This window comes from Brevibacillus composti (assembly GCF_016406105.1).
Classification (GTDB): Bacteria; Bacillota; Bacilli; order Brevibacillales; family Brevibacillaceae; genus Brevibacillus; species Brevibacillus composti.
In genome coordinates this window covers 3,236,566-3,292,483 of record NZ_CP066308.1, presented here as the reverse complement: position 1 = coordinate 3,292,483, position 55,918 = coordinate 3,236,566, and the positions used below count along the sequence as shown (strand labels likewise).

General features: G+C 55.5%; 59 protein-coding genes, 1 tRNA gene and 3 pseudogenes (1 of these 63 cut by a window edge). 41 read left to right on the top strand and 22 right to left on the bottom strand.

Features of this window, described 5'->3' with window-relative positions:
* Positions 1-95: 95 nt before the first annotated feature.
* The 4 genes from JD108_RS16655 to JD108_RS16640 all read left to right on the top strand — a co-directional run bounded on the left by JD108_RS16655 (position 96) and on the right by JD108_RS16640 (position 4,490).
* On the top strand, positions 96-1,325 hold the full coding sequence (locus tag JD108_RS16655; RefSeq protein ID WP_005837483.1) for an IS256 family transposase: 1,230 nt from the start codon (positions 96-98) through the stop codon (positions 1,323-1,325).
* A 239-nt stretch (positions 1,326-1,564) separates the two neighbouring features.
* Positions 1,565-3,493, top strand: a complete 1,929-nt coding sequence (locus tag JD108_RS16650) for a copper amine oxidase N-terminal domain-containing protein (RefSeq protein ID WP_198827115.1) — start codon at positions 1,565-1,567, stop codon at positions 3,491-3,493.
* Positions 3,494-3,843: 350 nt separating this feature from the next.
* Positions 3,844-3,919, top strand: a tRNA-Ala gene (locus JD108_RS16645).
* A gap of 169 nt (positions 3,920-4,088) precedes the next feature.
* Complete coding sequence (locus tag JD108_RS16640) at positions 4,089-4,490, top strand: hypothetical protein (protein ID WP_198827114.1); 402 nt, start codon at positions 4,089-4,091, stop codon at positions 4,488-4,490.
* A 519-nt stretch (positions 4,491-5,009) separates the two neighbouring features.
* Here JD108_RS16640 and istB read toward each other — a convergent pair.
* A complete protein-coding gene (gene istB / locus JD108_RS16635) occupies positions 5,010-5,753 on the bottom strand; it encodes an IS21-like element helper ATPase IstB (RefSeq protein ID WP_198827113.1) in 744 nt (247 codons plus the stop codon).
* On the bottom strand, positions 5,750-7,258 hold the full coding sequence (gene istA / locus JD108_RS16630; protein WP_198827112.1) for an IS21 family transposase: 1,509 nt from the start codon (positions 7,256-7,258) through the stop codon (positions 5,750-5,752). Before istA ends, istB begins: the two co-directional genes overlap by 4 nt.
* 76 nt (positions 7,259-7,334) lie before the next feature.
* On the opposite strand from istA, the gene JD108_RS16625 reads away from it, so the two are divergent.
* Genes JD108_RS16625 through JD108_RS16615 form a run of 3 tightly spaced genes read left to right on the top strand, consistent with a single transcriptional unit; the run spans position 7,335 to position 9,797 of the window.
* Positions 7,335-8,252 carry a class I adenylate-forming enzyme family protein gene (locus JD108_RS16625; protein ID WP_198827111.1) on the top strand — a complete coding sequence of 306 codons (918 nt, stop codon included), beginning with the start codon at positions 7,335-7,337 and terminating at the stop codon, positions 8,250-8,252.
* Between the two features lie 26 nt (positions 8,253-8,278).
* On the top strand, positions 8,279-9,634 hold the full coding sequence (locus JD108_RS16620; protein WP_198827110.1) for a helix-turn-helix domain-containing protein: 1,356 nt from the start codon (positions 8,279-8,281) through the stop codon (positions 9,632-9,634).
* A gap of 22 nt (positions 9,635-9,656) precedes the next feature.
* Positions 9,657-9,797, top strand: coding sequence for a hypothetical protein (locus JD108_RS16615; protein ID WP_198827109.1), 141 nt, complete (start codon positions 9,657-9,659; stop codon positions 9,795-9,797).
* A gap of 151 nt (positions 9,798-9,948) precedes the next feature.
* On the opposite strand, the gene JD108_RS22425 is transcribed toward JD108_RS16615, so the two are convergent.
* Positions 9,949-10,446, bottom strand: coding sequence for an SRPBCC domain-containing protein (locus JD108_RS22425; RefSeq protein ID WP_228728444.1), 498 nt, complete (start codon positions 10,444-10,446; stop codon positions 9,949-9,951).
* Positions 10,447-10,521: 75 nt separating this feature from the next.
* Positions 10,522-10,722 (bottom strand): annotated as a pseudogene (locus JD108_RS22420) (SRPBCC domain-containing protein); the annotation flags it as partial.
* A 23-nt stretch (positions 10,723-10,745) separates the two neighbouring features.
* Here JD108_RS22420 and JD108_RS16605 point away from each other — a divergent pair.
* On the top strand, positions 10,746-11,099 hold the full coding sequence (locus JD108_RS16605; protein ID WP_198827107.1) for a TipAS antibiotic-recognition domain-containing protein: 354 nt from the start codon (positions 10,746-10,748) through the stop codon (positions 11,097-11,099).
* Here JD108_RS16605 and JD108_RS16600 read toward each other — a convergent pair.
* Positions 11,096-11,635, bottom strand: a complete 540-nt coding sequence (locus tag JD108_RS16600) for a hypothetical protein (protein ID WP_198827106.1) — start codon at positions 11,633-11,635, stop codon at positions 11,096-11,098. The genes JD108_RS16605 and JD108_RS16600 overlap by 4 nt on opposite strands.
* 122 nt (positions 11,636-11,757) lie before the next feature.
* Here JD108_RS16600 and JD108_RS16595 point away from each other — a divergent pair, with 122 nt between their 5' ends.
* From JD108_RS16595 to JD108_RS16585, 3 genes are all read left to right on the top strand, one after another.
* A complete protein-coding gene (locus tag JD108_RS16595) occupies positions 11,758-12,345 on the top strand; it encodes a TetR/AcrR family transcriptional regulator (RefSeq protein WP_198827105.1) in 588 nt (195 codons plus the stop codon).
* Positions 12,346-12,593: 248 nt separating this feature from the next.
* On the top strand, positions 12,594-13,211 hold the full coding sequence (locus tag JD108_RS16590) for a DNA-3-methyladenine glycosylase family protein (protein WP_198827104.1): 618 nt from the start codon (positions 12,594-12,596) through the stop codon (positions 13,209-13,211).
* Positions 13,212-13,246: 35 nt separating this feature from the next.
* Complete coding sequence (locus JD108_RS16585; RefSeq protein WP_198827103.1) at positions 13,247-13,948, top strand: DNA alkylation repair protein; 702 nt, start codon at positions 13,247-13,249, stop codon at positions 13,946-13,948.
* A 77-nt stretch (positions 13,949-14,025) separates the two neighbouring features.
* Here JD108_RS16585 and JD108_RS16580 read toward each other — a convergent pair whose 3' ends face one another.
* The 4 genes from JD108_RS16580 to JD108_RS22415 all read right to left on the bottom strand — a co-directional run bounded on the left by JD108_RS16580 (position 14,026) and on the right by JD108_RS22415 (position 16,539).
* Positions 14,026-14,844 carry an SPL family radical SAM protein gene (locus JD108_RS16580; protein ID WP_198827102.1) on the bottom strand — a complete coding sequence of 273 codons (819 nt, stop codon included), beginning with the start codon at positions 14,842-14,844 and terminating at the stop codon, positions 14,026-14,028.
* Positions 14,845-14,861: 17 nt separating this feature from the next.
* Positions 14,862-15,380 (bottom strand): methylated-DNA--[protein]-cysteine S-methyltransferase, encoded by a 519-nt coding sequence (locus JD108_RS16575; protein ID WP_198827101.1) that lies wholly within the window; start codon positions 15,378-15,380, stop codon positions 14,862-14,864.
* Positions 15,331-15,927, bottom strand: coding sequence for a bifunctional transcriptional activator/DNA repair enzyme AdaA (locus tag JD108_RS16570; RefSeq protein ID WP_228728443.1), 597 nt, complete (start codon positions 15,925-15,927; stop codon positions 15,331-15,333). The genes JD108_RS16575 and JD108_RS16570 overlap by 50 nt, the downstream gene beginning before the upstream one ends.
* 195 nt (positions 15,928-16,122) lie before the next feature.
* Positions 16,123-16,539: a DUF2243 domain-containing protein gene (locus JD108_RS22415; RefSeq protein WP_228728178.1), complete on the bottom strand. Its 417-nt coding sequence runs from the start codon at positions 16,537-16,539 to the stop codon at positions 16,123-16,125.
* 205 nt (positions 16,540-16,744) lie between these two features.
* On the opposite strand from JD108_RS22415, the gene JD108_RS16560 reads away from it, so the two are divergent.
* Entirely contained in the window at positions 16,745-17,257 is a 513-nt protein-coding gene (locus tag JD108_RS16560) for a hypothetical protein (protein ID WP_198827098.1), read from the top strand.
* A 23-nt stretch (positions 17,258-17,280) separates the two neighbouring features.
* Here JD108_RS16560 and JD108_RS16555 read toward each other — a convergent pair whose 3' ends face one another.
* The gene (locus JD108_RS16555; RefSeq protein WP_198827097.1) at positions 17,281-18,207 is read right to left on the bottom strand and encodes a TIGR01777 family oxidoreductase; all 927 of its coding nucleotides are present in this window, start codon (positions 18,205-18,207) and stop codon (positions 17,281-17,283) included.
* An 89-nt stretch (positions 18,208-18,296) separates the two neighbouring features.
* Here JD108_RS16555 and JD108_RS16550 point away from each other — a divergent pair, with 89 nt between their 5' ends.
* The 5 genes and pseudogenes from JD108_RS16550 (at position 18,297) to JD108_RS22850 (ending at position 23,958) form a co-directional block, all read left to right on the top strand.
* On the top strand, positions 18,297-18,512 hold the full coding sequence (locus JD108_RS16550) for a histidine phosphatase family protein (RefSeq protein ID WP_198827096.1): 216 nt from the start codon (positions 18,297-18,299) through the stop codon (positions 18,510-18,512).
* 33 nt (positions 18,513-18,545) lie between these two features.
* Positions 18,546-19,157: an RtcB family protein gene (locus tag JD108_RS16545; protein WP_198827095.1), complete on the top strand. Its 612-nt coding sequence runs from the start codon at positions 18,546-18,548 to the stop codon at positions 19,155-19,157.
* A 16-nt stretch (positions 19,158-19,173) separates the two neighbouring features.
* Positions 19,174-19,590 (top strand): NUDIX hydrolase, encoded by a 417-nt coding sequence (locus tag JD108_RS16540; protein ID WP_198827094.1) that lies wholly within the window; start codon positions 19,174-19,176, stop codon positions 19,588-19,590.
* 269 nt (positions 19,591-19,859) lie between these two features.
* Positions 19,860-22,214, top strand: coding sequence for an RNA polymerase recycling motor HelD (gene helD, locus JD108_RS16535; protein WP_198827093.1), 2,355 nt, complete (start codon positions 19,860-19,862; stop codon positions 22,212-22,214).
* Positions 22,211-23,958, top strand: a pseudogene (locus tag JD108_RS22850) (ATP-dependent helicase C-terminal domain-containing protein). The gene helD and the pseudogene JD108_RS22850 overlap by 4 nt, the downstream one beginning before the upstream one ends.
* A gap of 407 nt (positions 23,959-24,365) precedes the next feature.
* On the opposite strand, the gene JD108_RS16525 reads toward JD108_RS22850, so the two are convergent.
* Complete coding sequence (locus tag JD108_RS16525) at positions 24,366-24,725, bottom strand: hypothetical protein (RefSeq protein WP_198827092.1); 360 nt, start codon at positions 24,723-24,725, stop codon at positions 24,366-24,368.
* A 216-nt stretch (positions 24,726-24,941) separates the two neighbouring features.
* Between JD108_RS16525 and JD108_RS16520 the strand changes: the two genes are divergently transcribed.
* From JD108_RS16520 to mscL, 3 genes are read left to right on the top strand one after another with little or no spacing between them, the layout of a single operon-like run.
* Positions 24,942-25,757 (top strand): nucleoside hydrolase, encoded by an 816-nt coding sequence (locus JD108_RS16520; protein ID WP_198827091.1) that lies wholly within the window; start codon positions 24,942-24,944, stop codon positions 25,755-25,757.
* Positions 25,754-26,680 (top strand): nucleoside hydrolase, encoded by a 927-nt coding sequence (locus tag JD108_RS16515; protein WP_198827090.1) that lies wholly within the window; start codon positions 25,754-25,756, stop codon positions 26,678-26,680. The genes JD108_RS16520 and JD108_RS16515 overlap by 4 nt, the downstream gene beginning before the upstream one ends.
* 48 nt (positions 26,681-26,728) lie before the next feature.
* Positions 26,729-27,184 (top strand): large conductance mechanosensitive channel protein MscL, encoded by a 456-nt coding sequence (mscL, locus tag JD108_RS16510; RefSeq protein ID WP_198827089.1) that lies wholly within the window; start codon positions 26,729-26,731, stop codon positions 27,182-27,184.
* Between the two features lie 20 nt (positions 27,185-27,204).
* Here the strand turns inward: mscL and JD108_RS16505 are convergent, their stop codons facing one another.
* On the bottom strand, positions 27,205-27,990 hold the full coding sequence (locus tag JD108_RS16505) for a YheC/YheD family protein (RefSeq protein ID WP_198827088.1): 786 nt from the start codon (positions 27,988-27,990) through the stop codon (positions 27,205-27,207).
* A 181-nt stretch (positions 27,991-28,171) separates the two neighbouring features.
* Between JD108_RS16505 and JD108_RS16500 the strand changes: the two genes are divergently transcribed.
* From JD108_RS16500 to JD108_RS16445, 12 genes and pseudogenes are all read left to right on the top strand, one after another.
* Positions 28,172-28,372 (top strand): hypothetical protein, encoded by a 201-nt coding sequence (locus JD108_RS16500; protein ID WP_198827087.1) that lies wholly within the window; start codon positions 28,172-28,174, stop codon positions 28,370-28,372.
* Positions 28,324-28,653, top strand: coding sequence for a PDC sensor domain-containing protein (locus JD108_RS16495; RefSeq protein WP_198827086.1), 330 nt, complete (start codon positions 28,324-28,326; stop codon positions 28,651-28,653). The genes JD108_RS16500 and JD108_RS16495 overlap by 49 nt, the downstream gene beginning before the upstream one ends.
* Before the next feature lie 78 nt (positions 28,654-28,731).
* A complete protein-coding gene (locus JD108_RS16490) occupies positions 28,732-29,025 on the top strand; it encodes a PDC sensor domain-containing protein (RefSeq protein WP_198827085.1) in 294 nt (97 codons plus the stop codon).
* Positions 29,026-29,044: 19 nt separating this feature from the next.
* Positions 29,045-29,323 (top strand): MFS transporter, encoded by a 279-nt coding sequence (locus tag JD108_RS16485; protein WP_198827084.1) that lies wholly within the window; start codon positions 29,045-29,047, stop codon positions 29,321-29,323.
* Between the two features lie 4 nt (positions 29,324-29,327).
* A pseudogene (locus tag JD108_RS16480) lies at positions 29,328-29,507 on the top strand (DUF1116 domain-containing protein); the annotation flags it as partial.
* 92 nt (positions 29,508-29,599) lie between these two features.
* A complete protein-coding gene (locus JD108_RS16475) occupies positions 29,600-30,502 on the top strand; it encodes an oxamate carbamoyltransferase subunit AllH family protein (protein WP_198827083.1) in 903 nt (300 codons plus the stop codon).
* Positions 30,417-31,358: a carbamate kinase gene (gene arcC / locus JD108_RS16470; protein WP_228728177.1), complete on the top strand. Its 942-nt coding sequence runs from the start codon at positions 30,417-30,419 to the stop codon at positions 31,356-31,358. The genes JD108_RS16475 and arcC overlap by 86 nt, the downstream gene beginning before the upstream one ends.
* Before the next feature lie 175 nt (positions 31,359-31,533).
* On the top strand, positions 31,534-32,802 hold the full coding sequence (locus JD108_RS16465; RefSeq protein WP_198827081.1) for a cation:dicarboxylate symporter family transporter: 1,269 nt from the start codon (positions 31,534-31,536) through the stop codon (positions 32,800-32,802).
* Between the two features lie 54 nt (positions 32,803-32,856).
* Positions 32,857-33,930 (top strand): Gfo/Idh/MocA family protein, encoded by a 1,074-nt coding sequence (locus tag JD108_RS16460; protein ID WP_228728176.1) that lies wholly within the window; start codon positions 32,857-32,859, stop codon positions 33,928-33,930.
* A 131-nt stretch (positions 33,931-34,061) separates the two neighbouring features.
* Complete coding sequence (locus JD108_RS16455) at positions 34,062-34,754, top strand: NUDIX hydrolase (RefSeq protein ID WP_198827079.1); 693 nt, start codon at positions 34,062-34,064, stop codon at positions 34,752-34,754.
* Between the two features lie 168 nt (positions 34,755-34,922).
* The gene (locus tag JD108_RS16450) at positions 34,923-36,209 is read left to right on the top strand and encodes a GNAT family N-acetyltransferase (protein ID WP_198827078.1); all 1,287 of its coding nucleotides are present in this window, start codon (positions 34,923-34,925) and stop codon (positions 36,207-36,209) included.
* 367 nt (positions 36,210-36,576) lie between these two features.
* On the top strand, positions 36,577-37,017 hold the full coding sequence (locus JD108_RS16445) for a PilZ domain-containing protein (RefSeq protein WP_198827077.1): 441 nt from the start codon (positions 36,577-36,579) through the stop codon (positions 37,015-37,017).
* A 69-nt stretch (positions 37,018-37,086) separates the two neighbouring features.
* Here the strand turns inward: JD108_RS16445 and gerQ are convergent, their stop codons facing one another.
* From gerQ to JD108_RS16430, 3 genes are all read right to left on the bottom strand, one after another.
* Positions 37,087-37,524, bottom strand: coding sequence for a spore coat protein GerQ (gerQ, locus tag JD108_RS16440; protein WP_198827002.1), 438 nt, complete (start codon positions 37,522-37,524; stop codon positions 37,087-37,089).
* 53 nt (positions 37,525-37,577) lie between these two features.
* Positions 37,578-38,000, bottom strand: coding sequence for a cell wall hydrolase (locus tag JD108_RS16435; protein WP_198827001.1), 423 nt, complete (start codon positions 37,998-38,000; stop codon positions 37,578-37,580).
* Between the two features lie 131 nt (positions 38,001-38,131).
* On the bottom strand, positions 38,132-38,701 hold the full coding sequence (locus JD108_RS16430; protein ID WP_198827000.1) for a YqaA family protein: 570 nt from the start codon (positions 38,699-38,701) through the stop codon (positions 38,132-38,134).
* A 226-nt stretch (positions 38,702-38,927) separates the two neighbouring features.
* Between JD108_RS16430 and JD108_RS16425 the strand changes: the two genes are divergently transcribed.
* The 5 genes from JD108_RS16425 to thrS all read left to right on the top strand — a co-directional run bounded on the left by JD108_RS16425 (position 38,928) and on the right by thrS (position 44,921).
* Positions 38,928-39,992: a spore coat protein gene (locus JD108_RS16425; RefSeq protein WP_198826999.1), complete on the top strand. Its 1,065-nt coding sequence runs from the start codon at positions 38,928-38,930 to the stop codon at positions 39,990-39,992.
* A 78-nt stretch (positions 39,993-40,070) separates the two neighbouring features.
* Entirely contained in the window at positions 40,071-40,292 is a 222-nt protein-coding gene (locus JD108_RS16420; RefSeq protein WP_198826998.1) for a hypothetical protein, read from the top strand.
* A 139-nt stretch (positions 40,293-40,431) separates the two neighbouring features.
* Positions 40,432-41,538 (top strand): cyclic dehypoxanthinyl futalosine synthase, encoded by a 1,107-nt coding sequence (gene mqnC / locus JD108_RS16415; RefSeq protein ID WP_198826997.1) that lies wholly within the window; start codon positions 40,432-40,434, stop codon positions 41,536-41,538.
* Positions 41,539-41,702: 164 nt separating this feature from the next.
* Positions 41,703-42,620, top strand: a complete 918-nt coding sequence (gene ytxC, locus JD108_RS16410; RefSeq protein WP_198826996.1) for a putative sporulation protein YtxC — start codon at positions 41,703-41,705, stop codon at positions 42,618-42,620.
* Between the two features lie 387 nt (positions 42,621-43,007).
* Complete coding sequence (gene thrS / locus JD108_RS16405) at positions 43,008-44,921, top strand: threonine--tRNA ligase (protein WP_198826995.1); 1,914 nt, start codon at positions 43,008-43,010, stop codon at positions 44,919-44,921.
* A gap of 121 nt (positions 44,922-45,042) precedes the next feature.
* On the opposite strand, the gene JD108_RS16400 is transcribed toward thrS, so the two are convergent.
* The 5 genes from JD108_RS16400 to JD108_RS16380 are packed head-to-tail and all read right to left on the bottom strand — an operon-like array spanning position 45,043 to position 49,462.
* Positions 45,043-46,080, bottom strand: coding sequence for a ThiF family adenylyltransferase (locus tag JD108_RS16400; RefSeq protein WP_198826994.1), 1,038 nt, complete (start codon positions 46,078-46,080; stop codon positions 45,043-45,045).
* A gap of 53 nt (positions 46,081-46,133) precedes the next feature.
* Positions 46,134-46,874 carry an ABC transporter ATP-binding protein gene (locus JD108_RS16395; RefSeq protein WP_198826993.1) on the bottom strand — a complete coding sequence of 247 codons (741 nt, stop codon included), beginning with the start codon at positions 46,872-46,874 and terminating at the stop codon, positions 46,134-46,136.
* Between the two features lie 4 nt (positions 46,875-46,878).
* Positions 46,879-47,544, bottom strand: a complete 666-nt coding sequence (locus JD108_RS16390; RefSeq protein ID WP_198826992.1) for an ABC transporter permease — start codon at positions 47,542-47,544, stop codon at positions 46,879-46,881.
* 12 nt (positions 47,545-47,556) lie between these two features.
* A complete protein-coding gene (locus JD108_RS16385) occupies positions 47,557-48,492 on the bottom strand; it encodes an ABC transporter substrate-binding protein (RefSeq protein ID WP_228728169.1) in 936 nt (311 codons plus the stop codon).
* A 40-nt stretch (positions 48,493-48,532) separates the two neighbouring features.
* Positions 48,533-49,462: a helix-turn-helix transcriptional regulator gene (locus JD108_RS16380; protein ID WP_198826991.1), complete on the bottom strand. Its 930-nt coding sequence runs from the start codon at positions 49,460-49,462 to the stop codon at positions 48,533-48,535.
* A 251-nt stretch (positions 49,463-49,713) separates the two neighbouring features.
* Between JD108_RS16380 and JD108_RS16375 the strand changes: the two genes are divergently transcribed.
* Positions 49,714-51,522, top strand: coding sequence for an aldehyde ferredoxin oxidoreductase family protein (locus JD108_RS16375; protein WP_198826990.1), 1,809 nt, complete (start codon positions 49,714-49,716; stop codon positions 51,520-51,522).
* A 94-nt stretch (positions 51,523-51,616) separates the two neighbouring features.
* Here JD108_RS16375 and JD108_RS16370 read toward each other — a convergent pair whose 3' ends face one another.
* The gene (locus JD108_RS16370; protein ID WP_198826989.1) at positions 51,617-51,925 is read right to left on the bottom strand and encodes a MoaD-like domain-containing protein; all 309 of its coding nucleotides are present in this window, start codon (positions 51,923-51,925) and stop codon (positions 51,617-51,619) included.
* Position 51,926: 1 nt separating this feature from the next.
* Positions 51,927-52,202 carry a ubiquitin-like small modifier protein 1 gene (locus JD108_RS16365; protein WP_198826988.1) on the bottom strand — a complete coding sequence of 92 codons (276 nt, stop codon included), beginning with the start codon at positions 52,200-52,202 and terminating at the stop codon, positions 51,927-51,929.
* A gap of 79 nt (positions 52,203-52,281) precedes the next feature.
* Here JD108_RS16365 and JD108_RS16360 point away from each other — a divergent pair, with 79 nt between their 5' ends.
* The 3 genes in view from JD108_RS16360 to moaA are tightly spaced (at most 57 nt apart) and all read left to right on the top strand, a layout consistent with a single transcriptional unit that may run on beyond the window.
* The gene (locus JD108_RS16360; protein ID WP_198827076.1) at positions 52,282-53,514 is read left to right on the top strand and encodes a molybdopterin molybdotransferase MoeA; all 1,233 of its coding nucleotides are present in this window, start codon (positions 52,282-52,284) and stop codon (positions 53,512-53,514) included.
* A gap of 57 nt (positions 53,515-53,571) precedes the next feature.
* The gene (locus JD108_RS16355; protein WP_198826986.1) at positions 53,572-55,494 is read left to right on the top strand and encodes a molybdopterin biosynthesis protein; all 1,923 of its coding nucleotides are present in this window, start codon (positions 53,572-53,574) and stop codon (positions 55,492-55,494) included.
* 45 nt (positions 55,495-55,539) lie between these two features.
* Positions 55,540-55,918, top strand: the beginning of a protein-coding gene (gene moaA / locus JD108_RS16350) for a GTP 3',8-cyclase MoaA (protein WP_198827075.1). 641 nt of this gene lie beyond the right edge of the window; the window shows 379 of its 1,020 coding nt (coding positions 1-379); its start codon is at positions 55,540-55,542; the stop codon falls past the right edge of the window.

The window sequence follows — 55,918 nt, the reverse complement described above, 5'->3', positions numbered from 1 at the left end:
AAACAGCATCTCTCTAAAAATAAGGGAGCCATTTTCAATCCCCCTCGGTTAGAATGAAGTTGACTAGACAACATTCGAAGGAGAGGGAATTTGAAATGGCTCAATACCAGATTACCGTAGATTCGCAACTTTTGCATCAGCTTTTTCTCGGCAATTCACAGGATTCGGGAGTGGCCAAGTTGTTGGAATCCGTATTGAACCAAGTCTTGCAGGCACAGGCGACCGAACAGTTGGGGGCGGAACCCTACGAACGGACAGATGAGCGTCAAGCATATCGAAATGGTACATACCCACACCAATTGACTACACGTGTCGGTACGATCACGCTTCGTGTCCCTCGCATTCGCGGCGGGAAGTTCTCCACCGAGTTGTTCGCCCGTTATCAACGCAGCGAACAGGCACTGGTGCTGGCTCTCATGGAGATGGTCGTCAACGGTGTGTCTACCCGTAAGGTGGCCCAGATCACAGAAGAATTGTGCGGTACGGAGTTTTCCAAATCGACCGTGTCCGATCTGTGCAAACGGTTGGATCCTATCGTGAACGCCTGGAACAACCGTCCGCTACACGATTCTTCGTTCCCCTTTGTCATCGTCGATGCCCTGTACCTGAAAGTACGCGAAGAAGGGCGGGTGCGGTCACGGGGCGCTCTCATCGGGATCGGTGTCAATGCCGATGGATACCGGGAGGTATTGGGCGTTATGCTCGGCGACAGCGAGTCGGAGGCCAGCTGGAGCGAATTTTTTGGCTGGCTGAAAAGCCGTGGGCTTAAAGGCGTCGATCTGATTGTGTCGGATGACCATGGAGGGTTGGTTCGAGCCATCCGCAGGAACTTCCAAGGGGTGACCTGGCAGCGATGCCAGACGCACTTCATGCGCAACATTCTTGACGCCACACCCAAATCCTTGCAGGACGAGATTCATAGCCGGATTCGCCCCATTCTGGAGGCACCGGATGCAAAGACGGCACGGATGCTGTTAGAGAAGGTACTGGAGGAGTATGAAACGAAAGCGCCGAAGGCCATGGCTGTCCTGGAAGCAGGCTTCGAAGATGTCACAGCCGTCTTGGCATTACCGGAAAAGTACCGCAAGCGTCTTCGCACCACCAATCCGATGGAGCGGTTGAATGAGGAAATCCGCCGCCGTGAACGCGTGATTCGGATTTTTCCGAATCGAGAGTCTGCCATCCGCTTGATAGGGGCCTTGCTCATGGAAACGGACGAGAAATGGGCTAGCGGCAAAAAGTATTTGGACATGACAGAATATCTTGAATGGCGTCAAGGACAATCCCCAATCTCCTCCCATACCAAAGTCACTCGCATCGGCTAATAAACACCGCATCTAAGCCTGTCAAGGCCGCGAAGCGTTCCATTTTTAGCCTTGACAGGCTGAATGAAACACACTTTTGAAAAACCCAGCAATCCCTTGCTGGGCCTGCCATACGGCGAGTGACGGGGTGCAGGGGGTGTGCTCCCTGCGTCTCCCCCTTCGGGGGACGGAAGGGGGCATTCTAACCGAGGGCAATTTTACACACAAATATGGACTTGATCGAAAAGGAGTCTGACAGCATGAAAAAGCGCTTTACCAAAAGTACGATCGTCCTCACTTCCCTTTCGCTGGTCCTCGCGGCGGGCGTATTTCCCTCTTATACGCATGCCCAGTACGATACGGCGACACTGGTTTCCACCTACGCGTATCCCCCTGTGCTGCAGGAGTTGGTCGTCGAGAAAAACGGCAATCTATCCGGTTCCGTGGTGGTCGACTCCCGTTTTGAATCGAATGTCTCCCTCCTGCTGAGCGATGAGGACGGAGAACAGCGCGGCGAAATCGCCATCTGGAAGGGCGGCAAAGGGAAACTGGACGCTGGGGTCACGACCAGAGCAAAGAACGGCCAGGAGAAGATTTTGCATCCTTCGGGGCAAAGCATGTACATCGAGGTGAAAACCCTCCAGTTTACGATTTCGGCCGACGCGCTGGATCTGCCGCCGGGCACCTACATCGCGGTCGTCCGAGCGAGCAACACCGCAGTCATTATGCTTGATCGGACCAAGGTGCAATATTCCAAGGAATGGACGTTCGATGTGCCGGATACCCGGGAGGAGAGGGCATTCCCCGGCGAGCTGAAGGTAGGCAAGGACGGCACCATCCAGATTACGATCAAGAAAAACGCCGTGTCGGCCAGAGCCGAATGGGTCTTGGTCATCATGGGTGAGGACGATGAAATCGTAGAGCGCATCACCATCAATCCCCAAAATCCAAAATTGGCGCTGGGCAGTCTCCATCTCTCTCCCGGCGAATATACGATCTATCTGGAAGTAATCGACGGGCGAGACGTGCTTCGCTCCGAAACGGCCGTGCTCGTTATTTCTGAGACAGACACGGCCTGGGGGGCAGGCACTGGCACGGGCGGTATCGGCGGAGGTGCAGGTGCAGGCGGTATCGGCGGAGGCGCCGGGGCTGGCGCAGGTGCAGGTGGCCTCGGTGGAGGCACTGGTACGGGCTTAGGCACTGGAGGCATCGGCGGCGGTATCCCGGGGAGCGGCGGCGTAGTAAACGGGACCTTCCCCGGCCAAATTCTGGTGTCCGAAGACGGCATGATTTCCATTCGACTGGAGATCACCTCCGCCTATGCAAAGGCGAGATTTACGCTCGTCATCAAGAATGCGGAAGGCAAAGTGGTCAAACGCATTCCGATCAACCTGAAAAACCCGACAATTTCCAGCAGAGGCCTCTCCCTGCCGGAGGGCGAATATTCACTGGTGCTGGAAATGGTAAACGGCGGCAAGCGGACGTATTCTTCCGCAATTTCCTGGACCGTCAAGGCAAAAAGCAGCTCGACGGCGGTGTTCCCCATCCCCAGCGGCGCATCGTTTCCCGGCAGCATTCAGGTGAAGAGCGACGGATCCATCAGCATTACAGTGAATTGGAAAGCGGCGTACAGCCAGTACGAGTGGTATGTCGTGGTCTACGATGAATTCGGCAAGTCGCTGAAGCGCGTCTCCCTGGACCCGCAAAATCCGTTCTTCTCGTGGAAGGAACTGAATCTGCCGACGGGGGGCTACTCGGTCGTCATCGAGGTGGTCGATCCGGTAAGCGGCGATTGGGCTGTCTCCCTGCCGACGTTCCTCACGGTGAACCAGACCAAGGACATTGTCATTTTCATCGACGGCGAGCTGCAGGCATTCCCCAAAGCGCCGGTCGAAATCGACGGCCGTACGCTCGTTCCCTTGCGTGCAATCTTTGAAGCCCTCGGGGCAAAGGTAGAGTGGGATGAAGCGACCCAGACCGTCACGGCTACGAAAGACGACAACATCATCCAATTGACGATCGGCTCCAAGGTCGCGTACAAAAACGGAAAGAAGATCAATCTCGACGTGCCGGCACAGCTCTTTAACGGCGATACGACGATGGTGCCGATCCGCTTTGTGAGCGAAGCGCTGGGCGCAAAGGTAGGCTGGGACCCGTATTCCAACTCGGTTGTGATCAGCAACGAGTAAGTCCGGAAAATAGAGCAGGACAAGCACCAGCGTCCGTGCGAAGCGGGCCGTGAGCGACATAGGGTGAAAAATCCTCGCAATATCGGCGATCAGCAATGGAATAACATAATCCCCCTTGTCGGTGCCATGACGAACCGAGTCCGTCCCACTGCGCGGCAAGGGGAATTTTAGATCGTATCTACGTGCTGGGAGGATCATCAGGAGAACGTCAGGATCATGCCCGTGACCTAGACAGGGTAGGAGCAGGACTGTGCAAAAAAATAGAAGGGAAAGATCAATTTTTTAGTTGCAACATACTTTTTGATGTGCTATACTTCAGAATGTAAGCGAGAAACACGACTTGTACATATGGGGCATTAGCTCAGCTGGGAGAGCGCTACACTGGCAGTGTAGAGGTCAGCGGTTCGATCCCGCTATGCTCCACCATACATACGATCGTAGAACCCTTGAGAAATCGAGGGTTTTTTGCTGTTTGTGAAAGACAAACCCCCACTCAACATGTTGGTTGGGTGTTTAGAAGGAAACTATTTTCAAAACTTGGTATAGGGATAACCAATAGAGTGAGATCGGATTTTTTTATTGGAGGGAAGAATGAGTGGAGTTTATTGCTGATGGGTGGGCATTGATAAAAGATGGTGACTCCATTCTTTTCAACAAATTAGGAGAGTATGGTGAGGATTTAGGCTACTACAGGTTTAATTTCAAGAACATTGTTGAAGTAAGTAAAACGGAATACTTTAAAATCAAATATGGCAGTGCATATGAACACGTTGTGAAATTGTTTGGAGATAATATAACCGATTCAGAATTTGCTCCAGATGGTTCTTTATACGTATCCTTTTTCCAATCCTCTAATATTCATCACTTTGATGTACATGGTGTACTTCTCCGTACATTTGAAGACCCCTTTAATACCGTATACGACATAGCACTTGACGGTAATTCAATATGGTGTGCCTACCCTACCGCACATACAATCAAAAATATTCTTTGCTAGATTTCCAGGAGGAGCAATGTATAGGAGAGGAATGGAACACAACAGTTTTTGATCATCCAGAGAGTGTATCTGTATATGAGGAGGGGATATTCGTTTGTGATATGGGAAATTACCGAATTTGTATGGTGAATAGAGAAACTAATGAGGTAACAGAATATCAAAGATTTGCTGAGCCTGTTTGGGAGTATTTGAGATTAAAGAAAAATGAAATCGTAAGACTAGAATCTGGGATCTATTGTACGAAATTGAAAGGATAATATATTAAATTTGTATCATACGAGCAGAAATGGATATAACTTTGTGGCCATAACAACTTTATTTTGACCCACTATCGCCGGTTAAGGATTGCCTCATCCGGCGATTTTTTGTTGGTTCGTTGCAGAGGGAGATCCATAGGCTCCTGTCCTCCTCTCTTCACATATGTGAATGTCAATCAAAATGTTGACCACCGTGCTCATCAAAAAATTGACCACCATGGCAAAAATCAATCCACCCGTCGGGTGGGTAACTTTTTCATGATCACGATCTTTGAATGCTCTGCTTAAAGCGATAACTGTCTCCATTCATTGCAAAGATATGGGCACGATGGGTAAGTCGATCAACCAGGGCTGACGTCATTTGCTCATCTTTGAAAATCTGTGTCCATTCCGTAAATTCCAGATTGCTGGTAATGATCATGCTTCCTTTCTCATAGCGGGCCGCACAAAATTGGAATAATAACTCCGCCCCGGTCCGACTCAGAGGGACAAACCCGACTTCATCCAAAATAATCAAATCCGTTTTCAACCATTGCCTCTCTAGCTGGAGGATTCGCTTTTGGGACTGAGCTTCCATAAGCTCGTTACATATTTTAGCGGCAGTCCAAAACTGAACGGAATAGCCATGATGGCAAGCTTCCTTCCCGAGTGCAATGGAGAGATGAGTTTTGCCAGTGCCAGAGTTTTCGATAAACATGATGTTCTCAGCCTTTTCGATGTACTCACAACGAGCCAGTTGAAGCAATTTGGGCTTATTGAGAGACGGGATCGCTGAGAATTCAAATTGATCGAGCGTTTTCATAGAAGGGAATTTGGCGTGCTTGATGCGACTTGCGATTTGGTTAGCATCCCTTTGCTGAACTTCTTGCTCTAGTAGTGCCAAGAGGAACTCCTCGTAAGGAATTTGCCGTTCAGAAGCATCATGGGCGATTTCCTTATAGACACGTTTCATCGCAGGTAAGCGAAGGCGTTTCGCGTAGGTTTCAAGCAGAAAACTCGTACTCAATGAACCACACTCCTTTTCTGTAACAAACGATTGTACTGGCTAAGATCTGGGGCCTTTACCTGAATACGTGGAACAGAGCTATCCTCCGCCAACGAGAGTTGGGGCAGACGGTGTTCTGGCAACGTTCGCTGAAGCAATAATTGCCTTACGGCATCATACTGGAACATCCCTTTTTGCCAGGCCTCCCCCAGTGCTTCTTCGACGAGAGAAGTATCGAATTCACGGTGCAAAAGCAAGAGTCGAACGAACTCCTTCATCCCTCCTGGTCGGTTACGGCACTTGTCCAAGAACTTTTGGTAAATGGCAGGTAGTCCTGCCTGATGCAATGGTCTGGCATAAAGAACTGCTCCTGGGCGAATAAGAAGTAAATCCAGATAATGATCGTATTGCAAAATCTCCTTTCCCTTTTCCAAGCACCGCTCATGCGTCGCAATCAGGCTTTTTCCGTGATACACTTCAATTTTTTCAGCAAACACCCGGCAAGCAAGTTGGGTCGAAGCATAGGAAACCGGGACGGAATAGGCATTTTTTTCAATGTGGATCATGGATAGCGTATTGCTTTTCACGGGTACAACACGGAAACAATCCAATGGCCGTGGAGGCAATGGAAGCATAATGGGCAACTCTTGAACAAATGCTTCTCCAACCGTTAGCGAAGACCGGGGAACGGTTGTATTCTCGTAAGAGATACATTTTTCGAGGAGGATTTGATTTAGCTCCTCCAGAGAAGAAACACTAGGCACAGGTGTAAAAAATTGCCTCTGGGCAAACTGTACGAGGTTCTCCACTTGGCCTTTTTGATGCCCTTTTCCCGGATCACAGAAATAGCTTTCAAACAGGTAGTGCGCACGTAGCTGAATAAATCGCTCTTGTTCCTCGCGATTTTTGCCTTCCAATACCTTCTTAACGGCTGTTGTCAGGTTGTCGTATGTGATGACTTGGGGAACTGCACCGAAAAATTCAAAAGCATCTACATGACCTTGGAGAAGAGCCTCTTGCTTCTGATGAGCAAATGTCTTGATGAAAATCTTTCTGCTGTATGTGCAACGCATACAAAAAACTTGAACCTTCACTTGTTTCCCTTGTAAATGAACCGTAACCTCACCCCAGTCAAATTGAGCAAATCGCCCTGGCGGGAAATCGAGAGGGACAAATGCTTTAGGAGGAGAAACCCGCAACTCTCGGACGTATCTTCGTACGGTAGATTCACCGCCGGTGAATCCATGTTCGTCAACGAGTCTCTGGTAAATACGTTTGGCAGTATGACGCTGCTTCGGGGGAGCTTGTTCATCTTGACGCAGCCATTCCAAGATGATGGGCTTGACAAAATCAATGACTGGCTTCGGTTTCGGTTTTGAAAGCTGATATACAGGGATTTCCGTTGATGTCAAGGCTTTTCGTATCACTTGACGAGAGTAGCCAGTTTCGCGAGAAATTTGACGAATCGACTTCCCTAGCAGAAAGTGTTGTTTCCTGATAAACTCATAATTAGCCATCTGAAGCATTTCCTTTCCTCCTATATCTTGTTGTCTAGACAACTACAAGATACAGGAAAGAGGTGCTCAGGTGGTCAACTTTTTTATGAGCGATGTACCCGCGCTGCTGACGAGGCTGCGTCTGCTGCGCTGCCAAGCGGCCTACATCGCGACGCCGCTCTATCACGGCTATGGCATCGCGATTCTGCTGTTATGCATCGCCCTGGGCAAAAAAGTCGTGCTCACCCCCGGCTTTTCCCCCGCAAAGGCATGCGCTCTCATCCAGGAGCATGCTGTCGATATCGTCACCGTCGTCCCCACCATGCTGGCCAAGATGCTAAAGCAAGATGCCGCGGCGTTAAAGTCGCTTTCCTGCATCGCATCAGGCGGGGCAACGCTGAGTCCCAAGCTGGTGGCCGAGGTGTTCGGCAAATTAGGCCCAGTCTTGTACAACTTGTACGGGACGTCGGAAGCGGGCTTGAATCTCATCGCGACGCCCCAGGATTTGCAGGCTGCCTCGCAGACGATCGGCAAAAAGATCAGCAGTGCCCGGCTGCAGGTGCGGGATCATCGCGGGAATAAGCTGGGCGTCGGTGAGATCGGTCAAATTTGCATCAAAAACAGATGGTCCATGCGGAATTGGGATGGCTCCTGGATCGAGACAGGGGATTTGGGCTACCGGGATGAGCGCGGGTACTATTTTTTATGCGGACGCACGGATGAGATGATTGTATCTGGCGGTGTGAATGTCTACCCGCTGGAGGTGGAGCAGATGCTCAGCCAGCATCCGCTGGTGGAGGATGTGGCTGTGATCGGCGTACCGGATGAGATGTATGGGCAAAGGCTGAGAGCGTTCGTGCAGCCCGTTCCCCACGCGGACGCAAGCGCGGAGGCACTCTTGGACTGGCTGCGCCCCAGAGTGGCGAGGCATCAGCTGCCGAGAGAGATCGTCTTCGTCGACCGGATCTCCTATACGCACGCAGGGAAGCGGGACAAGAAGCGGCTGCGGCAAACAGGGGAATGAACGGCTGCCGGGTGCCATGCAGAGGAATGGATCTTCTATTCACAAAAATAAATGAAGATGATAAAATTTTTAAAAACCATAAATTGGGAGGTGGGCGGATGACGGTACCAGAGGTGCTATCTTACACAACGATAGGCGAGCTGATCCAGAAATACCGGAAAGAGGCGAACCTGACGTTGTCTGAGGTGGCAAATCGGGCAAGACTCAACAAGGGCGTCATCTCCAAAATCGAAAACGGCGATACCCGGCGCCCTGGATTGAAGACGACAAAAGCGATTGCCCGCGCGCTTCAAATCCCATTTGAAGAAATGATTGAACCTTATCTCAAAATCGAGCAGAGGGTAGAAGTGCTGCACGAAATACTCCTGGAAGCCATCGAACGATCCAATCTTTCCTTCATCTCCAAGATCGCTTTGCAAATCTTGCAATCCCCGCAACAAGATTCCTACTCGGCCCTGCAGCTTCTATACACTACAGCGGATCGCATTTCCGCAGTGGATGTCAAAATCCTCCTGTACAACACGATCGTCAAATATGCGAGAGAACGGGGAATTCCGCAGTATATCGCCAAAGGCCTGCTGCAATCGTATCTGATCGAACGTCGAGACTTCTTCCGTTTGGAAGACACTTTTCAACATGGAGAGGAAATTACGCATTACGTAGATTTTCTATCCCCGGAACAAAGAGTCGTCTTTTACTATCGGATGGCCCTGCATGCCCATAATATAAAAAAATACGAGAAATGTATTTCCTATAGCCAGGCGGGATTCATGGAAGATCGCAGCACCAGCGAGTTGAAAGCCAGAGCCTATTTGGCGATGATTAACTCGTTTTCGCGGCTCGGCCATTATGATGCGGTGGAAGAACATCTGAAGGAATTTGAAACGTATGAGTACGACTTCGTTATGGAATCTACGATGATCACCCGTGCTGTAACCAAAGCAAGAAAAAAAGAGTTCGAGGCCGCGATTCCTCTTCTGCAAGCCTGCAGGCGCGAACTTAGCCGGGATAACCGCATTCACGTGGTAAATGAGCTATTCGATATTTATTGGCAATTAGGAGAGAAAGACGCCTGTGCGGCGATCATTAAAGAGGAACCGGAAATACTGCCTGAAGCGCCGGAAACCCCTTATAAACATCGTTCACTCGGCAGGTACTACCGGCAAAAAGCAAACTATCTGATGAGCACGGGACAGGCGGATCAAGGGATGGAGAGCTACTGCCTGAGCTTGCAGGAATTTGGAGCGGTGCGTGCATGGGAAGAGATTCATGCCTGTATGAATGAGATTTTGTCCCATTTTATAAAAAATTCCAAATTTATAAATTTTAGGTATGTAGAAGCCCTCTATAATGTGTATAATAGGATTGGTGGTAAAAATTGAAAAATAGGGAGAGGTGTTTGTTATGAAAAAAGTGATGGCATCCCTGGTATTGTCCTTAAGCCTGATCGGATCTCTGCACTCCATGAGCGTGGTAAACGCAGATCTTTCCAAACAACTCAATCCGCCAATCGTTACCCCGTTGGATGCTGATCCTGGGCATTGATCAGGCAGCACCTTCCGGCGAGCCTTCGCCGAGTGGCAAGCAAGCAGCACGGAGCTAGATGACGGAATAGAACGAGAGAGAATCTTTGCGATATACGAATAAGGTAAAAAGGAGGTCCGGGTAAGCGGAGCCTCCTTTTTTTCTATATTTATTATTGAACGGACTGCAGATGCTCGGCGAGACGATCCCAGGTTTCTGTGATGCCTTGCTCCATCCCCATATCGATGACAGTCTTCAGTGCTTCCGGGGTATCGTAGAGCGTTTCGCTGACGACTTTGGTCTTGCCCTGATAATCGAAGAAGCGCAGGGTGGTCTTGCTGGAAGGAAACTCTTTCGATTCATTTCCTTCTGCGTCCGAGAAGTAGTCGATGTAGACGATTTTTTCCCCTTCGACGATTTCATGATAGACCGATTTGCCCCAAGATTCGAAGCCGTAGAAATCCCCTTGGTTCGGATCAACGCATTTCATGCAATAATGCCAAGTCCCGCCCGGACGGAAATCCAGATCGCTGACAGGAAGCGTCCACCCTCGTGGCCCCCACCAATTTTTCAAGTGCTCGGCTTGCGAAAAGGCTTGAAAGACGAGCTCCCGTGGTGCATCGAAGATACGCTCCATCGCAAAGGTCTGTCCCTGCGCGCGGATCAGCATGACTTTCGGGAGCTGCTCCTCCAGTCGATCCAGCGTCTGCTCTGCGCCTTCGATCGCCCCGTATTCTTTGACGGATTGCTCCAGCAGCTCTGCCGTTTTGAACTGCATCCGCATGGTCAGCGTGGTGGTCTGGTCTTCCTCTTGGCGGAAGGTGACGGTTACCCGAAAATGCTCATCGTCTTCATCGTCCCCGTGAGCGTAGACGAGCCGTTCCGGCGCATCCATCTCAAGGAACGTAATCTTGTTCGGATAATCAGTGCCGTCCGGGCCGTGCATAACGTAACTCCAGGAAGGATGCCTTGCGGGAGCAAAACGAACATCTGAAACAAGCATACGACTTTGACTTGCTTGAATCTGTTCAGATTGACAGCGAGGCTATGAACGAAATGGCATCCCAAGCAGCTGTCTTTATGAGTGAGATGGGGAGGGCATTGAAAGCAGGGGTCAAACACACGGATGAGCACGTCTTCGATGCGATCCGCAGCCATCTGGCATTCCTGAACCAGCAGGGGCATTCACTGTCTGCTGCGGATTTCGCATTGCAAACGCGCTTTTTCCTGGAGGATGACTTTCATTTGCGTATGCTGGAAGGCCAGCAAACGGGATTGGCTTACTATCTCGCGGCTGCAGCCGATGCGTATGCGAGCAGCTAAGCCTTTGCTTTTTTCGGCCAAATAAAATACGTAAGGGAAAGCGCCAAATCAATCGCCAGGACCACTGTCCACAATTTCAGCATCCCGACCAGCGCTTCCGTGCGGCCCGGATCTTGAATCATAACGACCAGCCCGTACAGGATCCCGGCCCCCAGCGCATAGGAGAAGAGGTGCTTGATCCACCCCTTGAAATAATGCTTGGCATAATCGAGGCCGTATCGTTTGGGGGGAAGTGATCCTTGCTTTGTCACGTAGTAGCGAAAACGTTCGTCTGCCCATTGGATCATGGACTTGCCAAAAATCAGCGATACCCCGATATACACGGCGGCGAGCGCGTGCGCCTGCGTGGCGATGGAACCGCGGTACAAATCAACACTGGTCGCCACGAGCAATATGAAGTCGATGAGCGGTGTGGATGCGAGCAGAATAAACCCGAGCTTCTTTCGATGCAGCATGTAACGGGCGATGAGACCCGCGAGGATCACGATCCAAAACAAGATCTCACTCGCAATAATAATCCATGCGATCCAATTCAATCTCCTGCTCCCCTTTGCGATACAGATGGATGAATAAACAAAATGAGTATACCATCGGTTTTTAAATAATACAACTGTATTATTTAATTGAGCTAGTATATTTCCTGTGATAAAATGAGGCCATGCCAAAAATTGTGGATCATACGGAAAGAAAAATTCATATTGCCGAAGCGACCTGGCGCGTCATCCTGAATCAAGGGATGAGAGGAGCGACTGTGCGAAACATCGCCGAAGAAGCCGGTTTGTCTCTCGGGGCCTTGCGCCACTACTTCTCTTCCCAGCATGAGCTGCTTGCCTTTGCCATGAATCTCGTCAAGGAGCGGGCCATTGCGCGGGTCGAGGCGATCACCAGATGCGATTTGCCGCCAAAGGAAAAGGTCGTACGGATCCTGCTGGAGCTCGTGCCCGTGGATGAGGACAAAATGGCTGAAATGGAGGTATGGTTCGCCTTTGTCTTTCACCGCAAATACAACGAAGAATCATTTGCCGAGGTGGATGACGGACTGCATGCGGGGATCGGCAAGCTGATCCAATTCATAGACAGCCTTGAATTGCTCCGGCATGATGTGGACAAAGAGATCGAATCCGAGCGGCTGTATGCGTTGGTCGACGGATTGGCCTTGCACGCGATGCTCGACCCCCGGCGTTTGGACCAGGAGCGCATCGTCCAGGTCCTCACTCACCATATCGATTCGATTTGCCGAGATTGATCGGGCGCAAAAAGTTGTCTAGGAGGCAGTCCCGTTGTCATAAGACAACGAAAGGGCCGCCTTTTTCTGTTTGCATGTGTGCAGGGCGGATGAAAGCTGCGCCGGCAGGGCGAATCGAAAACTGCGCCTTTCGAAATTTTGCTCTTTTACTCGAGATGGCGTGCAAAGCCGGCGCCGCACAGGATATGATGGCAGCAGCGGCGATACAACCTGGCGAAAAGCTGAGAAACGGCAGGAGGGACTCTCAAGTGCCAAAGGTAAGAACCAAATCCTACGACTACGGCCAGACGGAGATCGACTCGCTGACAGCCGCCGATCCCGTGATGGGGGAAGCCCTGACTCGCCTGGGCAGGTTGGAGCGTGTCGTCATTCCCGATCTCTTCGCGGCATTGATCCATGCGATGGTCGGCCAGCTGATCTCGGCCAAGGCGGCCCAGACGATCTGGGAGCGGCTCCAGGATCGTTGCGGAGAAATGACGGCGCAGCGGCTGGCCGGACTGTCCGCTGACGAAATACAGCGCTGCGGCATGACGATGAAAAAAGCGGTCAGCATCCACAACATCGCCCGTCTCGTCGCACAAGGCGATGTTCATTTGGACGAACTGCGAGACATGTCCGATCAGGAGGTGATCGCCAAGCTGACGGCGCTGCCCGGTGTCGGCAGATGGACGGCTGAAATGCTGCTGATTCATTCCCTGGAGCGTCCCGATGTGGTCAGCTGGGGCGATATCGCGATACGGCGCGGCATGATGAAGCCATACGGCCTCGAGACACTGACGAAAGAGCAGTTTGACCGCTTCCGGCAGAGATATTCGCCGCACGGGACGGTTGCTTCCATCTATCTGTGGGAAATTTCTTTTGAATGATATGACGCGCATTCCTGGCGAGAAGGAGCAGACAAGTGGAAAAATCGCTCAAGCAACGGCTGCGGGAGTTGGCCGATGAAGACTATCGAAAGTTCTCGGCATCACTGCTGCCCACGATCGACAACGTCCTGGGCGTGCGGCTGCCGGAGCTGCGCAAACTGGCAAAAACGATCGCCAAGGGAGAGTGGCGCCGCTATCTGGAGCAGGCCGAGAGCGACTATTTTGAGGAAGTGATGCTGCAGGGGATGGTGATCGGCTATGCCCAGGCGGATATAGAGGAGATATTGCAAGCCGTCGCCAATTTTGTGCCCAAAATCGATAATTGGTCGGTATGCGACAGCTTTTGCGCCGGCTTGAAGATGACCCGGACGAATAAGCGGCGGGTGTGGGAGTTTTTGCAGCCTTACCTGACGTCGGAGCGGGAGTACGAGGTTCGCTTTGCTGTGGTCATGCTGCTGATCTATTACGTGGAAGACGATTGTCTCGAAGACATCCTGCAGCGGCTGGACATCATCCGGCACGAGGGCTATTACGCGAAAATGGCGGTGGCCTGGGCCATCTCGATCTGCTTTGTGCGGGCACCGGAGCGGACCATGCGCTACCTGGGCGACAATCGCCTCGACACCTTCACCTACAACAAAGCGCTGCAAAAGATCACAGAATCCCACCGGGTGGACGCCGAGACGAAAAAGGCGATCCGCCGCATGAAAAGAAAGCAGACCGATTGCATAGAATAGCCCGGTTGCATAGAAAAGCCCGGCCGCATGAAGCACCCGGCCCCGCAGAGGAATCACATTCCATACGTGGCCGGGCTCTAAGGTTCGAATCCCTTTTGACTGAGAAACAGCTCCTCCTCGGAAAACACCGCTCTCAACCGCTCGTACACCATCCGGAAGGCATCCGGCTGATACCATTCTTCCAGTCCGATCTGCTTGTACAGCTGTTCTATCCCCAACTGCCGCGTCCGTTTTCCGCCGCTGCCGTCTCCCATGAAATAGTCGTCAAGACAGACGCGCTTGACCAGTGGCCGGAGGATGTCGGCAAAGGCTTCGCTGCTCGGCAGGAGCGGGGCGATGGTGGCCTGCGCGGGTACGTCGGCCTCGGCCAGCAGCCTCAGCGTCTTCAGGCGGGCGGCGATCGGCGGGGCAGCCGGGGTAAAATGCTTGCGAATCTCGTCGCGGTCCGTTTCTACGGTCATGCTGATGCGGACCTTGTCCCCGAGGCGCTGAAACAGGTCGATGTCGCGCGCTGCGAGAGGGCTTCGGGTCTGCACCCATAAAAAATCGGGCGGATCGCTGACCATTACCTCCAGCAGAGAGCGGGTGATCTGTTCTTTCTGCTCGATGGGCTGATACGGATCGGTGCTGGAGGACATAAAGATGGTGACAGGTCCTTTGGCCTTGGCTCTGCGCAGCTCCTTTTCGAAAAGGACAGCGGCCTCCCGTTTGATGTCCACCCACGATCCCCACTCCGCTCCCCGAAAGAGCGAGACCGGCATCTGCCGCACATAGCAGTACGAACAGCCAAAGGAACAGCCGGTGTACGGATTGAGCGAATGGCTGTAGCCGGAGAGGTAGCCGGTTCCTTTATTCAAGAGGGACTTTGGGTATTTGTTTTGATACGTTGTTTTCATTGCTTCTCTACTTCCCGTCATGGATTTCGCTCCATTTGCAGCAGCTTTGTTTTCACTGCCAGTCCGCCTCGATAGCCTGTCAGCTTTCCATCTTTCCCGATGACGCGATGGCAGGGAACTAGAATCAGCAGAGGATTTGCGCCGATGGCGGCGCCGACCGCGCGAGAGGCCGCAGGCTTCTGGATTTCTTTGGCAATCGCCGAGTACGAGGTGGTCTGTCCGTAGGGTATGCGGCACAGCGCGGCCCAGACAGCCGCCTGAAAGGGCGTGCCGCGGTGATCGAGCGGCAGCGTAAAGCTTTTTCGCTCTCCCTGCAGATACTGGAGCAGCTCTGCGGCGTAGGGACGCAGCTTTTCATCATCTCGAACCCATGTGCAGCCTGCAAACCGGGCGGCTGCCCAGGCCTCCATCTCCGCAAACGGCCGGTTGGGCGACCCTACATAGCACAGGCCGTTTTCCGTCGCGGCCAGATGGATTGTCCACTCTTCATGCGTCAGCACTGTCCAATAGATCGGGGAATTCGCATGGTTTCGCATATTCCGATCCCTCCTTGTCTTTTTGGATCGCTACTCGATAGTCTGCCGGCGTGAAGCCGGTCTTCTTTTTAAACAGAGTGATAAAATAGGATGTATTGGGCATGCCTGCGCTTTTGCCGACCTCCGCGACGGATTTCGTCGTTGCCGCAAGCTGCTCCTTGGCGTGTTCGATCCGTTTTTGCTGAATGTAGGCCACCGGAGTGATGCCCGTGACGCGCTTGAACGTCCGATGGAGGTGATACGGACTGCCGTGGCTGATTTCCGCGAGCAGGCCGAGCGATAGTGCCTCCGGGTAATGACTGTCGATATATTCCGTCACCAAAGCCACCCACTCTTCATCCGGCAGCCGCAGCCCCGTCGGCTTGCAGCGCTTGCAGGGGCGATACCTGGCCGCCAGCGCATGGCCGGCTGTGGGAAAATAGCCGACATTGGCTTTGTTGGGCGGTCTGGACTTGCAGGAGGGACGGCAAAAAATCCGCGTCGTCCGCACGGCGTAAAGGAATCGGCCGTCATAGGCAGCGTCATTGCTGATGACAGCCTGCCACATTTCGTCGGTCAGCTCACCGGGGCCTCCTTCTTCCTGCTGCTCATCTCGGCCAAAGGGATGCACCGGCTTCTTCATATTCCGCTTCATAAATATCTTTCACCTCCACGAATAGTATAACCGCAAAAAGGAACGCCTGTGCGCTTTTGCGAATAGGAAAGCAAGATTGCGAAATGAAAAAAGCTCCGTCCGGGAGCCTTAACCTGATCTTTTTCGCCGATAGAGGAGCCAGCCCGCCGCGATCAACAGCAAAGCAAAAGCGTCATACGCCAAATCATACCCGACTTGTGCCGGTCCGGGCTTGACGTGATGGATTTGCAAGAGATGGTGGTTGATGATCCCCTCCACCAGATGAAAGGTGCCGGCTCCCAAGAGAAAGCTGCCCCAAAAACGGCTCGACGGTTCATGCGCGTCGCCTCTCCACAGCAAAATGCCGGCGACGAAAATGATCACCGTGACGAGAAGATGAAAGTATCCATCGCTCATGATCTGGTGAAAGTGGTCCGTGTGCATATGTACGCTGTGCCACTTCAGGATCTGATGAAAGACGATGCCATCCAGCATCCCGATCATGCCGATCCCGAAGAAAAAGGCGCCCAGCACGGTCTTGTTCAAGCCGATCTCCCTCCCCGGCCATGTTCCTGCTGCGGAAAAACTCGCTTGCGACGATTCAGAATCATGGCTGTCCTCCTTCTTTGTCTGCGATGCGGTTTCAGTTTGACCGGATCGCTCCCGGATTATCCCATGGTGACCAATGTCCGGGATCGCACGTCTTTGTCTGTAATCTGGAGATGAGAGAATAGAGGGGGGAAGCAGCTGGATGAAAGTAAGTCCGATCGGACAAAAGTGGATGATGCTATTGGGGGCGGCCGTCATCGCGATGCTGTTCTACTGGGCAGGAGGCGAGGAAAAGCCGGCCGTGACCATACAGGTTACGCTAGGCAAGCCGTCATCAGCTGAGCTTGCCCAGGTCAAAGCCATGGACGAGAAGCGGGACGCATACAAAAAACTGGAGGTGAAAGTGCGGCTCGACCACGTCAAAAAAGCCGTGGACAGGAAGATCCACATCCCCGAGCTGACGCTTCTTTTAAACGAAGGGGATCGCATCCGGGTCATGTCCGGACGGGCGTTTGAGCAGAACAATATCGGCACCGAGTCTTTTGCCATCTCGGAAAAATCCGTCGTCTTTGATGCGACGGATTGGGAGGAGGAGGCGATCCGCCGGAAGCTTCAAGCCTCCTATGTGACCGTCAGCTGGACAGGCCGGGATGGGGCTGCGCGCAGCGACAGATTCTCGATCGGCAATCTGCTTACAGTGAAGAGAGAAGAGTAATCAAGCAAACAATCGCATTCGCTTCAGCGGCTTTCGATCAGATCGCGCAGCGCTTCCTCCAAATCTGTGAACCGGAAGGAAAAGCCGGCCTCTTGCAGCCGTTTCGGCACACAGTTTCGGCCGGTCAGCGCGAGGCTCGGCTCTGTTCTCATAAACAGGTAGGCCCCGAGCCAGACGAGAGGAGCGGGAGCAGGCGGAGCCCAGCCTTTGTTCATCACAGTGCGCAGGGTTTTCATAAATTCCTTGTTCGTGACGGGAGCGGGGCCCGTGGCGTTATAGACGCCTTGCAGCTGTTCGTTCTCGATCGCGGCCATGATCATCGCATTCAAATCATCAATATGCAGCCAGCTGATATACTGCCGGCCAGATCCGACCGTTCCTCCCAAATTGTACTTGGCGAGGTTCATCAGCGGCTCCAGGGCCCCGCCGTTTTTGCCCAGCGCAAAACCGATCCGCAAGAGGACCTTGCGCGTCTTTGGCAGCTCTGCGTCAAAAAAGGCCTTTTCCCAGAGCTGGCAGACCTCGACGGAGAAGCCTTCACCGTGTGGCGCGTTTTCATCGCAGAGCTGCCGCGTATCGCCGTAAATGGCGAGAGAGCCGGCTTGTACGAACACGCCGGGCGGGTTGGAACAAGACCGGATCGCCTCGGCCAGAACATGGACCGAATCGAGGCGGGAGCGGATGATCTCGTCCCGGTTCTTTTTGGTATAGATGCAGTTGACGCTTTTTCCCGTAAAATTGACCAGCGCCCCGCTGCCTTCCAGCTCAGATGTCCACTCTCCCAGTGAAGCTGCATCCCAGCGCACGGAGCGAACCTGGGCACGGTTCTCACCAGTCCGGGAAGAACGGCGGGTCAGGATGACCACCTCATGCCCTTTTTCCGCCAGAAAAGACGCCAGCGCTTCGCCCAAAAAGCCGGAGCCGCCTGCTAGAATGATCTTTTTTTTCATACTTGCCACCCTCTCCCCTGTGATACGATTCTGACATACGAACTGTGCGCATCACCATCCATCATACCAAAAATTGGTTTCTTTCCAAAATGCAGAGGCTATTCTGGCAGAAAGGACGACAGAAACGTGAAAATCGGGCAGCCGCCGTGCTGGATCGCATCCTCGCAAGCGGAGAGGAGAACGTCTTGATCGTCGGCCATGGGGCCTTTATGATGTTCATGCGAAAGGAGCTGCTCAAAAGAGGCTTCCGCGGCCCCGCGCTCCATCGTCCCGTCCATGGGCAGCTGTATGTGTATGAGAGATAGAGAAGCCATGATTGGCGAAAGGAGTAGAGAAACTTGTATCAAACCATCGAAAACGTAAGAGTTTGGGGAACGCCCCTGGAGAATGCCGTCTCGCAGGCAATCACCTGTGCCCAGCATGGCCAGGTCGTGCAAGTCCTGCTGATGGCCGATCATCATAAAGGGTATTCGCAGCCGGTGGGGGGCGTCGTGGTCTATGACGGCCAGATTTCTCCTTCGGGCGTCGGCTACGACACCCGAAAAGGGGCGACGCCGTCCGCGCCGGGTCAGCTCGGATTTATCGGCGGCAGCATGGGCGACTATTCGGTGATCGTCCGGGGAAAAGACTCGCAGGAAAACAAAGAAGCCTTTTACAGCACCGTTCACGGCGCCGGGCGCATCATGAGCCGGACAGAAGCGGCGGGCCGGATGAATTGGAAAACAAAGCGGCGCAGCGGCGGCAAAATCTCGATGGAGCAGATGAGACATGCCATTCGCGAGTTTGGCGTGGTGCTGCGGGGAGCGGGGGTGGACGAGAGCCCCTTTGTGTACAAAAAGCTCTCCGAAGTGCTGAAGGCTCATGAGGAGACGCTGGAGATCCTGCATGTCTTGAAGCCGATCGGCGTCTGCATGGCGGGAGCGGATGAATTTGATCCGTATAAGGATTGATGGGAGGCAAAATGTTATGAAACGAGTAGATGTCGCCTATACGCTGCTATACGATGAGCCCAAAAACCAGGTCTTGCTCGTCTACAACCGAAGAGGCGACTGGAGCCTTCCCGGCGGAGGGGTGGAGCAGGGGGAGACTTTGGCGGAAGCGGCGGTCCGCGAGATGAAGGAAGAGACCGGCTATGAAGTCGAGGTGACGCGGATCATCGCCGTCAACGAGGCATTCCTCCGCGGAGAGCATGTTCATTTTTTCACCTTTCACGGCAGGATCGTACATGCGCCGGACGTCATCCCGGCGGATGCAGCCATCCTCGATGTCAAGTGGGTCGATGTAGAAGAAGCAGACCGTTTGCTGCCCTATTATCCGGAGGGAGTCTCCGGCTTGATTCGTGCTCCCGGAGCGGCGTATGTCTGGCAGGGAAGAAGCGACTAGCCGAAAGCGTCCGCGAAGGGCACAGGTGAAAACAAATCCGGCGCAAATAAATAGCGGAGCCGTTTGCTTTCCGGCTCCGCTTTGCTGTCTCTTTATGGAGAAGTCTCGATTTGAATTGAATTCAAACAATGCCTGTGCTAAAATGAGGGGTGAACGACATTTTTAATATCATTCGAGAATAATATCCCAATATTATCTTATCACAGAATGATTATTTTGTCAAACCCCTTATGAACAAGAAAAAAGCAGGGTGAAAGGAGAGGGATCATTTGAGTCTCGAAGACCAAGACAGGCGAGCGGAACAGGAGCGAGTGGAGCGAGTTGTCGGCGAAATTGCCCGCAGAGTCTCATACCTGCAGCAGCATGTCAGCGACATACAAGCCGACATCGTGCAGATCCGCCGAAATTTCTGGGACGATGTCACGGTGAACTTCGACGATGACATCGAAGCGGCCGAGACCTATGCCAGCATCAAGCAGCAGGCGGAGGTGCTTTCGGAGCGGGAGCGGGTGCACAGGCATGCCCATAACCAGCTGAAAACCTTGAAGCGCCTGCAAAAATCACCGTATTTTGGACGGATTGACTTTCGCGCGGAAGGGGAGGGGGAGGCTGAACAGATTTATCTCGGGATCGGCTCCTTTCTGGACGAAAAAGAGGAGGAATTCCTCGTCTACGACTGGCGCGCACCTGTCTCCAGCCTCTACTATGACTATTCGCCCGGACCTGCCGCTTACGAGACGCCAAGCGGCACGATTCAGGGGACGATGGAACTGAAGCGGCAATTCATCATTCGGGACGGAGAGCTGCTCTCCCTGTTTGACACCGGAGTGACGATCGGTGACGAGCTGCTGCAGCAGGTGCTCGGGAAGCAGGCGGACGGTCAGATGAAGAGCATCGTGGCCACCATCCAGAAGGAGCAGAACCGGATCATCCGCGATGTAAGGAAGCGGCTTCTAATCGTGCAGGGAGCAGCCGGCAGCGGCAAAACTTCGGCGGCGCTGCAACGGGTGGCCTACCTGCTCTACCGCTATCGGGGAACACTCCAGTCCGAACAGATCGTGCTGTTTTCGCCCAATCCCATGTTCAACAGTTATATCTCCACGGTTCTTCCCGAGCTGGGCGAAGAAAACATGCAGCAGACAACCTATCAGGAATACGTGCAACACCGCCTGGGTGATCGTTTCCAGGTAGAAGATCGGTTTGCCCAGATGGAGTATATCTACACCGCGGCGAAGGAGCCGGGCTATGAGGCGCGGGCGGCGGGAATCCGCTACAAGGCAAGCACAGCATGGCTGCGGGTGATTGACGCTTACCTCGAATCCCTTCGCGAGCATGGCATGTGTTTTCGCGATCTGAAGTTTCGCGGCAGGACCCTGATCTCGGCGCAGGCGATAGCGCAACGCTTTTACGAGATGGATGCCTCTCTGCGCATACCGAACCGCATCAGGCTGCTGGCCGAATGGCTGCTGGGAGAACTGAAACAGCTGGCGAAAAAAGAAATCTCTCGCCCGTGGGTGGATGAAGCCATCGAATTATTGGACCGCGACGACTACCAGCGGGTCTATCAACAACTGCGAAGCAAAAAGCAATTCACCGGGGAGACATTCAACGATTTCGACCGGGAGCGGGAAATGCTGGCGCTGCGGGTCGTTCAGGAGCATTTTGCGCCGCTGCGCAAGCGGGTAAAGCGGCATGCTTTTGTCGATCACACGGCGTTGTACAGACAGCTTTTTGAAGACCCGGAGAGGGTCCGCGGCTATATGGGATCCGAGGAGCTGCCGGCGGAGTGGGCGGAGATTTGCAGGCAAACCTTGGAGAGCCTCAGTCGCATGGAACTGCGCTGGGAGGATGCCACTCCCTTTCTCTATCTCCGCGAACGCGTGGAGGGCTTTCAGACTCATACGGCGATCCGCCATGTCTTTATCGACGAGGCTCAGGATTACTCGCCGTTTCAATTTGCTTTTCTCAAACGGCTGTTTCCGCATGCCCGTCTGACTGTGCTGGGCGATTTGAATCAAGCCATCTATGCCCATGCGACCGGCGGGGATGATTTTGCAGAGCTGGCCGCCCTATACGGAGAAGAAGAGACCGAGAAAATTATCCTGACGCGCAGCTATCGCTCGACCAGACCGATCGTTCTCTTTACGAGCGGAATGATTCCGGGCGGCGACGAGATCGAGCCCTTTAACCGCGACGGCAAGAAACCGACCGTGACCCGGGCCCGCGATAGGGCCGATCTGATCGCGCGGATTTCCGAAAGAATCGGAGAGCTTCAGTCCGAGGGCCATCGGACCATCGCCGTGATTTGCAAAACAGCAGAGGAAAGCCGGGAAGCCTATGAGGCTCTGAGGCAGACAGTCGCCCTCCGCTTGATCGACACGGAGACGGTTTCCTTTGAAGAGGGCGTGCACGTCATTCCCGCCTACCTGGCCAAGGGCGTCGAATTCGACGGCGTCATCCTGTACGATGCTTCGCGCGAACAGTACGGCCGGGAACAGGAGCGAAAGCTGTTCTACACCGCGTGCACCCGGGCGATGCATGAGCTGCATCTTTACTACCGCGGCGAAATGACTCCGTTTGTGGCAGCGCTCCAGGCGGAATTGTATGAGGATGTGCAGGGATGAAGACATTGCCGATCGATCACGTCATGCCTGAATTGCTGGAACGACTTCACACCCACGCCAGCGCCGTGCTGATCGCGGCGCCCGGTGCGGGCAAGACGACGCGCGTGCCGCTTGCCTGTCTGGATCAGCCCTGGATGGAGGGACGCCGGATCCTGATGCTGGAGCCGCGCCGATTGGCCGCCAGAATGGCCGCGCGCTACATGGCCGCCTCGCTGGGAGAACAGGTGGGGGAGACGGTCGGCTACCGGGTCAGAATGGATACGCGGGTAGGGCCGTCCACGCGGATCGAAGTGATTACCGAAGGGGTTTTGACCCGGATGCTGCAGTCGGACCCCGCCCTGGATGGCGTCGGCATGGTGATCTTCGATGAATTTCACGAGCGCAGTCTGCAGGCGGATATGGGTTTGGCCTTCTGCCTGCAATCCCGCGAGCTATTGCGGGAGGATCTGCGCCTCCTGGTCATGTCGGCGACGCTGGAGGCGGAGCCTGTCGCGGCACTGCTCGGCGGAGCCCCCATCGTCAGGAGCGAGGGACGCGCCTATCCCATCCAGACTCACTATCTCAAACGGCGCACGGAAGAGTCCCTGGAACAAAAAGTGGTGAACGCCATTTCGCATGCGCTTCGCGAGGAATCCGGGGATATCCTGACCTTCCTGCCAGGCGCAGGCGAAATCCGCAGAGTGGAAACCCGCCTGAAAGAGTTGGGGATAGACGGGCTCGCCAGCCAGAGCGGGCGGGTGCGAGTCGAGCCTACGGCCTGGCAGCGAATCAGGGCGAGATCGCTTCGTGCGGACTCTTGATCGCCCTTGCCTTTCCCGACCGGATCGCCCAGCGCCGGGAGAGTGGCCGCTATTTCCTGAGCAATGGCAGAGGTGCGGTTCTCCCAAGCGCGCAGGCCATCTCCGGCGCCCCCTATCTGGCGGCGGCTGAGCTGGATGACCAGGGGAGCGAGAGCAAAATTTATCTGGCCGCTCCGCTCGAGCTGGATGAGGTGGAGCGTGCCTTTGCAGATCAGATCGAAGAAGAGCGGGTCGTCTATTGGGACTCCGGGCAAAAGAGCGTGCGCGCCCGTCTGCGCAAAAAGCTGGGCGCTCTCATCCTGCGGGAGTCCAGCATAACCGACCTCGATACAGAGGAGACCGTACAGGCGCTTCTCTCCGGCATTGCCGCCGAGGGCTTGGAACTGCTGCCGTGGAGCAAGCAGGCGAGACAGTTGCAGCGGCGTTTGCAGTTTCTGCACCTGCAGGACCCCTCGCATTGGCCGGATGTCTCCGATGACAGCTTGCGGGGATCGCTCTCCGACTGGCTGGGACCTCATATCGGCGGCATGAAAAGCGTGGCGGACCTGCAGCGGCTGGCACTCTCTGAGATTTTGCTCGGCCTGGTTTCCTGGGAACAGCGCAGGGAGCTGGAGAAAGAGGCGCCCTCTCACATCGAAGTGCCGAGCGGCTCGCGCATACCGATCGACTACACGGATCCGGCGGCACCCGTATTGGCGGTGAGGCTGCAGGAGATGTTCGGGTTGACCGATACGCCGCGCATCTGGAGGGGGCGCGTTCCGCTGACGCTGCATCTGCTGTCACCCGCCCAGAGGCCGGTGCAAGTGACACGGGACTTGTCCAGTTTTTGGAAGACGACGTACTTTGAGGTGAAAAAAGATTTAAAGGGGCGCTATCCGAAACATTACTGGCCGGACGATCCGATGCAGGCTGCGCCGACGAACCGTACGCGTCCGCGCCTCTAAAAAAGGGGCGAATCTCCCGGTCTTTTTCTCCTAACTTTCAATGAAATTTCCATTTTTTCATGCGAATCCAAAAGACGACACTTTTCGATAAGCCAATTACATAGTACAATCTGTAGTAAGCGAACTTGGGGAGTTCGTAACTTTGCAGCAGCGGCTCGAAACTGTGCAGGAGAGCCGCTCTATTTTTTCATTGGAGATTCTAGGTATGATTACCTATAAATACAGCTGGTTTCTGCGTAGAGAACAAACTATGATAGAGAGAGATTATTCACGTGAATAATACGTACTAACCCTCTATTTCCCGGCGAAAGCCGGGCTTTTTTTTGTGCCTTCGGCGGTGCAGCTTCTCTTGAAGCGATGAGAGCTGAAGCATTCCGGGCACAGAAAAGCCTCCCGCCGTTTCGCATCTACTCCGAAACGAGGGAGGCTTTTTCTGGCGATGGGGCCGCTGGCATAAAGCGTCCCTCAATCAATGACTCGATCAGCTGGTCTGTCGATAGAGAAATCGTCAGGCCGGGATCGGGAATATGGATTAGAAACAAGCCGCTCTGATGCTTGAAATAGAGAGAGCCGGCAGGCCAGATCGGATAGATCAGGATGTCCTGCTTGGTTTTCGTGCCGATTTTCATCATCTCTCTCAGTGTGCAGAAAAGCTCCCCCCAAACAGGCAAATAAGGCTTTTTCTTGTGGCGGATCAGCGTGTCGACCACCTGGCGCTGTAAGTCAGCCAGCAATTCTTGCTGTGGGCTGCTGCTATCGGAATACATGCCGTGCTTGTTCTCTTTTGTCATGTAAATGAAGGCGGAAGCCCTCCCCCTTCATGTTAGCATGCGTATGATAGGTCTGAAGTTGCATGCAGACTTCTTCTCTTCAAAATAGTGTAAAAGAATACATAGGAAGTTGCAAGCTCCCGCACATGAACGGAATTGACTGCTTTTCCCGATTCGATTAGGATTAGTGCCATGAGAAAATGAGGTGAAGAGATGACAAAATCTGGCAAAACCTTGCTCTTGATCGGAGTGGATTCGAAGCGGCTGCTGTCCGTGCGTCTTGCCCTGCAATCCCCCGGCGTGAAGCTGGCGGGCGTTGCGTTTGCACCGTCCCATCTGGCGGAGGATGTTCGGCAGACGGAAGTACTGCTGCAGGCCGCCGCTCTGCAAGAGGTGCCGCTGGCCGTATGCGAGGCTGCACAGCTGTCGCCTGTCCAGTGCAGCGGCCATGTGGGAGCGGGCGTGCGGACAGACGGGGCTGTCGCTCTGCCCCTTACAGCAGCGGAGCTGATCGTCTCGCAGGCGAGCCGGCATCGGGGCGAACTGGTGGTGGTGGTGCTCGGTGCTTTGAGCGATTTGGCCAAGGCGTTGGCGATCGATCCCGAACTGCCTGGCAAGCTTGCCGGCGTGGTCTTTCACGGAGGGGCCATCTGTGTCCCGGGCGATGTGACGATGGTCGCGGAAGCCAATGTCTACGCCGACCCGGAAGCGGCCGCTTACGTGCTGGCGGCAAATCTTCCGCTGCTGATCGTCCCCCTGGACGCGACCCGGACCGGCAGTTTGGCTCCGGAGCAGTTGGATCGTCTGGAGGCGAGTATTGCCGTCATGGCCGCCCTGCATCCCGAGCTCGTCCAAAGAGAACGGCTGAAGCTATCGGTAGAGTGCCAGAGTCAGCTCTCCCGCGGCGCCCTGCTGGCCGATAGACGAGCCATTCCGCGGGTCGGACATGATGCGGAGGTCTGCCTCGAGGCAGATGTGGAGCAAATCTTGCGGCGTGCGGCCGACGCTGACAGGGAGGATGCGAGATGAAAAAAGTATTGATAGATGTAGATACCGGCATCGATGACGCTCTGGCCCTCTCCTATGCTGTCCATTCCCCGGAGCTGGAGATATTGGGCGTGACGACGACGTTCGGCAATATCACGGTCGAGGAAGCGACCAGAAATACGCTGCAAATTCTCGAGCTTTTGGGGGCCAGCCAGATTCCGGTCTTCCCGGGAGCGAGCCGCCCGCTGTTTCGCGAGCTGAAGGAGAAGGCCAAGCTGTTTCACGGAGAAAATGGGCTGGGCAACATCCAATTGCCCCCGCCTCGCACGGCTGCGCGAAGAGAAAAGGCATCTGTCTACATGATTGAGCAAGCCAGATTGCATCCCGGGGAAGTGACGATCATCACGGTAGGCAGCCTGACCAACCTGGCGACGGCGATCATGGCCGAACCGGAGATGACCAAGCTGGTTAAGCGAGTCATCATAATGGGAGGGGCGGTCACGGTCCCCGGCAATCGGACGCCTGTGGCCGAGGCCAATATTTGCGCGGACCCGGAAGCCGCCGATCTCGTCTTCCGGTCGGGAATCCCGATCACGGTCGTGGGACTGGATGTGACGATGCAGACGCTGCTTACCCGGGAGCATCTGGAGACTTGGCGCGAGCTGGGGACGGATGTGAGCCGCAGCTTTGCGGAGATGTGCCAGTTTTACATGGACGCTTACGCCAAAGTGGGCAATGTACGGGGCTGCGGCCTGCACGATCCGCTCGCCGTGGGGGTCGCGATCGATCCTTCGTTTGTCCGTACCTCTCCGATGTATATTGCGGTAGACACCTCGGGGGGACTGTCCGATGCCCGCACCATTGCGGATCGCCGCAGCCAGCCGGAATTTCCCCCCAATGCCGACGTCTGTCTCGAGGTGGATCACGCCAAATTTCTGGCGCATTTTCTCCAGCGCGTTTTCTAAGGCAGCGGAAATCTCTGCGGATCTTGTCATGAAGGAGAGGGAGAAACGATGCTCAAAGAGTTTAAAGAGTTTGCCTTAAAAGGAAATGTCATCGATTTGGCTGTCGGGGTGGTCATTGGCGCGGCGTTCGGCAAAATCGTGACTTCGATGGTCAATGATATTATCATGCCGTCCGTCGGCCTGCTGCTCGGAAAGGTGGACTTTTCCAATCTGTTCATCAACTTGGGGGACAAGGACTACGCTACGCTGGCGGAGGCAAAAGAAGCGGGAGCGGTTACGATCAATTACGGCCTCTTTATCAATTCGATCATCGATTTTCTGATCGTGGCTTTCGCCATCTTCTTTGTCGTCAAACAGATGAATCGCTTCCGGAAAAAAGAAGTGCCCAAGAAGACGACCAAAGAATGTCCGCACTGCGTATCGTCCATTCCGCTGAAGGCAACCCGCTGCCCCGCATGCACGTCGCTATTGAGCGAAGATCAGGTGGCTGCCGCCAAGATGTGATATGAAACCGGCCTTTTCCACTACCGGGAGGAGGCCGGTTTCTTGCGTCTGCGGCGAGCGCGCAGCGCGAGATATTGGGACCGGAGACGCTTGATGGTCCGATAGTAGGTCTTGTCGGACAGCTTGGCAAAAAGGCCGTGCGAAGGGAAGTCGAAATTGACTTCGATCAGGGCCAGATTTCCCTGCTTGTCGACAGCCCAGTCGATCCCGATCTGGGACGAGTGCTTGTATTTATTGAAGTGGGTGCAGACTTGATAGCTCAGATCGATCAGCTCCCGGATGAGCTTTTTGACATTCTCCGGCGGGACTGCCCGGGATTGCTGCAGCGCGTGGCGAACTGTGGTGACGTAGCCGCCGCCGCGAGCCACATTGGTGATGACGCTGTCCGCTCCTGCCACCTTGGCCAGCATGCCGGCGTACTGCCATTTACCTGCGCCGTTTCGCATCATCATGACCCGGATGTCATACGGCCTTCCGTTCACTTCCGAGAGGGGGATGCCCTTTTGGATGATGTGCTTGCTCTCCCCAGCGCTTTGCCCAATCCGCTCCTTTAACGCTTCCAGCGAGGGGGCGAAGACTGTTTGCCCCCGCTCTTTGACGAGTGCATACCCGCCTTCTTGCTTCCACACCTTCATAATCCCTTTTCCCATATGCGTCGAGCATGGCTTGATATAGACGGTGTCGTACTGGCGCAGGTAGGCGTCCAGCAGCGATTCCTGGTACAAGGCGGTAGGAGGCAGGTACTTCCGAATGACCGGATGCTTTGCAAAAAAGCGATGGAGACTCCATTTGGAAGAAGGTATCAAGCAAAAACCCTCCATTCTTTCGTCCGTTCTCCTGACAGCATATACATTTGGCACCGAAACTTTCCTCCTTTCCGAAACGATTCAATTCCCGCCAGCAGCCTATATTTGGGAAAAATTAGTCTAGACAGATTTGCTATAATGATAGTAAAAATGGATACGTCTTTCATATGGTAGGACAACAATGAAAAATCAACTACGTTTGCGCTACCATCTTACCTTTGCCTTTGCTGTGATTGCCCTGGTCCCGATTCTGGTCATGGGCGTCATCCAGGTGATGCAGCTGGTCAGCGTGATGAGAGATACGGAAAATCACAGGAACTTCGGGTGGGCCAGTTGGCGGATGCGATCCAGACGTATGTGTTTCAGCATCAAAACACCGTAGAGACGCTGGCTGCTTCGCTCAGCTCGACGAACAACCGGGATACGAAAAATCTCGTGCAAATTTTGCGGGCCGTCCGGGAGAATTGGAATGGCTTCGTCAATCTCTATGTCGCCAATAAAGAGGGGCACACGATTGCTTTTTACCCGGAGACCAATGACATCGGCCAGTCGCTGATCGGGCTTGATTTCAGCGACCGCGATTACTACAAGAAAGTATCGACGCAGCAAAAAACTGTGATTTCCTCTGTTTTTCTTGGAAGAGCGGGACGTTTCGGCCGCTGATTACCATCGCCGTGCCGATCTTTGACCAGAACCGCGATTTTGACGGGTACGTACTGGGGGCCTTGGATTTGAGCCAGGGTGGAGATGCTGGTCACCAAGTACGATTACAGCAAAGACACCTATACCGCCGTGCTGGACGACACGGGCCGGGCGGTCTACCACCCGGACGAAGTGATCCGCAACAGCATGCGCGATCTCAGCGACGATCCGGTGTACCGGGTGGCCTATGCTGAACTGTTTGGAGCAGGCACCTACTACTCGCCCGTTTTCAAACGTTCGGAATTTACCACCTATACGACGATTCCCGAGCTGGGCTGGGTCGTCTCGATCAGAGCGCCAGCTCCTTCACAGCGCGCTCTTCCTCGACGCTGACGTTGTCACTTAACGCGGCATGCAGGGTAGTGAAATCGGATTCATTTCTTCTCTCGTCGCTTGGGCGTCCATCCCGGGAGCGCTGATCATCAGCCGCATCTCCGACAAGCTGGGCAAACGCAAAGGGCTCGCCCTGCTGCTCATCCCTTGCGCCATTCCGTCGATCGTTCTGACGGTATACGTGCAAAACTACACCGTATTGATCCTGTCTTTGATTTTCTACGGTTTGACCGGAAAGCTGGCACTGGACCCAATTCTCGTTTCGATCGTGGCAGACAATGCCCCGAAAGAAGGATAGTTCCGTGGGAATCGACATCCGCAAAGTTGTCGAAACCGGCATCACGCCGCTCATCAACACCGGGATTGCCCACAAAGAGGCCGGTATTGGTCAAGTAGGGGCAGGTACGGTTCGCGCGCCGCTCGCTTGCTTTGAAAAGGCGCTCGTCGCTCTGGCTGAAAAATACGGCGTTTCCGTTGAGTAAGACGGACGATTCGGATGATATACGCACACGCGTATAGCAATGTACTGACAGACATCCTGCGGTCCTGCCCTGTTTCGGGCAGGGTCCACAGCGTGTTTGCGACCAGCGCCAACCTGCAATTTGGGAATCGGCTGGTGCACGTGGGAATATCCCGGCACGGCGAGCTTCCCTATGGGATCTTGCTCGGCGATCAGCAGATGGAGACTGTTCTCGATAGGATCACCCTGGGAGAAAGAGTTGACTGGGAGAGGGATAAACAAGTATTATCCTTCCAGGCAGGCTTGGCCATTTCTCTCACGAGCGGGGTGCCGTTTTCCTCGGTGCCCCGCTCTCACTCTATCTGCCGTGAGCGGATCAGACGAAATGCCGCCGCACTGATCGAGGTCTTGGCTGCGGAGGGGAGCATCACGGGATTTGGCGTATCTGCCGAAGACGCAGCCCTCTGCCTCTTTGGACTGCAGCAGGAGCCCGGGGAATTTTGCTCCCTGGCAGCCGAACTGAAAGCAGCATGGCCGTCCAGCGATCCCCACCTGATCGAAAAGGTGCTGCGCAAGGTGATCGGGCGGGGGCAGGGGCTTACGCCGAGCGGCGATGATCTGCTCCTCGGCTGTCTGATCGGGGCGGTCGTCACGGGGACGAAGCCGGACGCTTTTACGGATGTCCTGCGCTCCCTTTTGCAAGCGGAGGGAAGACGGCTGACGACGGATGTCAGTCTGGAATACCTGCTGCATGCGACAGAGGACCGTTTCGGTTCCCGGCTGCGCAACCTGGCACATGAGGTATTTGCGGGAGAGGGGACGACGCTTTCTCGGGCCCTGAGAGAACTGCTCGAAATCGGACACACATCAGGGACAGATACGGCAACAGGCCTTTTATTATGGATAAGTTTATCGACAGGGGATGAAAGAATTGGGGAAACAAACCGTATTGGTTGCACTCGGGGGCAACGCGATTCTGCAGCCGAAACAGGAAGCAACCTTCCAAAATCAGTATGAAAACGTAAAAACCAGCTGCGAGTTTCTCGCCAAACTGGTGAAGAATGGATACAATCTCGTCGTTACGCACGGAAACGGTCCGCAAGTGGGAACCATTCTGCGGCAAAACGAAGAAGCGAGCCATGTTGTTCCGCCGATGCCGCTCGATGTATGCAGCGCGGAGAGCCAGGGCTTCATCGCTTACATGATGCAGCAGGCGCTGTACAACGAGTTGACCAAGCTGGGCCTGAAAAAGAATGTGGTCAGCATCGTCACCCGTACAGAAGTAGCAAAGAACGACCCAGCCTTCTCCAACCCGGACAAGCCGATCGGCGTCTTCTACAGCGAGGAAGAAGCGAAAAAACTGAGTGAAGAGAAAAACTGGGTAGTGGCGGAGGATGCCGGCCGCGGCTGGCGCCGTGTGGTTCCCTCCCCGGCACCGCTGAACATCGTGGAATCGGAGTCCATCGTCGATCTGATCGATGCCGGCCACATCGTCATCTCCTGCGGGGGCGGCGGAATCCCGGTCGTGAAGAAAGAAGACGGCACCTACGAGGGCGTCGAGGCTGTCATCGACAAGGACCGCAGCGGCTGCAAGCTGGCGGAACAAATCAAAGCGGACATCTTCGTCATCCTGACAGATGTAGAGAATGTGTACGTCAACTACGGCAAAGAAAATCAAAAAGCGCTGACCCACGTCTCGCTGGAAGAGCTGGAAGGCTACATCGCCGAAGGCCAATTCAGCGCGGGAAGCATGGGCCCCAAGATTGAGGCCGCTCAAAAATTTGCCCAGCAAGGCGGCACCTCGATCATTTGCGCACTGAACAAAGCCGATCTGGCGCTCGAAGGAAAAAGCGGTACCCGCATCAGTAAATAAGGTTCGAATTCGAAAAAGAAGGGTGGGTTTAACCTGCCTTTCTTTTTTTAGGTCTATAGAACGAAAAGTGTAAACAGGAAACGCTTTACATTGAGCAGAAAAACCGTTGTCTGCTACTATATGAATGAACGTTATATTCGACAATATACGACATACGAGACAGCGAGGTGTCAGCATGAAGCGTTTTGGATTAGCCATTCAAATTGTCATCGGTCTCTGCCTGGGTATTCTGGTCGGAGCTCTTTTTTACGGGAATCCGGCTGTCTCTACCTACCTGCAGCCGATTGGCGATATTTTTATTCGGCTTATTAAAATGATCGTCGTTCCCATCGTGATTTCTACCTTGATCGTCGGGGTCGCCGGCGTGGGCGACGTGAAGAAGCTGGGCAAAATTGGCGGGAAAACGATTCTTTATTTTGAGATCATCACCACAATCGCCATTATCGTCGGCCTGTTTGCTGCCAATCTGTTCCATCCCGGCGTCGGTGTCGATATGGCGCAGCTCAGCAAAACCGACATCCACCAGTACGTGGAGACGGCAGAAACCACGCAGAGTCACGGCTTCATTGATACATTCGTGAACATCGTGCCGAAAAACGTGTTTGAAGCGATCGTCAAGGGAGACATGCTGGCGATCATCTTCTTCTCCGTCCTGTTCGGTCTGGGCGTAGCGGCTGCCGGTGAAAAAGGGCAGCCCGTCCTCCGCTTTTTCCAGGGCGTGGCCGATACGATGTTCTGGGTCGTCAATACGATCATGAAATTCGCGCCGTTTGGAGTATTTGCGCTCATCGGCGTCACCGTCTCCAAATTCGGGCTCTCTTCGCTCATTCCGCTGGGCAAGCTGGTTATCCTGGTGCATGCCACGATGCTGTTCTTCGTCCTGGTGGTGCTCGGGGTGATCGCCCGCATGAGCGGAATCTCGATCTTTGCCCTGATTAAAATCCTCAAAGACGAATTGCTGTTGTCCTACTCCACGGCCAGCTCGGAGACCGTTCTGCCGAAGATTATGGAGAAAATGGAGCGTCTGGGCTGTCCCAAAGCCATTACGTCCTTTGTGATTCCGACAGGCTACTCGTTTAACCTGGATGGCTCTACGCTGTATCAGGCGCTGGCCGCTCTGTTCATTGCGCAAATGTACGGCATTCATATGCCGGTCAGCGCGCAGATTACGCTGATGCTGGTCTTGATGGTCACATCCAAAGGGATTGCCGGCGTGCCGGGCGTTTCCTTTGTGGTGCTGCTGGCTACGCTGGGATCGGTCGGCATTCCTGTAGAGGGTCTCGCTTTCATCGCGGGAATCGACCGCTTGCTGGATATGGCCCGGACCGTGGTCAATGTGATCGGGAATTCGCTGGCGGCCGTCGTCATCTCGCGCTGGGAAGGACAGTTTGACCAGAAGAAAGCCCAAGCCTTTATCCATGAGACAACCACGCGCGCTGCGTAGCAATCAAACAGGTCCTTCGCCGGATTTCCGTAGGCGGAGGACCTTTTTTATTGTATGATGGGGACATTCCATTTTACGCAAATCCGGTTGGACGAAGCGCTCCTGCCAAGGGCGCAAACGGGCGGGTTGAACATCCCTCTCGCCTCTGCCGCAGCCGGAAAAAGGAGAATGTCGATGAAAGAGCGATACACAGTGGGAGTAATCGGACTGGGAGTAATGGGGGAGCGCTTGCTTGCGGCCATGCTGGCTCATGAGCGCTTTACCGTCAAAGCGGTGTGTGACGCATCCGAGGAGCGCGCCAGGGGAACGGCTGACGCCACCGGAATCGACGCTTGGTATACCAGCCACCAGGAGATGCTGGAGAAGGAAGAGCTCGATTGGGTATACATCGCGGTTCCGCCAAAATTTCATCATCCCATCGCGCTGGATGTGCTGGCTTGCGGCAAGCACCTGCTATGCGAGAAGCCCCTGGCCAGCACCGTGCAGGAGGGGAGCGAGATGCTGCAGGCGGCTGAAAGAGCGGGCGTGATTCACGCGATGAATTTCCCGCTCTACTACCGTCCCCTCTTTGCCGAGCTAAAGCAGCGGATCGGAGCGATTGGAAGCATCCGCCGGATCGATATCACCACCCATTTTCACCAATGGCCCCGCCCCTGGCAGCAGACAGCATGGCTGGCAGGCCGAGAGCAGGGCGGGTTTGTCCGCGAGGTCATGCCGCACTTTCTGCATCTGACGCAGGCTCTCTTTGGCGGCTGCGAGGTCGTCCGCTCCGATGTGGACTACCCGCCAGACGATCCTGACGCCTGCGAGGTAAGCATCGCGGCGCTGCTCCGTCTCGCGGACGGTACTCCGGTAACGGTGAACGGCCTGGGCAACATCGCCCAGCAGGAGCAGCTTACCTACACCATCTACGGCACCGAGGGGACCCTCGCGGTGAAGAACTGGAGCATCCTCATGGCCGGCGCAGCAGGCGAGCTGCCCAGCGAGGTGCCGGTGCCGGAGCAGGATCGCTTGTCGCTTCTGCTGGATGAGTTTGCCCATGCGCTTGATGGCAAAGAGGCGAGACTGGTCGGTTTTGATGCAGGACTGGCTGTTCAGAAGACGTTGGATGAACTGCTGGGGATCTAGCCGCTGTTCGTGCGGATATGCGTATAGAGATGAAAAAAACAGGCGATGGGAACACAGCCCACCGCCTGTTTCTGTCATTTGAGAAAACGAAGACCATAAAAAATGAAGCGACAGAACGGAGAGAATCTGTGATGAAGGATGAAATCCTCGATTTTTACGATGAAGAGATGACCTGGCTGGGCATAGAGACGCGGGGAAATGTTCACCGGCACGGCTTGTGGCACTGCACCTTTCACTGCTGGGTATACCGCTTGGAGGCGGGTCATCATTCCCAGGGATCGAAGCGGGAACAGGGGCAGGAGCAGGAGCGTGGAACCATTAGCCTCCTGTTTCAGAAGCGGCATCCGCAAAAGGATACGTGGCCTGGCAAGCTGGACGTCACCTCGGCTGGCCACCTGCTCGCCGGGGAGACGCCCGCTGACGGGGTCAGGGAGCTGGAGGAGGAGCTGGGCATTCGCGCATCCCTCGGCGATCTTTCGCCCATCGGCGTCTTTTCGGACGTGCTCAGGGAGGCGGAGATCTTCGACCGCGAGTTTTGCCATGTGTACGCCCTCAAACAGGATCAACCGCTGCACGCCTATCGCATCCAGCGGGACGAGCTGACGGGCCTGTACTGGATCGAGCTCGCCCAACTGGTGGCACTCTTGGCCGGAGAAATACAGGCTGCAGAGGCGAGCGGCTGTGAGTGGCTGGAGGACGGCCGCATCACCGCGAGCAGCGCAAAAGTGGAACGATCCGACTTGGTCCCCCATCAGCAGCATTATTATCGCCAGGTGCTCGCGGCGATCAAGGAGCTCGCCTCCGTTCCCAGCCGTCAGCCCTAGGAGGCATTGCGGGCGGCATCCAGTCCGCCTTTGGGCTGTTCTTTTCCGGTGGCTGTCGTAAGCGAGAACGTATTCCATGATTCCCCACTTTTTCCTTGTCAGAGAGACGGTTGTTCCGATAAAATATTTTTTAATAGATCGCTGATAAGGTAAAGGGGGTCGCACAATATGGATCGAACGATCGCCAGGGAAGAAATCCGCGCGCTGGAAACCTCGGAAGTCGCTCAATTTGTCAGAATCGTGGAACGCGCTTATCCGCGTCTGGAGCTGCATGCGCCGGGCGTGCGGGAAAGATGGATAGAGCGGGTGCGCGAAGGAATCGAGCAGGATCCGACCAGCTCCATACAAGGCTGTTTTCGCGACGGCCAGCTGGTGGGCGTGATGAAGTGGCGTGATTTTCAGATGAATGTTCACGGCAGGCAGCTGCTAACCGGTGGAATTGGCACGGTGGCCGTCGATCTGCTGCACAAGAAGGAAAAAGTGGCGAAGGGGATGATGACCCGCTTTTTGCAAGCCTACCGGGAGCGGGGAGTCAGTCTCGTTTCGCTCTATCCGTTTCGCGTCGATTTTTACAGACAGATGGGGTTTGGCGTCGGGACCAAGATGAATGAGTACCGGGCCTTACCGCTCAGCCTGCCGGATGGAGACAAATCCGCTGTGGTCGCACTGGAGCGAGGAGAGCGGGAGCAGATACTCCGCTGTTATAACCGCTACGCTGCCCGGACGCACGGGATGACGGAGAAAAGTGAGCGGGAGATGAATACGCTGCTCGAAAATGCAGAGCATCTGGCATTCGGCTACCGCCGGGAGGGTGTGCAGGAGTTGGAAGGCTATCTGATCCTCCAGTTCAAGCAGGTACATTCGGAAAATGCCAGCATCCATGATGTGCACGTCCGCGATCTGGTCTATGAGACGACAGAGGCGCTGCGAGGGATGCTCGCATTTTTGCGCAGTCAGGCCGATCAAGTGAGACGTATTGTGTTTTATACGCAGGATGAGGATTTTCACGTTCTCCTGGCTGATCCGCGCAATGATTCGGACCGCCTGATCCCCTTTTACTATCACGAGAGCCACGCCAGCGGAGTGGGATTGATGTACCGGATCATCGATGTCGCCGGTTTTTTCCGGCAGCTGGCTGGTCTTCCACTGGGTGTGGCGAGCGGCCATTTCACCTTTCATATCCGCGACAGCTTTTTCCCTGCCAACCAAGGCTCGTATGCCGTCCGTTTCCATGAGGGCGTGCCAGTGTCGGTAGAAGAGAGCCCGCTTCCGGGCAGCACCGATGCAGAAGTGGCGATCGATATTTCCGACTTTTCCTCCCTGGCGATGGGGGCTGTCCGCTTTCACAGTCTCTACGCTTACGGACTGGCTGAAGTGTCGAATCCCGCCTATGTGGAGGCATTGGACCGATTGTTTGCCGTTCCCCAGAAGCCGCGCTGCACCGCCGCCTTTTAGTCAGAATAGAAAGAATCTTTCGCCCCCTCTCCTCATATGGTAATCATAAAGGGGAGGGAGGATGTGTTCGTGTGGGGAGCCGTTCTCATCTTTTGCATCTTCATGGTTTTCGTCTGGTTTGTCGTTGATCTTTTGTTCCGGTTCGTTCGCTCCGATACGATCAGATACGACCGGTACAATTTGTGGGAAAATTCTTCCGTCACCAGGAAGGAAATGAACTATCCAGAAAAGAAGTAGTACACTCGTACTGCTAGTACCGATTCAAAAACAGCGCCGTGCGAAGCGGCGTTTTTTCCATTGGCAGCTGTGTCGTGCAACTGTGGGGGGATTGGACAAGCCCCCGGCAAATAGAATGGGGTGAAAAGCGGTGAACGGTGTCAAAACGGGCAAACAACGGGACTACTTTCGTTTGAAGCTGGATCCTCCTCTGCGTTCTCGAATGACGATCGTCATGATCAAAGGAAAGACCTTGGAAGTAGGCAGCGCGGAAGTTCTCATTGAGGACATCGGAGGCGGCGGTCTTCGTTTTTTATCTGATTTGAAATTGCCCGTCAATGATCAGCTGGTCCTTCAGTTTGAAACAGAAGTCTATTCACAACAGTTGAAAACGTATGGCCATGTCGTCCGTAGCAGTCCCTGGAGCGAGACGATCTATGAATACGCCGTCAAATTTACCATGGATGAGTCCGCCCATGCGGAGGTCAACCGCTTGGTCAATTCGCTCGCCATCCGTTTCAGACAGAGGGGCAGCTTGCCCAGCGGCTGGTTTTTGCAAGGAGATCGCAAAGATTTTTTTCATATAGAATGAAAAAACACCTCCCGGAATCGTGTGATCAAACGATTTGCTGGAGGTGTTTTCGTTTTCGCCGATGCGTTCTTAGCGGGTGCCGAAAGCCAAGGAAGGCGGAATGTAATTCAGCTCTTCGTCGGCGGTGATGTAATCCGTATTGACCATCAGCAAGAGAAAACGCTTGCCCGTCTGCGGGTCACTGAGGATGATGTGGTCCCGTCCCGCTGTCTCCAGCACGCCGCGGAAAATCTTCGCGTTCCACTGCGTGTTGTTCTCGAAGGTTTGGTAGACGGTGATCACTTTGCCGCGGTTGAGGCGGAGGATGTTCTCGATGTAGGACTCCTCTACCACCTGTCCGGGCGCCAGGGGAGTGCCGGGAATCATCGAGCCGCTCGGCTGCATCGGCGTGACTTGCTGCGTGCCGGGCATTCCGGGCTGACCCATCTGGAATGGAAAGGTCGAGGACGGATACATCTCTGTGTAGGGGTAGGCCGTATACGGATTATAAGGCATTTGCTGACTCATGATGAACTCTCTCCTTTTTTTGTCTTGCAAGCACCATCAACAAACAAAGCCAATCAGTAGACGCGGGGACAATCCTGGGGAGTGGGGACGAAGAAGCAGTGGGCCTTGTATCGTCCGGAGTTTCTTTGGTTGAACCATTGTGCGGGACAGTTGCCGCTCGGCCGGAAGAACCAGAGCGCATTCGAGGCGGGATGCTGCCTTTCCCCTTTAATGACCCTTCGTGCCAGGCGCCGCTCTTTGTCTCTTGCGCGCTGATAAAAGTACGACTTATGCACCGCTTCATACCCGCCGGGGGATTGGAACACCATCTGCCGCATCGTCCGAATCCCGCGAAAATCCAGACAGTTGGACAGAATGCGGTTGACGCCGACGTTTCCCACCATGAGCATGCCTAAATCTCCTTCTCCCTCCGCTTCCGCCCGGATTAAACGGGCCAACATGTCGACATCTCTGGAGTTTGCCTTGATGACGGCCATCGCTTCACCTCCTCCGAAAACTCACACTTCCAATATATTGAGGGTTCTGCAATAGGTGAATGTCCACGAAAGAAAACGCGCCCGGGAGAAGTGATCCGCTCCCGGGCGCGTTGCTCTCTTTTATTCCGCAGTCATGCCAGCTTTTTCTTTTTTCGCTTATTCCAGATGAACCAGGCAATTGCAACGATTGCCCCGATACCCAGAACGCTGATCTCCAGGTACTCGTCGAGCAGCACTTTGGCGTGTTTGCCGTAGAGATGAAACAAGACGCCGATCAGATAAAATTTGATTCCGCGGCCCAAAATGGCGAACAGCATGAGCTTGGTCAGCGAGTAATTAAAGACACCGCTGAGGATGGTAAAGACCTTGAACGGAATCGGGGTGAACGCGCCGATCAAGACGGCCGTATCCCCGTTTTTATCGAATTGTTCCGTCGCGAGCGCCGTCCATTTTTCCGGAAGAATCTTTTTCAGAATCGGTTTGCCCAGCCATTTTCCCAGTATGTAACCCATCGGCGCTCCCAAAATCGAGCCGGTAAAGGCTATGGTCGCATAGCGCAGGGCGGAAGAGGGGTCGATCAGGCTCATCGCGATCTGCAGGAAAAACGGGGGAACCGGGACGATAAACGAGTCCAGAAAAGAAAGTCCAAACAGGCCCCAAATTCCGTATTGCATAAAGGCTTGCGTGATTTGTTCAAACATGAGCGTCTCCTCAATTGAATTATCCTTGACCTTCTTTCCATTATACAGGAAAGCGGGTGGTTTCTGTAGTTCTATATATGCCTTGTACGAGGGGATATGTCTGGTACTACGTTTGGCGGCGAAAAGAGTTACAGCCTTCCGGGCAAATTCGCAGGGGAGCTTGCTTCTATTTGCCAGAAAAAAGGGACATACTGTTAGAGATTTTGAAAAAGGAGGAATCGATTCGATGCAACCCCACGTGTACGGCGCTCACGAAGTGATGGAGCTGCACGAAATCTTGAACGGGGCCGTAGATGCGATCAATACAGCGCAATTGTACGCGCCTTATGCCCGGGATCCCGAATTGGTGCAGCTTCTTCGCCACCAACTGCAATTTATGGAGACGGAATACAACAGCATGGTCCAGACCATCCGCGGACTGGGAGCCGGTGAAGGTTTGCCGTATCGCCCGATCAGCTCGCCGGGAGCAAATGCGTCAGCGATGCCGCCTGCCCCGCAAGCTGCCCACCCGACGCCATCCGCCCAGCAGCCCAATACCCATCCGAACCAGATGGATGATCGCGACGTCTCCTCCGCTATGCTGGGGCTGCATAAGTCGGGAGCGGTATTTAAAATGGCGGCAGCACTGGAAGCGGCTCATCCCCAGATACGCAGCATGCTCCTGCAAAGCGCGGTCAATTGTGCAAATCAAGCCTATGAGACGTGGAATTACATGAAGCGCAAGGGCTACTACCCGCTGGTAGCGATGCCGGAGAGTGTCAATGCCCAGCTGCTGAAAGGGTATCAACCCACCGCTGGGATGGCACCAGGGGCGATACAGCAGATGGCTCCGGGAGCAGTCACTCCGTCTGTCCAGCAGAACGGCACGCTGTTTACCAATTCCGTGGAGCCGGAGGGGCCGCTCGCCAGGCATTCGTCCATGCTTCCAGGGATGGCGGTGCCGGGGGCAGCCCTCCAACAGCCCCAGCTGACTCAACAGCCTCAGCTGACCCAACAGCCTCAGCTGACCCAACAGCCGCAGCTGACCCAACAGCCTGCGCAGCTGACCCAGCAGCCGATGCAGGCATCCCCACTATCGATGCAGCCGCCGCCGGTCAATGCCAGCCAGATTTTTTCCTCGCCGCAGTACCGCCAGGAGCACTACGGGGGCGGGGACGAGCTGGGGATGGCAGCCGAGCCGGAAGCGACGATGGCCTCCGAGACCTATGGCTCGGCCAGCGTGCCGCCCGCGAGTGACAGCAAGCAGAAAGGCGGACGCAAAAAGAGCGCAGCCGATCCTGCCAGCGGGTAAAAAGTCTGCCGTGTGCATTGACGCTGGGAAAGATTGTCTACTACTATAGAGGTACAGACCACATGGGGGAGGTACCGGATGAAAACACTGGGATCGGGGAAAGTCACCTTCTATGCGCCAAATGGTACGGCGCTGGAGTTCAAAGGGGAAATCGACGTGCGGGGAGATCGGGTATCGGTTACGGAGATTATTTACTTCAACGGCAAACCAAACGGAGCCCGCGAGATGAATCTGCCGCTCGGGCAGTCCGTCATCTATTGGGACCCGGAAGTCTATGAGGAAATCGGTTTCGAAGCATAAACGTGAGATGCGAGAGCAAAGCAGTCTTGCCGCCGGCAGGGCTGCTTTCTGCTTCCCGGGGAGCCTGCAGGGGTTCTATCCCGGCTGCTTTTATGATACGATGAAGCGTGGACGACATGTTGCGAGGGAAGTGATCCTTTTGATCGATCATATTTTGGAACGAGCCTTGGCGGGAGAACGCCTGGGACTGGAAGACGGGTTGGAGCTGTTTGCCAGCAATGAACTGGAAAAGCTGGGCCATTACGCCAATCTCGTCATGCAAAAATGGCATCCGGAGCCGATTACGACGTTCGTCATCGGGCGAAATGTCAATTATACCAACGTATGCGATACGTATTGCCGATTCTGCGCTTTTTACAGGCCGCCCGGATCGAAAGAGGGCTACGTCCTGTCCAATGAAGAGATTTACCAAAAAATTCAGGAGACCGTCGACGTCGGAGGTACGGAGATATTGATGCAGGGCGGGACCAATCCGGATCTGCCGCTTGACTATTACCTCGAATTGTTGCGCGGCATCAAGCAGCGGTTTCCACAGATCACGATGCACTCGTTTTCCACGGCGGAAGTCAAAAAGATGGCGGACGTCTCCGGACTTCCGATCGAGGAAGTGCTGCGCCAGTTGAAACAGGCCGGCCTTGATTCCCTGCCGGGAGCAGGGGGAGAGATTCTCGACGATCGGACGCGGCGAAAAATTTCCCGTCTGAAAGGCTCCTGGAAAGAGTGGATCGATATCCAAAAAGCGGCCCACCGCGCCGGCTTGCCGGGAACAGCGACGATGGTGATCGGCTTTGGCGAGGAGATGGAGGAGCGGGTGCTCTCTCTCATGCGCATACGCGAAGCGCAGGATGAGACGGGCGGCTTTACCGCCTTCATCACCTGGACGTTCCAGCCGGACAACACCAATATGAAAGCAGTCAACAACACGCCCGAGGAGTATCTGAAAACGCTGGCGATTGCCCGGCTGATGCTGGACAACATCCCCAACTTCCAATCCTCCTGGGTGACCATGGGGCCGGAGATCGGGAAGCTGTCGCTCAGCTACGGGGCCAATGACTTCGGCTCCACGATGATGGAGGAAAATGTCGTGTCGGCAGCCAAATGCGCCTATAAGGTAAATACCAACCTGATCCTGCAATTGATCAGGGAGGCGGGGAAAATCCCGGCACAGCGAAACACCAAGTACGAGATCCTGCGCGTCTTCCAGGAAGGCGAGCAGGCCGAAGTGGACTTTGTGATGCAAAATTAACCAGTTGCACCATGCCCAGAGAAAAGAAAAACGTACACGGCGCCGCTCGCAGGCGTCGTGTTTTTATTTGCCCTGCAACCTTCCCGCTCTTTCCATCCGTTTAAAAGTATATCGCCCCTGGTGGGACATATACTGTAACTACATTGCGGATTGGGGGGATCAAGATGCAAGTGTACGCCCTGTTATTTGAAAATATCCCTGCTCATTGTGATGCGTTTCGCTCCATTTTGGGGGACTTGACGGAGCGGGTCAAGACCGATCCGGTATGCATTACATATGAGGAATACGAGCAGGGTGACTATAGATTGTTCCGCTTCCAGAGCTGGTGCCGCGAAGAGTACAACGCGGAGACGATCGACTGGGCGCGGGCGTTTATCGCATTGGCAGTGGCCGAGTGGGTCCTCCGCGTCAAAGAGCCGGAAGTCATGGAAGAGATGGCAGCCGACTTGATGGAGGCGGAGCTGCTCGAAGAGGAGTGGCCGTCTGTCCTCCCGTTTATCCATCGGCTCTGTCTGGAACAAGATTTCACCGAAAGTGCCCTGCACATGTCGACGAGGAAAGCGAAGGTCTACCGAAAGGTCTTTGACTACTTCGAAGACGAGCGGCAGTTAAACGTGCTCGGTTTTGTCCGCTTTCGGCTGCAGGAGCACTGGAATGACCTGTTCGAACTGGTGGAGACCGGTCTGGACGACTATCTGGAGGATCAGCAGTACCAGGAATTCGTGGACCTCCTGCGTTACTTCGTCGCGGATCAGGAGACGAAGCAGGAAGTGGTGCACGTCGTTCCTAGTGTGGACAAACCTTTCCATCTCTATGACAAACAGGGGAATCGAATCTTTCTGGAGCAGCTGGATGCGATCCTGTGCGTAGAGGAGCAGCGCTGCCGGGAAGAGGATTATCTGGTCAGTGCCCTGGTCACGCTGGCGCCGGAGCGGATCATCCTTCATCTGGGCGAGGACAGGCTCCCGTTGATCCAGACCGTGAGAAGCATTTTCGAAGCGCGGACGGTCACCTGTCATTCCTGCTCCCTTTGCCTGTCGGGCAGACGCATACTTGACGGGAACAAACCGACTCCTTTATAATACGAAAAACAACTCCACACGGAAAATACAATGAGAAGGACATGAAGAATGCTGTCGCAGCTTCAGAGAGGCGGGTCACAGGCTGGAAGCCCGCTGCATGCAGGTATTGCTTTACCCCCTTCGAGTAGCCGCCGGGAACGAACAGAGCGGAGTCTCTTCCCTCTGCAGTATCGGCGAGCCGGTTTACACCGTTATTTGGATCAAAGCGTTCTGCCTTGATCTCTTCTCCGCCCGCGGCCCGGCATGGCCTGGCGCACAGCAGCAGAGGAGAGAGGCAGTTCACAAGGGTGGTACCGCGGGTAACAAGCACTCGTCCCTTTGGGGATGCAGTGCTTTTTTGATTTCCCTGAAATGAAAAAAACTGAAACTGGAAAGGAAGTATGGCTTGTGGCACAAATTCATGTGACTTTTCCCGACGGCGCCGTCCGTCCCTATGAAGCAGGCGTCTCCATCGAAGAAATCGCCGGCTCCATCAGCTCCAGCCTGAAGAAAAAGGCGGTAGCCGGAAAAATAAACGGCAAGGTCGTCGATCTCTATACGCCAGTCGAGGAGGATGCCGCTGTCGAAATCGTGACGCTGGACTCCGCCGACGGTCTGGAAGTCTATCGGCACAGCACCGCTCACCTGCTGGCCCAGGCAGTCAAGCGACTGTACGGCAAAGAGGTGAGACTGGGAATCGGCCCTGTCATCGAAGACGGCTTCTACTACGATATGGACATCCCGGCAGCACTCACGCCGGACGACCTCCCCAAAATCGAAGCCGAGATGGAAAAAATCATCAAGCAGGACCTGCCGATCCGCCGCAAAGAGGTAAGCCGCGAAGAAGCGCTGGCCATGTTCTCCGAGCTGAACGATCATCTGAAGCTGGAGCTGATCCGCGATCTGCCAGAGGATGCAGTCATCACCATCTATGAGCAGGGTGAATTTTTCGACCTGTGCCGCGGCCCGCATCTGCCGTCTACCGGCTATATCAAGGCCTTCAAGCTGATGAGCGTAGCCGGCGCATACTGGCGCGGCAAGTCGGAGAACCAGGTATTGCAGCGCGTATACGGCACAGCCTGGCCGAAAAAAGCGGAGCTGGACGAGTACCTGCATTTCATCGAAGAAGCGAAAAAACGGGATCACCGCAAATTGGGCAAAGAGCTGGAGCTGTTCATGTTCTCCGAAGAAGCGCCCGGCATGCCTTTCTTCCTGCCGCACGGCTTCACTGTCCGCAACGAGCTGGAACAGTTCTCCCGCCGCTTGCAGCAGCTCGCCCATTACACAGAGGTGCGCACGCCGTTTATCATGAATCAGCGTCTCTGGCTCCAGTCCGGCCACTGGGATCACTATCATGAAAACATGTACTTCTCCGAGGTGGACGACACCACGTATGCGCTCAAGCCGATGAACTGTCCGGGCCATATGCTGATTTACAAAAACAAAATGCACTCTTACCGGGACCTGCCGATCCGCTATTCCGAATTCGGCCAGGTGCACCGCCACGAATACTCCGGCGCGCTGAACGGCTTGCTCCGGGTGCGCACTTTCTGCCAGGACGATGCCCACGTCTTCGTGCGTCCTGACCAGATCGAGAGCGAAATCAAAAACATGATCCAACTGATCGACCGGATCTACAAGGTGTTTGGCTTCGAGTACAGTGTCGCATTGTCCACGCGTCCCGAAGACTCGATGGGTTCCGACGAGCTGTGGGAGATCGCCGAAACCTCGCTGAAAAACGTGTTGGAGCAGGCTGGCATGCCGTATGAGATCAAGGAGGGAGACGGCGCCTTCTACGGTCCGAAGATCGACTTCCAGATCACAGACGCGCTGAAGCGCCGCCACCAATGCGGCACCATCCAGCTCGACTTCCAGATGCCGGAGAAGTTCGACCTGAGCTATGTCGGCCAGGACAACGAAAAGCACCGCCCGGTCGTTCTGCACCGCGCGATGTACGGTTCGATGGAGCGCTTTATCGGCATCCTGATCGAGCACTACGCAGGCGCGTTCCCGGTTTGGCTCACGCCGGTGCAGGTGCGCCTGATGACCATCAACGAGGTTCATGTGGAGTATGCGCAAAAAGTGAAGGAACAAATGGAGCAGGCGGGCATTCGCGTAGAACTGGATGCGCGCAACGAAAAAATCGGCTACAAAATCCGCGAAGCGCAAGTGCAAAAAATCCCGTACATGCTGGTCATCGGGGAAAACGAAGTGGCAGAGGGCACCCTCTCCGTACGCAAGCGCGGTGTGGGTGACGAAGGCGCCATGACCGTGGCGGCCTTCCTCGACAAGATCCAAAAAGAGATTGCCGAGATGAAATAAAACGGGTTACTCCGTTTGGGTGTTAGATCAAAAAAAGAGAAAGGTGCTGTCCGCAAATAGCCGGACAGCACCTTTTTTGATTGCAGCTTCGCCTGATTGGACTTCTCTGTTTTTCCTGAGCTTAATGTCCCACATACCTGGCGTACAAGATCCGGGCCACGCCGATGTCATCCGTTCCCTGTACGAGCACCCGTCCATCTTTGAAAAAGACAAGCGTATAATCGTCCGCGTGAAAGCGGAGCAAAAACGGATTTTTTTCCACGCGTCCGATGCGCTGAAACCTCTCGGCCAGCTGCTCCAGATCGACCGTTCGCGGATGTGTCGGACTGATTTGCACCGTGTCCCTGCCGCAGAGCGTAGCGAAATCCTCCGTCTCCGCATCTCCGCTGTCCAGGTAGCTGAAGCTCCTCTTCGCGCAGGCGGGACAGTTGGGGTTTTTTCCCTCGCGGATATCCATCTGCAGCTGATCATTGTGCCAGATGTCGAACTGCTCCAGGTGGGGATTCAGCCTGTCTTCGGCACCGACAAGCAATTTCAAGCCTTCGGTGGCCTGGTAGGAGGCGACGAGATGGACGGCGGGGCCGATGACGCCGACCGTGTCGCAGGTCTCGCCCCGGCCGGCCGGCGCGTGAGGGAAGAGGCAGCGGAAGCAAGGGGTGATGCCCGGCCGGATGACGGCAAACATGCCTCTCGCGCTGACCACGCCGCCATAGACCCAGGGGATCTGATGCTTGACGGCCACGTCGTTGATCAGATACCGGACCTGGAAATTATCCGTGCCGTCGAGGATCAGGTCGGCGTCGGCGAGCAAGGACTCGGCATTGACCGGCCCGAGGTCGGCGATCACGCCTTCGATCGTGATGCCGGAATTGACGGCCTGCAATTTTTGCGTCGCGGCCACGGCTTTCGGCAGATGCTGGCGGGCATCTTCCTCATCGTAAAGCATCTGCCTCTGAAGATTGCTTTCCTCGACAAAATCGCGGTCGATCAACCGCACATGTCCCACTCCGGCGCGGACCATGTGATTGGCCAGCACCGTTCCGAGTGCGCCCATGCCGACGATGACAGCTTTCTTTTGTCCGAGCCGCTCCTGACCCTCCCTGCCGATCGGGGCGAATCGTATCTGCCGGGAATAGCGTTGCTTTTGATCCGGATTCATGGGTTCCCCTCTTTTCCGCTTTCAATCGCATTTGATCTCGGGCCAATCACTTGTCAGTAAATCATCCGGCCGCAGAGGAAGTCATCCAGTTCGCTGGTTTGCGGCTGTGCGAAGAAAGCCTCCGTCTCCCCGCGCTCCACGATGCTTCCCTTATGGATAAACAGACAATGGTCGGTCAGACGCCGGGCCTGCTGCAAATTATGCGTCACAATCAATACGGTGGTTTGCCGCTCTTGATGAATCGCTTGAATCACGCGCTCGAAAATGGCGATGTGGTATGGATCGAGGTTGGCTGTCGGTTCGTCGAGAAAAAGCAGGTCGGGCTGATAGACGAGCACGCGGGCGAGAGCGATCCGCTGCGCCTCTCCTCCAGACAGGGTATGCGCCCGCTGGGTAGCCGTATGCTCCAGCTCTACCAGACGGAGCGCTTCGCCGACCCGCGTCTGGATCTCCTCGCGAGCCATGCCGCGGTAGCGCAGGCCGAGCGCCACATTGTCAAAAACGGTGGCGTCAAACATCGTCGGCTTTTGCTGCACATAGCCGATTCTGCGCTGCAGCGAAAGGCCGCCGGCATGCGTGAGGGACGGCAGATGGATGTTCTCGCCGAAAACGTTCAACCAGCCGGCCGCCGGTCTCTCCAACAGGCTCAGCACGCGCAGCAGCGTGCTTTTTCCAGAGCCGCTGGGACCGACGATCCCGTAGATTTTGCCGCGGTTAAAAGACGCCTTTTCTACATGCAGCACTGTTTTTCCTGCAAAGGCTACTTGCAGGTGCTCAAGCTCCAGGTATGCCATGTCGTCATCTCCGCCCGTTGTTTTTTAATTGTTGGAGCACTCCCGAGACGAGGAAGCTGTTAAACAAAAAGCTGATCAACAAGAGCACCAGGCCGAGCTGCAGTCCGGCACTGAAGTTGCCCATTCTCGTCTCCAGAATGATCGCGGTCGTCATGACGCGGGTGTGATGCTCGATATTTCCCCCCACCAGCATCACGGCGCCCACTTCGGAGATCGCTCGTCCATAGGCGGCCGCCACTCCCGCCCAGATGCCTTTGCGCGCTTCGCGGATGATCGTGGCGACCAGCTGCCAGGGGCTGGCCCCGAGGCTCTTGGCTGTTTCCCAGTATGCTCGCTCCTTGGAATGGACAGCCGACATGGTCAGGCCGGCGAGGATGGGAGTGACCAGCACGAACTGAGCGATGACCATCGCCTCCGGGGTGAACAGAAGGCCGAGGGAGCCGAGCGGGCCGTAGCGGGAGAGCAGCAGGTAGACGAGTACGCCTACCAGTACCGGAGGCAGTCCCATGCAGGTGTAGATCAGGATGACGGCGAGACGTTTTCCCGGGAAAGAATACAGGCCGAGAAAGGCACCCAGAGGGATGCCCGCGCACGCGCCGAGCAGGATGGCAGTAGTCGTCACCTTCAGGGAGAGCCAGATGATCTCCCATACCTCAGGAGTCATATGCATGCGGCGGGGCTCCTAGCGCTTCTGTGCCGCAGGGACAAACAGCCCTTTGCCGTATTTGTCCACGCCAAACTCGCCGATTCGTTTCTGCCCCTCCGCTCCGACGAAGAACTGGATCAGCTTTTCCGCTTCTGCCGGCTTTGCCGTCGATTTGACCTGGATGATGCCGTACGGGTTCAAAAGCGATTGGTCCCCCTGCATGAGGACCTGCAGATTCATTTTCCGCGACAGAAAGGTGGCTTCATCCGTCAGGGTATAGGCGCCTTTTTCATCCGCCATTTGCAGGGTAGCGCCCATTCCCTGGCCCGAGGAGAGATACCAGTCGCCCTCAGGCGTGATCCCCGCCTCTTTCCAGATGCTCTTCTCTTTTTTGTCCGTGCCGGAATCGTCGCCGCGAGAGATGAACAGCGCCTGGCTCCGAGCGATGGCGGCGAAGGCCTCGGCAGCTTTTTTGGCGGATTTGACTCCCGCCGGATCCTGCTCGGGACCGACGATGTAAAACTGGTTGTACATGACATCGTGGGCATTGATCCCGAAGCCTTTGGAGACGAATTCGTCTTCCGCCTTGCGCGAATGGACGAGGACGACATCCGCATTGCCGTCTTCTCCCAGTTTGATTGCCTGGCCGGTGCCGACCGCAATCACTTTTACCTTGATCCCGGTACTTTGCTCAAAATGCGGCAGCAGGGCATCCAGCAAGCCGGAGTCCTGCGTGCTGGTCGTGGTCGCCAGGACGATCTCCTGGCCGGCTGATGATGCGTTCGCGCCGGTTTGCGCGGATGGATTGGCGTCACCTGTCGGCGGCGCCTCTCCCGCAGCAGCAGACTGGGGTGCGTTGCCCTGAGCGGAGGGGGAGGTGGCTGCGGGGCCGACCGATGCCGTCGAACAGGCGGCGAGAAACAAGCTCAAGAGAATCACCATACAGGTAAACAGGGAACGGTTGCGATGCATCTCACTCATCTCCTTTGAAATCAGCTTGAAAAGAATATCCTCACGTGCGGTCGATGATTTTTCCGGTGGAAGCGATCCCGTAGCCGCCGAGAGCCACTACTTGCTGCTTGAAAGCCGGATCGCGGAGCACCTCCAGAAATACGCGAAAGCGCTCCTGGTTTAGCAGTCTGGCCGGGATCACCAGATCGTAGCGCTCCTCCTGCACCGGGTAAAAATCTAGCCCCAGCCCTCTGGCGGCGCTCTCGATCCCCAGCGCGGCGTCGGCTTCTCCGCGCAGCACGGCCGAGGCGAGCTCGTAATGGGTGCTCACCTCTCGCTCGTAGCCGGGAATGCTCTCGGCAGAGAGGCCCGCTTGCCGGAGCTTGAAGTCGAGCAAGACCCGCGTCCCCGAGCCGCGCTGACGATTGACGATGCGATGCCGGCCCGACAGGAACTCCTCCCAGCTGGTAATCAGCCGCGGATTGCCCGTCGGCACGATAAAGCCCTGCCAACGGCTGACCAGATTGACGACAGCCACTTGCTCATTGGGCAGCATCGAACGGATATACGGCAGATTGTACTCGCCCGTCATCTGATCCAGCAGATGACAGCCCGCCATATCGACCCGCCCCTTGTACAGCTCGATCAGTCCGTCCATGCTTCCGGAATAGGCCGGAAACAGCGTGATCCCCCGCTTTCCCAGGGCCCGGCTGAGCAGGTCGAGCGAAAGATCATGGCTGCCGGCAAAGTAGATTTCCAGCTGCGTTTTCCCGCTGTCAGGCGGGACGGCGCCGCTGCGAATCGGAGCCGAAACATCTTGCGTCGATTTGTGCTGGCGCATGAATTGGTCCAGATCGGCGCGAAGAATGCGGAGGGCTCGTCCAATTTTAGCTGCGGGCAGCTCCTTTCGCTTGATCATTTCATAGACCGTGTACTTGGACAGTTTTAATACCGAAGCGACCTCCTCCGGTGTCAGGTACGCCCTTTCCATGACACCCCCCCTTTTCATCCGCATAATTTGGTTTCGTTTGGTTTTGTTGGGAATCGTTTGGCATGATTTGGTTAAAACTAACATACTTGAGGAAGGATTCGATTGGCAAGAGATTCGACCGAAAAAATAATCGAAAAATTTATAATTTTGCCGATGCATTGCAGGTCTAGCGGGAGGAGATCCCACATAAAAGTCGAACTAGGTGAATATTGTTTGAATTCAACAATATGGGAAAAAGGGGGACGTACGCGATGAACCTGGGAGGTTTTAAAAACCGCGAAATTTTGGTCGATCTCTCCTCCGGAGCCGTTGATTATCGGGAAATCAATGAGGAATTGGCCAAGAAGTATATCGGCGGCCGCGGGCTGGGAGTGAAATACGTCTACGACAACGGGCCGCAGGTGGAACCGTTTTCCGAAGAGAACATCCTCTGTGTCATGACGGGACCGGTGACGGGCTCCCGTTCGGCGATGAGCGGCCGCCTCTGCATGGTGACCAAATCTCCGCTGACCAACACCGTGACGGACTCGCACATGGGCGGATGGTCGGCAGCGCGGCTGAAGTGGGCCGGCATCGACAACGTCATTATCAAAGGAAAGAGCGATCGCCCGGTTTACCTCTACATCGAAAACGGCCAGGGCGAGTTGCGTGACGCCAGCGACCTCTGGGGACAGGGTACCCGCGCGACGGTCAAAGCCATGCAGGAGCGCTACGGCAAAGAAGACCTGAGTGTGATCTGCATCGGACAAGCGGGAGAAAATCTGATTCGCTACGCGGGCTTTATGAACGAGAATGACCGGGCTGCCGGCCGGGGCGGCACTGGGGCGGTCGCAGGCAGCAAAAAGCTGAAAGCGATCGTAATCAAGGCGGCGCAAAAAGGGAACATGCCGACGCCAGCGCAGGATGAAGAGTATAAACAAGCCAACCAGAAAGCGCTCAAGGCGATTATGGAAGGCGGCCTGACGGCACCGAAAAAAGGCGGCCTCTCTGTCTACGGCACCAACGTCCTCACCAATATCATCAACGAAGTGGGCGCACTTCCCGCGATGAACTCCAAGTTCTCGCACTGGGAGGGAGCCGAGGGCCACAGCGGCGAGACGGTCAATGCCACTCTGCTGGTTGCGGACAACACCTGCCACGCTTGTCCGGTAGCCTGCAAAAAGGAAGTGGAAGTGAAGGAAGGCAAGTACAAGACCCGCGTCGAAAGTTTTGAGTACGAGTCCGGCTGGGCGCTCGGGGCAAACTGCGGACTGGGTGATGCGGCGGCCATCTCCTACATCATCAATCTCTGCAACGAGCACGGGATGGATACGATCGAGCTCGGAAATACGCTCTCCTGTATGATGGAGGCCTATGAGCGCGGCTTGACCGAGGAGCGGATCGATTGGGGCGATGCCGACCGGATGATCGAACTGACCGAGATGCTCGTCTTCCGCCGGGGCATCGGCGATGTTCTCGCCGAGGGAACAGCGCGCGCGGCCAAGTATTTCGGCGACGAAAATCTGGCCATGGTCGTCAAGGGGCAAGCGATTCCGGCCTACGATCCGCGCGGCATCCAAGGCATCGGGCTGGGCTATGCCACCAGCAACCGGGGAGCCTGCCATTTGCGCGGCTATACGGTCGCGAGCGAGATCGCGGGCATTCCGATGCCGACCGACCGCCTGCAGCCAGAAGGAAAAGGCGAGCTGCTGAAGGTATTCCAAGACCTCTTGGCGTTCTCCGATTCGATGAATATCTGCAAATTCTCCTCCTTCTCGGAAAACGCCGAGAACTACGCGGAGCAGTATTCCGCCATGACGGGCGTGCCGGTTACAGCCGATGACGTCATGAAAATCGGCGAGCGCATCTACAATCTGGAGCGCCACTACAACAATCTGGCTGGCTTTGACAAGCGGGAAGACGACTACCTGCCGAAGCGCTTTACGGAAGAGGCGGCGACCGGCAACAGCGCTGGACACGTCAGCCGGATGGATATCATGCTGGATGAATATTACCAGGTGCGCGGCTGGGTAGATGGCGTCGTGCCGGAGGAAAAACTGAAAGAGCTCGGCATCGCGTAAATGCCAACGAAAAAAAGGTGGAGACCTCATCCACCTTTTTCCCGCTCTTTTGCTTCTTGTTTCGATCGTTTACCGGCAGAGTGGCTGCGGGCGGTCAGCCTCCGACGCGAAGCACTTTTACGCGAAATTGCTTGAGCACGGGGGCCAGGCGCTCCTCTTCTTCCGCCCGAAAGCGGATAAACACAGCCTGGACGTGAAAGCGGGAGGTGATGCTGACTGTCTCCTCCCGCAGCACGTCCGCCTCCCAGCCCTCGCCTCTGATGGTGAGAGGGAGCGTATCGCTGAGCGCTTTACCGGCCCGATCTACGGCAGCATCTCCAGGAGGCGCGCCGCCGCACTCGATGAGATACGTGACCAGATGGGAGAGGGGAATGCCGCGCAGCTCCAGTGTTTCTTCGATCATGTCAGCCTCCTGCCACAGGAGGGAACAGCGCAAACTGATCATCTTCCTGCACTTCTGTCTCCAGCCCCTCAGCGTGAATGACGTTGCGTCCGTTGAGGAAGACGTGTACGAATGGTTTGAGTGTTCGCTCCGGTGTGAAGACCTCATCTTCCAACGCAGGATACATACGGATCAGCGTCTCAAGAATGTCGATGACCCGATTTCCGTTATCCGTAGGCACTTCCACCGACTTGGCATCGCAGATTTCACGGAAATTGGCAAATACCTTTACTCTCATATCGGAATTTTCTCCTTTTTCTTACTTATTATAGTCGAAGTAGTGAGCAAGCTGCATACTGAAAAAGAGGGAGGCAGACATGAAATTTTTCAAAGTAAAAACCGTCTCTGAAACCTTGTCCATCATCGCCGAACAATTCCATCCCTTCCGCCCTCCGATCAAGCTGCCGATCACCGAGGCATGCGGCATGGTGCTGGCGGAAGACGTGATCTCCGGCGAGCAGGTTCCCCATTTTGCCCGTTCGACCGTAGACGGCTTTGCCGTGAGGGCGCAGGATACCTACGGGGCCTCCGATTCCTTGCCCGCCTTTCTGGACATTACCAGTCGGATCGAAATGGGGCGGGCGGCACAGGTGCTACTGAAGGAGGGACAGGCTCAGGCCATTCCCACGGGCGGCATGCTTCCGGCAGGCGCGGACAGCGTGGTGATGATTGAGCATGTCGAAGAGATCGGCGAGCTGTTAAATGTGTACCGGCAGGTCGCGCCCGGCGAGAATGTCATCCGCGCCGGGGATGATGTGGAGCGCGGGGAACTGGTCATGTCGGCCGGCCACCGGCTGCGTCCGCAGGATTTGGGCGTCTTGTCCGCCATCGGCAGAACAGAGGTGCAGGTATTTCCCCGGCCCACGATCGGGATCCTCTCCACCGGCGATGAAGTCGTGCCGACGGAGAAAAAAGAACTGGCGCCCGGTGAAGTGCGGGATATCAACAGCGTGACTGTCGGCGCCATCGCCCGGCAGCACGGCGCCATCGTCATCCAGGGGGGCATCGTCCGGGATGATTACGAGCTGTTTGCCGCAAGGGCACGGGAGCTGTTTGACCAAGTGGATGTTCTCATCCTGTCCGGGGGCAGTTCGGTGGGCACGAGAGATTTTACGGTGCAAGTGATGCAGTCACTGGGAGAGCCCGGCGTCCTCGTGCACGGTGTCGCCACCAAGCCGGGCAAGCCGACGATTCTCGCCAAGGCGGGTGACAAGCCGGTGATGGGCTTGCCCGGCCACCCCGTATCCGCGCAGATCATGTTTCAGCTGTTGGCAGTTCCGCTATTGGAGAGACTGCAGGGAGTCCGCGCCCGCCAGACGGATGTGCGGCTGTCTGCCAAGCTGTCGCGCAACGTCGCTTCGGCAGTAGGGCGGACCGACTACATCCGGGTCAAGCTGGAGGAGCGGGCAGACGGCTTGTGGGCGATCCCCGTCTTCGGCAAGTCGGGGTTGATCTCTACGCTGGTGGAGAGCGAGGGAATCGCGGAGATCCCCGAGAATAAAGAGGGTGTGCTGGAAGGCGAGACGGTGAAGGTATACCTGATCCAATAAACGCCATCCAATCCCCTGTCAACCACCCATGATAGAAAACATTCGCAGGAGGAAAGCATGCGGAAAATCTACTTGGAAGATACCCCGCTCGGAGAAGCGCAGGAGAAAATCAAACAGCGGGTTCATTTTTCACCCAAAACCGAAGTGATTCCCACGGCCGAGGCCCTGGGTCGGGTCACGGCTGAGCCGATCTACGCCAAAGTCTCCATGCCCAACTACCACGCTTCCGCGATGGACGGCATCGCTGTCAAAGCGGAGAAAACCTACGCGGCGCATGAGCAGCATCCGGTTCATCTGAAGCGGGGCGAGGATTATATAGAGGTAGACACGGGCGATCCGATCCCGGATGGGTTTGACGCCGTGATCATGATCGAGCATGTGCATCAGGTAGACGAGGAGACGATCGAAATCCTGGAGGCGGCAGCTCCCTGGCAGCATATTCGCCCGATCGGCGAGGATGTCGTCGTCGGCGAGGTCATCGTCCCCGCGAGGCACAAGCTGCGTCCGGTCGATCTGGGAGCGCTGCTGGCGGGAGGCATCGTGAGCGTGCCTGTCTTCCGGAAGCCGAGGGTCGTCATCATTCCCACCGGTTCGGAGCTGATCCCGCCGTCGGAGCATGTGGCCGAAGGGGAGATTATCGAGTTTAACGGCACCGTCTTTGCCGCATACTTGCGGGAGTGGGGAGCAGAGCCGATCCTGCGCGGCATCGTAGCGGACGACTACGCCCTGATCCGCGAGGCGCTGCGGGAAGCCGTGCAGGAGGCCGACCTGGTGCTCCTCAATGCCGGATCATCCGCGGGACGGGAGGATTTTACCGTCCACGTGGTGGAAGAGCTGGGAGAGGTGCTCACTCACGGCGTTGCGACCCGCCCCGGCAAGCCGGTGGTCGTCGGCATCGTCGAGGGCAAGCCGGTGATCGGCCTGCCGGGCTACCCAGTCTCCGCCTACTTAAATCTGGAATGGTTTGCCCGTTCGCTCATTCACCATTATTATGGAAGCATGGAGCCGGAGCGGCCGCGGATCGAAGCGACCATCGGCAGGCGCATCGTCTCCGTCATGGGCGCAGAGGATTTTATCCGCATGACCGTCGGCTGCATTGATGGAAAATACATTGCCAATCCCCTGACCCGCGCAGCGGGCGTCACGATGTCGATGGTTCGGGCGGACGGCCTATTGCGCATCCCGCCCGGCCATCTGGGCTACGAGCAGGGAGAGACGGCTCAGATCGAACTGTACCGCCCGCTGGAGCAGATTCACCATACGATCGTGGCGACCGGCAGCCATGACCTGACGATGGACGTGCTGGATATGCTGCTCCGTAAGTCCCGTCCCGACCGCTTCCTCGTCTCTTCCCACGTCGGGAGCATGGGCGGAATCATGGCGATTCAAAAAGGCGAGGCCCATATCGCCGGCATCCATCTGTTTGATGAGAGCAGCGGCACCTACAATCAGCCGTTTGTGGAGAAATACCTTCGCGGCCAGGATGTGGCGCTCGTGCAGCTGGTCTACCGCCAGCAGGGCTGGATCGTGAAAAAAGGCAATCCGCTGGGGATCAGGACGGTTGCGGATTTGGCCCAGCCCGGCGTCACCTACATCAATCGGCAGCGGGGCGCAGGGACCCGGCTTTTGCTCGATTACCTGCTGGGGCAGGAGGGCATCGACAGGGAAGCGATCTACGGCTATACACGCGAGGCCGTCTCTCATTTGAGCGTCGCTGCCGCGGTAGCAGGCGGTACGGCAGATGTCGGACTGGGCATCTACTCCGCGGCCAAGGCGATGAATCTGGATTTCATTCCTGTCGCCGAAGAGCGGTATGATCTGTTGATGCGCGGCTCGTTTTTCCGCAGCCGGGAAGGAGAGCAGCTGCTGGAATGCATCCGCTCCCCGCAGTTTGCCCAGGAAGTAGAGCGGCTGGGGGGCTATCATTGTCGAGATTCAGGCAGTATTCTATATTTGTCGCCCCATCCCTGGCCGGTTTGATCGGTTGGCCAGCGGAAGCATCGGGGAAAAAAGGAGTGGTCAGCGATGGAAAAGCAAGTGTTTGATTCACAAAAACGTCCTCTCCGTGATTTGCGCATCTCTGTGACAGACAAATGCAATTTTCGCTGCCAATATTGCATGCCCGCCGAAATATTCGGGCCGGACTATCCGTTTTTGCCGCAGCACAAGCTGCTTTCCTTTGAAGAAATTACGAGATTGACCGGAATCTTTACTTCGCTGGGCGTGGAAAAAATCCGCATCACCGGCGGCGAGCCTTTGATGCGGCGGAATCTGGCCGACCTGATCCGCATGATTCGCCAAGTGGACGGCGTCCGGGATATCGCGATGACCACGAACGGCTCTCTGCTTGCGAGGCACGCCGAAGAGCTGAAAGCGGCCGGACTGGACCGGGTGACCGTGAGCC

Excerpts from the sequence above, each read along its gene's own strand:
- JD108_RS16450 (WP_198827078.1), top strand. The coding sequence starts at position 34,923 with ATGGATCGAACGATCGCCAGGGAAGAAATCCGCGCGCTGGAAACCTCG.
- JD108_RS16360 (WP_198827076.1), top strand. The coding sequence starts at position 52,282 with ATGAAATTTTTCAAAGTAAAAACCGTCTCTGAAACCTTGTCCATCATC.
- JD108_RS16520 (WP_198827091.1), top strand. The coding sequence starts at position 24,942 with ATGACAAAATCTGGCAAAACCTTGCTCTTGATCGGAGTGGATTCGAAG.
- JD108_RS16580 (WP_198827102.1), bottom strand. The coding sequence starts at position 14,844 with ATGAAAACAACGTATCAAAACAAATACCCAAAGTCCCTCTTGAATAAA.
- JD108_RS16355 (WP_198826986.1), top strand. The coding sequence starts at position 53,572 with ATGCGGAAAATCTACTTGGAAGATACCCCGCTCGGAGAAGCGCAGGAG.
- JD108_RS16465 (WP_198827081.1), top strand. The coding sequence starts at position 31,534 with ATGAAGCGTTTTGGATTAGCCATTCAAATTGTCATCGGTCTCTGCCTG.
- JD108_RS16395 (WP_198826993.1), bottom strand. The coding sequence starts at position 46,874 with ATGGCATACCTGGAGCTTGAGCACCTGCAAGTAGCCTTTGCAGGAAAA.
- istA (WP_198827112.1), bottom strand. The coding sequence starts at position 7,258 with ATGCTTCAGATGGCTAATTATGAGTTTATCAGGAAACAACACTTTCTG.
- JD108_RS16425 (WP_198826999.1), top strand. The coding sequence starts at position 38,928 with ATGCAACCCCACGTGTACGGCGCTCACGAAGTGATGGAGCTGCACGAA.
- JD108_RS16570 (WP_228728443.1), bottom strand. The coding sequence starts at position 15,927 with ATGTGGCAGGCTGTCATCAGCAATGACGCTGCCTATGACGGCCGATTC.
- JD108_RS16575 (WP_198827101.1), bottom strand. The coding sequence starts at position 15,380 with ATGCGAAACCATGCGAATTCCCCGATCTATTGGACAGTGCTGACGCAT.
- JD108_RS16555 (WP_198827097.1), bottom strand. The coding sequence starts at position 18,207 with ATGAAAAAAAAGATCATTCTAGCAGGCGGCTCCGGCTTTTTGGGCGAA.
- ytxC (WP_198826996.1), top strand. The coding sequence starts at position 41,703 with ATGCAAGTGTACGCCCTGTTATTTGAAAATATCCCTGCTCATTGTGAT.
- JD108_RS16420 (WP_198826998.1), top strand. The coding sequence starts at position 40,071 with ATGAAAACACTGGGATCGGGGAAAGTCACCTTCTATGCGCCAAATGGT.
- JD108_RS16455 (WP_198827079.1), top strand. The coding sequence starts at position 34,062 with ATGAAGGATGAAATCCTCGATTTTTACGATGAAGAGATGACCTGGCTG.
- JD108_RS16485 (WP_198827084.1), top strand. The coding sequence starts at position 29,045 with ATGCAGGGTAGTGAAATCGGATTCATTTCTTCTCTCGTCGCTTGGGCG.
- JD108_RS16365 (WP_198826988.1), bottom strand. The coding sequence starts at position 52,202 with ATGAGAGTAAAGGTATTTGCCAATTTCCGTGAAATCTGCGATGCCAAG.
- JD108_RS16435 (WP_198827001.1), bottom strand. The coding sequence starts at position 38,000 with ATGGCCGTCATCAAGGCAAACTCCAGAGATGTCGACATGTTGGCCCGT.
- JD108_RS16615 (WP_198827109.1), top strand. The coding sequence starts at position 9,657 with ATGAAAAAAGTGATGGCATCCCTGGTATTGTCCTTAAGCCTGATCGGA.
- mscL (WP_198827089.1), top strand. The coding sequence starts at position 26,729 with ATGCTCAAAGAGTTTAAAGAGTTTGCCTTAAAAGGAAATGTCATCGAT.
- JD108_RS16625 (WP_198827111.1), top strand. The coding sequence starts at position 7,335 with ATGAGCGATGTACCCGCGCTGCTGACGAGGCTGCGTCTGCTGCGCTGC.
- JD108_RS16655 (WP_005837483.1), top strand. The coding sequence starts at position 96 with ATGGCTCAATACCAGATTACCGTAGATTCGCAACTTTTGCATCAGCTT.
- JD108_RS16595 (WP_198827105.1), top strand. The coding sequence starts at position 11,758 with ATGCCAAAAATTGTGGATCATACGGAAAGAAAAATTCATATTGCCGAA.
- JD108_RS16500 (WP_198827087.1), top strand. The coding sequence starts at position 28,172 with ATGAAAAATCAACTACGTTTGCGCTACCATCTTACCTTTGCCTTTGCT.
- JD108_RS16380 (WP_198826991.1), bottom strand. The coding sequence starts at position 49,462 with ATGGAAAGGGCGTACCTGACACCGGAGGAGGTCGCTTCGGTATTAAAA.
- JD108_RS16550 (WP_198827096.1), top strand. The coding sequence starts at position 18,297 with ATGCAGAGGCTATTCTGGCAGAAAGGACGACAGAAACGTGAAAATCGG.
- JD108_RS16385 (WP_228728169.1), bottom strand. The coding sequence starts at position 48,492 with ATGCATCGCAACCGTTCCCTGTTTACCTGTATGGTGATTCTCTTGAGC.
- JD108_RS16515 (WP_198827090.1), top strand. The coding sequence starts at position 25,754 with ATGAAAAAAGTATTGATAGATGTAGATACCGGCATCGATGACGCTCTG.
- JD108_RS16375 (WP_198826990.1), top strand. The coding sequence starts at position 49,714 with ATGAACCTGGGAGGTTTTAAAAACCGCGAAATTTTGGTCGATCTCTCC.
- JD108_RS16540 (WP_198827094.1), top strand. The coding sequence starts at position 19,174 with ATGAAACGAGTAGATGTCGCCTATACGCTGCTATACGATGAGCCCAAA.
- JD108_RS16370 (WP_198826989.1), bottom strand. The coding sequence starts at position 51,925 with ATGATCGAAGAAACACTGGAGCTGCGCGGCATTCCCCTCTCCCATCTG.
- JD108_RS16560 (WP_198827098.1), top strand. The coding sequence starts at position 16,745 with ATGAAAGTAAGTCCGATCGGACAAAAGTGGATGATGCTATTGGGGGCG.
- JD108_RS22425 (WP_228728444.1), bottom strand. The coding sequence starts at position 10,446 with ATGCTGATCCGCGCGCAGGGACAGACCTTTGCGATGGAGCGTATCTTC.
- JD108_RS16460 (WP_228728176.1), top strand. The coding sequence starts at position 32,857 with ATGATGGGGACATTCCATTTTACGCAAATCCGGTTGGACGAAGCGCTC.
- JD108_RS16390 (WP_198826992.1), bottom strand. The coding sequence starts at position 47,544 with ATGCATATGACTCCTGAGGTATGGGAGATCATCTGGCTCTCCCTGAAG.
- gerQ (WP_198827002.1), bottom strand. The coding sequence starts at position 37,524 with ATGAGTCAGCAAATGCCTTATAATCCGTATACGGCCTACCCCTACACA.
- JD108_RS16650 (WP_198827115.1), top strand. The coding sequence starts at position 1,565 with ATGAAAAAGCGCTTTACCAAAAGTACGATCGTCCTCACTTCCCTTTCG.
- JD108_RS16525 (WP_198827092.1), bottom strand. The coding sequence starts at position 24,725 with ATGTATTCCGATAGCAGCAGCCCACAGCAAGAATTGCTGGCTGACTTA.
- JD108_RS16620 (WP_198827110.1), top strand. The coding sequence starts at position 8,279 with ATGGATCTTCTATTCACAAAAATAAATGAAGATGATAAAATTTTTAAA.
- JD108_RS16430 (WP_198827000.1), bottom strand. The coding sequence starts at position 38,701 with ATGTTTGAACAAATCACGCAAGCCTTTATGCAATACGGAATTTGGGGC.
- JD108_RS16400 (WP_198826994.1), bottom strand. The coding sequence starts at position 46,080 with ATGAATCCGGATCAAAAGCAACGCTATTCCCGGCAGATACGATTCGCC.